The organism is Desulfosporosinus youngiae DSM 17734 (assembly GCF_000244895.1).
GTDB lineage: Bacteria > Bacillota > Desulfitobacteriia > Desulfitobacteriales > Desulfitobacteriaceae > Desulfosporosinus > Desulfosporosinus youngiae.
The window spans coordinates 1920582-1978104 of record NZ_CM001441.1 but is presented as its reverse complement, the minus strand read 5'-3'; the positions used below and the strand labels follow the sequence as shown (position 1 = coordinate 1978104).

The following is a 57523-nucleotide window of genomic DNA, read 5'->3' as shown; positions in this document are numbered from 1 at the left end:
ATTAAAAACGGCGTACGCTCCGGGATAATATCCCCCATATGATTTCACGGATCCTTTCTCTTCATTTATCCACATCATATGGGATTATCCCGGCAAGGGTGAAACGTCTTCTCCCGGGCTTGTACCAAGAATCTTACGCGCGTAAGATTCTTGGTACAAGCCCTAATCTATGTCATGACAAGCAGGAAGCTTGTGTAACCTTTTGAGAGGACAACTCATACATTATACAGACGGTCATACTTCAAACATCCTATCAATCCTGAGAAAGGAGGAGAGGGTAATGGCTGTGCAAGCTACTCCTTTGAATTCGGCCCTGGTCGTTGTCTACCAGGCCGGACTCACCGCTCTGGGCGCACCAATCAAGAAACAAAAAAGCCTGAATTACCTGAGGTTCGACGCCTCGGAACAGGCTCTTTACGATGCGGCTTATACTTTATTCGGCCTGTCCCAGAATCCGGTGCTGGACGTACTCAACCGGAAGACTGTTGAACTCACTGAGGAATAAACCTCAGAAACTAAATCTATGAAAGAGGAGGTAGGGACAAAATGGCCCTATCATCAACCAAGGTTGTCAGATTAACCTTTAGTACCGCAGGGGGCAAGACCTTTGCCATTACTATTGATAATCCAAAGGAGGACCTGCAGCCGGCTGAGGTTATGGCTGCTATGAATTCCCTTATTGACAGCGATATATTCTTAACACCCAGTGGGGCCCTGACGGGAATACGGGATATAAAGGTCATCGATACGACAACGAATGACCTTTACGACCCTCCCCAGGCTTAACTGTTCAAAGGGAAAAGAAACTGCCGGCAGGGTCATAGCTGCCGGCAGTTTTCTTCACGATAAAGGGTCTTTTTCTCAACATCCAACCACAGTTCCTGCCGGGATTTCCGCAAATCGCTGTTTCATGAAAAAAATAAGCTATTCATTTCGATATCTTACTTCCTGCTCATGGGATGCCCCAGCTCTCTTTGTATTCTGACCACCAAGGCATCAACTTTGCGGTTCTGTGTCATAACTGCCTCATCCTGTATGATCGGGATGCCTTTTTTATGGCTTCCTCAACAAGCTTGTGCAGCTTTTCTGTTTCTCTTCTCAGCCTTTCATCCAGAGATATTTTTCCCATGCTAAAATCTCCTTCTGCCCCGCCATTAATTTATTTACAATGCGGGAATTGTAACTATTAAGAAACTATGCGACGGATTCGGAATCAGTGTACGGGAATTTTTTGACTCCGATTTGTTTTCTGATCTGGAGCAAGAAATAAAATAGCTGTCATACAACTGAATTAACCTGGCAAGAGTGACAACCTTCTCCTGGCATGTACCAAGAATCTTACGCGCGTAAGATTCTTGGTACATGCCCGAAAAACTGACTATTTAAATTCTTACTATGCCGACCTCCAATGAGACAAAGGCTTCCCCGGGAGAAATAAATCTCGGGAAAGCCTTTGTTGTTATATGCCTATTCTTTCTCCCAATCAGGATATGTTTCAGGACGTCAGTGGTTTTTCCATAGCCGGCGGAGGCGGTAACCAGCATCAGTTTGGCTTTCAGCAATGCTCTGCCCCCTCCTCCCCTGCTTTGTGACTTATCCATTTCTACACAATCATCTGAGGTTGTGAAACCAGCCTTACACAGCAATAATACACCGGTTTCTTCCGGCCATTTTACCCCGATAGAGAGCCTCATCGGACTTGGCGATCAGAATGTCCAAGGAAGAGTTTTCCCGGTATTGGCATAAGCCAAAGGTCATAGTAATTTCTTTGCCGATGTCTGGGTACCGGTATTCCTCCACAGCTCTGCGAATCTCATTAAACTTGTCCGGAATTGAATCCAATTGCGCCGTCTCCAAGACTATCAGGAATTCCTCGCCGCCCCAGCGGCCGACAAAACCACAGTCGCCAATGGCTGTGCTTAGTATTCCTGATAACAGCACCAGGATTTCGTCCCCTTTAACATGCCCGTACTGATCGTTAATCTCTTTAAAATGATCAATATCCGCCAGGCAAATGTAAAAGTCCCTTTTCTGTTCAATAAGCTCCTTGATTTTGGTAAAGGCCGACCGTCTGTTCGGTAATTTGGTCAGATAATCTGTTTTAGACATGACTTCCATTTCCTTCAGAGCATTCTCTAAATCGGCAGTCCGTTCCTGAACCAGGGATTCAAGCTTAGTGTTCATATACTTAAGATCTGCCAAAATAGCTTTATTCTCCACAGTGAGCTGCTCAGCCCTGGTAAAGGCACCGGAAAATCTGGCCGACAAGGTATAAGCCTGGGTAAAGGTAAAGACTGCCACACCGAGGGGAATCAGGGAAGGAGTATTGGCCAGGGTGATTTGGTAAATAAAATCATTGATAAAGGTAGCCCCTAAAACAGCGAAACCCAGCAAGACGATTCTGGCGAACGGAACCCCCTGCCAGGTGCCAATAACCAAACGCATCATGGCATAGCCTAATAAGACAATTGCCGGGACAGCATAAATCATCAATAGCCTGTCGGCAGAACTGTAAGGAACCCAGAGGATGAAAACAGCGGACAGCAATCCCAGAGCAATACTGATTCTCACGAACCATCGGGCCAGCAGGCCGGCCAAAGCATAATGCAAGAATCCGCACAAAGCTGAGAAACCAATAAACACAGATAAATAAGCCATCCGCCCGTATACAAAAAAACTCAGCTGCCAATGACTTGGCAAAAACCGCTCTCCCACCAATAACATGCGGAGTGCAAACAAGAGACAAAAAACTCCGAAAAACAAGGGTGCCCGATCCTTTGTCCGCATAATGTACAGGCCAAAATGATAGATGGCCATGATGAGCAGCATACCAAAGAGGAACAGATCCCGGCCTAAGCCCAACTGTCCTTCCCGGGAAATCTGGGCAGCCAAGCCGATTTTGGGTGCCACCATGGTACAATCTTGGGCTGTAAAATCCGCTGTATGATAAATGAGCTCCACTTCATTACTTTCCGGATTAAAATAGGTGGTGAGGATATTGTAATAAGGAAGGCTATTCTCCCCGCTGGTTCCGACTTTGCCCACTTCACCCTGCAGGTTGCCGTCAATGTAAAGTTTAAAGGATGTCAGGATGATATCTGTTCTCAGGCCATAGGTTTGCTTGCCTTCAGGCAGTTTTATAACCAGCCTCAGAGTGCCGTAGAATTTGTTGTCCGCAAATGGCTTGACGCCCTCCATACTCTTTACGGTGCTGGGTATTTGAAGAGGGGTTGGAGTCGACAGAAGGTCATGGCCCTGCACAAAGTCTTCGTGGGTCAGAAACCGATTGAAGTAAAAGGACCAGGTACCGGCTAAACTGACAACTCCATCCTTCTCGAAAGACCAATTGCTTAAGTCTAGCACACCGTTGCTGGGCTTGGGTGGCTGGACGGCAGTTGCTGTCTTGAAAAACAACGCCGCAGGTAAAAGGATAATCAGCGCCAGAATTGCGCAGAGCGCTGCGATTTTCTTTTTCATACTATCCATCTCTACTTATTCAGTCTGGCCCCGTTAGTAAAGTAAAAAGGCTGCAAGACAGGTATGTTATCGCCTTTGTTAAAGTCATCGGGGCAATACCCGTTAGGTACGTAGTCCTGAGAGATGAAGCCCAACGCCATGAAGGTCTCTGCCGTTAATTCACTGCAGAACACTTCCGTATCGGGAGCCGGTTTATTAAAAGATCTGCCGTCTATGTAGTATTTCAAGGCGTTTTCAGCCGATGGAAAGCCCCGGTCATGAACTTTATTCATGAAATCCTTCAGTGCTGCCAGCTCCCGTTGCTGTAGCGAGCGGTTCAGATATTTGACCAGAAAATGCGTATCGTAATGTTGCTTGACATCCACGCCGATCCGATCTTGCAGTGCTACGAGCATGGGGCCGTTTACTTTAGGTTGGCCTGTCAGGTAATCCGTCAGGCCGTCACCGGAGGCTGTTGACTCCCAAAACAGAGGACCTTCAACCGTCAGACCGATGTCCTGGGGTAAAACAACCATACCTACGTGTGACCAGTATGACCATTCAATCAATTCGATCAGCTTACTTGTGGTTTGAACGCCATGGAATAAAATCAGATCCCCGGTTTTGAGGCTGTCTTTTACAGCGTTGTATGAAATTTCTCTCATCATAAGCATAATCATCCTTTTATTCTTTTTTTCGAGTTAACCTTTAGTTTTTCCACCTGAATTCCTTATTTCCTTCCAGGACATTGAAAAAAAGTAAAAAACCCTTAGCCAGCAATAGAGACAGGGAGCCTTAAAATTGACAAAAGCAACCCAAGCTGAGAGGAAAATCACCTTTCAGCTTGGTTACAATGTCTCGCAATTGTCTCAATCACCAAATAAATTATCACAGTTTTGAGAGATTCTGTCCCAAGTATGGGAAAAGGCAGCTCTTAAAGCTGCCTTTCTATCCACTTCTCGTCATGGGGAACAACAAGGGCGCTGTCGCAGTCTACGGCGTTATATGCTTATTCTTCCTCCCCATCAGGATATTGTTCTAAAGTTCCCCCAGCCACTGAGCCTGCCACTTGATCCGCTGCCTGGCCAGGTCCAGTTCCGGCTTGCTAGTTGCTGCTTTCTTCAAATGTTTGTGGCTCTGTCACTTTAGAAATCTGCATTATTTTCGCACAGCCCATTTCTTTGAACCTGATGATGATTAGTGATACTATAAATCAAAAGCGAGGGATTGGTCATGACCAAACAGCGAATCTATGCCATGAGTGTCGCAAACGTCTATCCCCTTTATGTTGCAAAAGCGGAGAAAAAAGAACGTACGAAAGCAGAAGTTAATGAAATCATCCGTTGTTACCTGGATAAGCTGGTGGATGAGTTGGCAAGGAACAGCAATGTAGAAAGAGTACAAGGATATCTTTCAGGAGGAGGGTACTATGCCGGAAAACTCAACCGTTCTTGTGGTGGACGACGATCCTGAAATACGGGAAATTATTCATATATTACTGCAAAGAGAAGGCTTTGCGGTGCAGGAAGCTGCCGACGCAGACACCGCATTGGCAAGGCTTACACCTGCGGTTGATTTAGCTATTCTGGATATTATGCTGCCGGAAAAATCCGGATTTGAGCTGTGTTCGGAAATCCGGAAAGTCACCACCATCCCCATTTTATTCCTGACCGCCAAAAACCAGGATGCGGATAAAGCCGAGGGATTTTCCTGCGGTGGCGACGATTATCTTGTCAAACCTTTTTCTTCAATCGAACTAATTTCCAGGGTAAAGGCCCTTCTGCGCCGATATCTAATCTATCAAAAGCAAGCGCCTGCCGCTAAAAAAGAAATCAGGCTCCGGGATTTATGTCTGGATTTGGATACGGGAGCCGTCTCCCGTTCAGGAGAAATAATTGCCCTGACCAGCATGGAATATCAGGTGTTCCGACTCTTATTGCTCAATCGCCGCAAGGTTTTTGCTGCTAAAGAAATATACGAACACATATGGCAGGAGCCCTTTCTTCCTCTTTCCAACAACACGATCATGGTCCATATTAAAAACCTGAGAAGAAAATTAGAGAAGGATTTAGTCCATCCCCAATATATTCGTACTGTTTGGGGAAAGGGGTATTATATTGAATAAAGTAAACCGTGAATATAAGCTGTCCCGAACCTTGATGATAACGGCTGTTTTGGCATGTCTTGCTTCTGCTTTGCTTTTTATCGGTCTGCAGTACCTATCCCGGGGCCTCATCTATGATTATTGTAAAAAGCCGGAGGTGATTTCCGCTCACATTGAGAAAAAAATAAACAGCCTGCGGCAGTATATCCAAGACAACAACATCTCTTTGTCGGAACTCTCCGAGCTGGATCACTGGATGCGGGGAAATGAATTAACGGAGATCGTGATTTATCACGACTCTATGCTGGTCTATAGTTCCCATACCCTGTCACCCAGCTTTACCTTTCCCAGCCAGCCCAAGTTTCCCGACTTTTATCTATGGCATAACAAATATGTATTGATTTTCCCGGAGGGAACCGCGGAAGTTTATATCAAGGATTTTTTTGAACACCGTTATCTAGACTATACGACTTACTTCAATTTGCTGCTCTTCTTCCTCACTTTTATTTCCATCATGGTCTTTTTCATCCATAAAAAGGTATCTTATATCAATACCTTGGAAAAGGAAATAAGAATTTTAGAAGGCGGCGATCTCCATTACCCGATTACCATCAAGGGCAACGATGAGCTGGCCTCTCTGGCACAGGAAATTGATGAAATGCGCAAAGCGGTCATCGCGCGGGAAGACTACGCTGAACGGGTCAGAGTGGCCACCAACACATTGATGGCCGGTGTTTCTCATGATCTCCGCACTCCTCTTACGGCCTTAATCGGTTATCTGGAGGTACTGGAGGGTGAAGGCATCCCTGCTAAGGAGAGTCCTTTCCTTCTCAAATGTAAACAGCGGGCCCTGCAAATTAAAGACTTAATTAACCATCTGTTTGACTATTTTTTCATATCCACCAACGATTATAAGGAAATTGAATTAAAACATTACCCTGCTCCCAAAGCCTTGAGTGAGATAATCCATGAGTATATCTATTTATTGGAACAGAGCGGCTTTACTGTTTCCCCTGCTATTGAACTGCCTGGGGGGACGATCAAAGTGGACGCCGGCATGATTCAGAGAATATTTGACAATATGCTCTCCAACGTTCAAAAGTACGCTGACCCTGCCCATCCCGTTCGGCTGCATAGTACAATTGGCCCCGGCGAGCTGGTTTTCGTTTTTGAAAATCATATCCGGAATTCCCTGGAACCTGCTCCCCAAGCAGGGCTTGGCTTAAATAATTGTCAAAAAATCATGCTTCTGCATCAGGGGCGGTTTAGTTATGAGCAAAAAGATCATCGATTCACAATTCAACTTGCTTTTCCGCTCATCTAAGCACTGCATAAAGAGGGTGGCCTGAAATCAGGCCACCCTCTTTACCAAGCATCCTCGTCCAAAGGTTATCTCACCTATTCCCCACTTGAACCACCTGGTCACACAGGCGGTTCAGAAGGCTGATCTCATGGCTGACCACAATAAGACCGATCTTTCTGCTTTGGCAAATATCGAGAAAAACATGCCAGATCCTGGCCTGGGTAATAGCATCCAGCATAGTAGTCATTTCGTCGGCAATAATATAGCGCGTGTTTGGGTTCAAAGCACGCACAATACAAAACCTCTGCAGCTCTCCGCCGGAGAGCTCAATGGGCCATCGCTTCCGCCAATCCTCCCGGATACCGAAAGCATCCAAAATATCCTGGGAAGGGGAATAGGTTTCGGTTAGTACATCGTCCATTTTCCAGCGGGGATTGATGGCCTTTTCCGGGTGCTGATAGATTAATTGGACCGGGCGAAAACCTTTTGAGGCCAAAGGCTTAGAATCCACGCTCACCCTGCCGGTCTGAGGTACTATATATCCGGCTAAAATTCTGGCCAGCGTCGTTTTCCCGCAGCCGCTGTATCCGGATAAACCAAGGACTTGACCAGGTGATACCTTGATGTTCATGTTCTTAAAAATCCACTGATCCTTTTTATAATAAACCCCCAGGTTCTCTCCCCTCAAAGCCATTATGCTTCCCACCCCAATTCCCGGTACGTAAAACCATTTTGCGGCAAGGCCCGCCATAATCTTCTGGCATAGTCTGTTTTCAACTGTTCCCCCGTTCCGGAAAAGGCGGATACCTGGGAGACCTCTATGGTCTGCCCGTCGTTAATCACAGCAACGCGATCCGCAATTTTAACCGCGGACATGATGTCATGGGTGATGAGCATGACCCCGGCACCCTCCCGGGCAAACTGCCGCAGCTGCTTGAGAATTTCTGCCAGGGCCTGGGGATGGATGCCGGGAGTTGGCTCATCGGCTATGACCAGCTTTACCCCCTCTCTGACACTGGTGGCAAACAACACCCTGCGCAGCATCCCTCCGGATAATTCATGGGGATATAGTTTGCCGTCGCTTTCCTTTAATCCGTAATGGGCAAACAGCCTTTGCTGCTTTTCCTGGGCACTTTGTTTATCCAATCCGATCTGAACCTGCCTTCCCATGGGCATCAGGGGATCCAGATAATTCACCGACTGAGGGATAAACGAAATTTCCCGGCCCCGCAGTCCCGCTTTGCGCTTTTCAGTTAACTCTTCCCCACGATATATAATACTGCCGGAGCAGATGGCATTGGTAGGGAGAATGCCCAGGATGGCATGGGCCAGCAGGCTTTTCCCTGAGCCGCTGGCCCCCAGAACCGCAACGATCTCCCCCGCCTCAATATCCACCTGAAGATTGGAAATGGGCTGAATGACACGTTTTTGAGTTCCTCTAAAGTATTGGGAAAACCCAATGGACAAGTTTTCCACTTTCAATAACGGTTGCGCTGTTTTAAGCATGATTCCTACCTCCTATTCGTTGGAGCTGGCCGGGTCCAGCAAAATTCTTAGTTGTTCGCCAATATTATCAAAGCTCTTGGCCACAAGAATCAACAGAATTCCCGGGAACAGGATCAGCCACCATTGGCCTGTAGAAAGATGGCTCATGGCTTCGGACAGAATAATCCCCACAGCCGGCGTTTGCGGCGACAGCCCAAAGCCTAAAAAAGTGAGAGCAGCCTCATGCAGGATGACATGAGGAAACATTAAGAACGATCCAATCATGATTTGTGGAAACACAGAAGGCATGACATGTTTTCTGGCAATATACCAGGCAGACTTACCATAGCTTTGGGATAGTTGGATGTATTCCGCACTTTTTATCTGCAGGACTTCGGCCCGTACCACCCTGGCCAGTGAGGTCCAGTGGGTCATGGCTACGCCGATGACGATGCCCCGTATCCCCCCGCCCACGATATAACAGATTAAAATCATGAAGATCAGGTGAGGCATACCGATGAAGAGGTCAATGAGCCAGGAAATCACTTCATCTATTTTTTTACCGAATATGGCTGCCGCAGTTCCGAGAAGGGTGGCCACAGCAACACTGATGACCGTAGCAAAAATTCCAACGGCCAGGGACAGCCGCAGCCCTTTCATCGTTCGGGTAAACATATCCCGGCCCAGCCAATCCGTGCCAAACAAATGTTGCAAGCTTGGCATAAGATTCTTGCTGGTATTGTTTACACGAAGATTGTCATTGCTTAAAATAAAGCTGAGAATAAGGATAAAACCGATCAGGCAGACGGAAAAGCCAATCATCCAAAGGATCTTTTTGCGGGCATTGCCTGTTTTTCCTGTGTCAAGAAGAACATCCTCTTTCCTTCCTAATTGCTCTAGCATCTTATATCCCCCCTTTTAATCCGCGGGTCGACAATGGTATTTAAGATGTCCGCAATAAAATTGCCAACAAACACAAACACGGAAGCAATTAAAATAATTCCCAGCAGCAGAGGAAGATCTCCTTTTAAGCCGGCGGTGGTCAGGGTGCTGCCCAATCCCGGGTAAGCAAATACCTGCTCCGCCAAAACGGAACCGCCGAATAATTCACTGAAATAAGCAAACTGAATGGAAATAGCCGGGATAATGGAGTTGCGGAAACCATGGTTTTTAAAAATTTCCCAGGTTGTTTCTCCTCGTGCTCTGGCAAAGGTAACGTATTCCGTATTGAGGATATCGATCATTTTTTCCCTGGTATGCATGGCGATATTGGCAACGCCTAAAAGGCTTAAAGTCAAGGCAGGGAGAATGAAATGGCGGAGGCGGTCCGCCCAGGTAACGTCGGCATCCACTAAGCCAATGGGTTTTGTCAAGCCGATTGGAAACATTTCCAACCAGACTGCAAAAACCAGCAGTAAAATTAAAGCCAGCAAAAAGGTGGGAATAGAAACCAGAACATAACTGTACCATTTAATGAAACGGTCCAGCAGCTTGCCCCGTTTGATGGCGGCCACCGCTCCCAGTATATAACCGAAAACACCGGACAGCAGCCATGCTGTGCCCATGAGGGCGAAGGAGGTCATAGCCCTGCTTTTAATAATGTCCATAACGGGGACTCTATACAGCTTGGACATGCCAAAATCGCCGTGCAGCAAAGCACCTGCCCAGGAAAAATATTGTTCCACAGGAGATTTGTCAACCCCCCAGTATTCCTTCAGTTTTTCCAGTTGTTCCTGTGACATCGAAGTATCACTTACCGCATAGGCATTAACAGGGTCAATAGGAGACAAATGGATTAACCAAAATGTCAGGATGGATAAGCCCAACATCAGCGTAATCATGCGCAGAAAGCGCATGAGGATTTTTTGAGACATGAACACGGCACCTCCTGTTGTCGATAGGGATCCTGTTCAAACAGGTGCGTTCAAAACGCCAATGCTTTGGTCAAGCGTTTTAGACGCACCTGTTCTGATCGGGTATCCAGTGTTATTCCTTGCTGGACCACTCAGTGATATTGCCAAACAGCCCAAATTCATAGCCATGGGTATGCATGAGCTGGTTGCCGATATCCACCTTATCATTCACCAGGTACAAATGGTCGACCCGGGCCAGCCAAACGATGGGAACGTCACCAAGGGGGCTGAAACCGGTTTTCCCATCCCATTGGGCCAGCTTCCAATACTTATTGGCTTCTTCCTGGGTAGAGGCATGCATGGCTTTGTCCAGATAATCGTCCACCGCAGGATTTATATAGTGAGTCAAATTATTATAACCGTGATTAAATACCTTCGAAGAATACATGGTATACAATTGATGGGGATGAAGCCGGCCTCCCCCCCACAAGCAAGCATTGGCCTTGCCCTGAACAAATATTTCATCCCAGGTGGCGCCGGTGATATTGATCTTGATCCCCAGGCCAAGGGCTTGATCGGCAACAGCCAAGGCGATGTCGCCGCGCAGCTGGTCACTGGAAGGAAAATACAAAGCAAATTCCGCTTTCAGCCCATCCTTCTCGACAATGCCATCTCCGTTGGTATCCACCCATCCGGCCTCTGCCAGCAATTGTTTAGCATCTTCAACCCGGCCGTCCTCAATGACCGTTTTTTCATTAAACCAGGGTGTGCCGTCAACAATAGAGTAGGCGGCTTTTCCGTATCCGTTCATGGTGATATCAATAATTCCCTGACGGCTTAACCCGATGTTCAGCGCCTGACGGATGGCCAGGTAAGAGGTAATGTCATGGCCGACTTTGACTTCGTTGCTGTTAATGTACCCGGTTTCGCCGCTGGGCAGAACCGGAAGGGTAACGCCTCTGGAATCAACGCTCTCCAGAACATGTAAGGTCATTCCTTGGAGGGTCTGTCCCGCAAATTTAGGGGGAATGTAACAAATATCAACTTGTCCGGCCTTCGCCGCTGCAAAAGCGGCATCTTCCCCCAGCAGCAGGAAGGTGAGTTTCTTAAATTGGGGCTCGTCACCGTACCAATAGGGATTATAGTCCATAATGATCTGTTCGCCATTATCATACTGCGTTACCTGATAGGGTCCGGAGCCAATTGGATTTTTTGAATAGTTGTCATCGTAACTATGTTTGGGCACAATGCCGATTTCAGAAAGCTGGCTGACAAATGTGGAACGCGCTTCTTTCAAGGTGAAAATAATGGTGTCACTACCGTTAATCTCAATTTTATCGACAAAGGAAAGGTCAAAGGCGATTCCGTCCTCCTTCAGCATTTCATAGGTAAACAGGACATCCTCTATAGTAACCGGGTCACCGTTGGAAAATTTCGCATCATTGCGGATTTTAAAGGTCCAGGTATATCCGTCTTTACTCGTCTCAAAGGATTTGGCAAGATCGCCGACAAAGGTTAAGTCCTTCGTGGGCTTAAGCAGCGAACTGTGGGTTAGCCGGATTTGCCCGATGGCACCCCATGTCTTTTTAGGATCGAACATCCCATAATCGGCCATTCCCACAGCCAGGACCAGTTCGTCCTTCTTCCCTTCCTCCGGCGCCTTTGCAGTCGTCGGGGAGGGACCGCACCCGGGCAGACCAGCCAAAAGAACGACAACCAGAAGAATCAGCAGGGGGGCGAACCGCTTCCGAAGCAAATATAACTTGGGCTTGTTCATCTTTTCGACCTCCATAAAAATTGTTTAAGTACTTACCTGCACCTTTGCCGATGATCGGGTAAACTCCTATTCCTCCCGGCAATTTAGGTCTGCTCAAGTAAGTTAGCTGCCTCTAACTATAAAAACCTCTTGTCCAATTTCAATTTCTTTCAGCTAATCTTTAGAATTCTTCAGAATCATTAAAAAACAAAAAACCCTTTTCCAAACGGAAAGGGGTTCTATCCTGTGTTTAATAATAGTGTTCTGAACACACTATCCACCTCCCTAACATCCCGTAGGTTATCTCGAATCTGGGACATGAGCAGGTCTCCTGGCTTAAGTTCCTCATTAACTCCCGTCTTCCCGGATATAGCTTTCCAGTGACATTATGGTGAGTTAACTTCCTTCTACAGTGGCGGGCACCGCGTCAGCTTCGACTGACTTCCCTTAAGATTTTTCCTATGAAAAATCGCACTCATCCCCATATGAAATTATAGATATAATAAGAAATTTCTTGTCCAATTTCAATCTATTTTGGCGAATCTTTAGAATTCTTCAGAATTACCTTCTTCAGAATCCCTAAACCTAAAACAAAGCCCATTCCTTTGAACCTGATTATGATTAGTGATACTATAAATCAAACTAACGGGAACTACTCCTTTCAATTCCTGATACAGAGACTTCGTTTTTTCCCCATCCTTAAAACTAAGATAAATATCTTCTTGGCTCTCCCGTTCAATCCATAAGGTAGGCGATGCTCCAGATTTAACAAAAAGCAAAACCTTCCCAAGATCAGGAGAATCAAAGTGGCCTTTCAGGGATTCACTAAATCCTCCATAGCCATTGGTCCGGCGGCCGGCCCCCAGGTCTACCACACTTTTCCCGATCAAGGATATAGAAGAAATCAATATACGTACGCCATGAATCCGAAAAACTAAAAAAGAAATACAAACCACTTAGTATAAAGCTTAATACAGAGGAGGTTTTTTAGCACGATTGCCACAAAAAAGCGGATGCGGTAAATTTCATAAGTAAGGGAAATACGAGAGCTACATAGTCGAAGAAGGTGGTGAACGTCGAACTTGCATAAAGCAAATTCGTTGTATTCGGTGTCATAGAGCCTACTCGGCGAGCAGTTGCCGCAGCTTTTCAGTCCGTTAGGTGGGGGCTATTTGACGCTCACTTCCCAAGCGTAATTTCCTACTTTATAATTCCCTAAAAAATAATCATTCCCCGAGACGATGCGCCCATCTTCCAAGACTGCACTCTCTTGATTGTCTTCTATTACCCTTAAACAATTTACCAAGTTGCATACACCAATAATTGCACCTGTCGGCAGATTTTTGGGGGTTAATCCGTATCTGTCGAGCAAATCCTGGACGGTCTTATGGCTACAAAATTGACGATCTATCTTTTTACTTGTATGAATCGCCAATGAACCGCGGTAGTTCGTTTTCCACGTCCTTGATTCATAGTGTGCCTCAGTGAACTACACACCACCTAAGAGGTGGGTGCTTCCTGCTCAACCTAGCTATTGCTAGGAGTATCAACAGGCTAACCCCGTAATCCCTACGGTTCTTTGGGTGCTATCTTATGCTATCAAGGCAAGTAGTCTCAACCCTTCATCTCTGATATTTTTAGAAGCATTATAGTCTCGATCAACGGTGCATCCACAGGAGGAACAAATCCACTCTTTATCGGAAAGTTCCAACTCCTTGTTAATCCCACCGCAGTAATGACAGGTTTTGGAGGAAGGAAACCATTTATTAACTTTGACTAATAATTTTCCTTCATTCTCTAGCTTGTATTTTAGGAATGTCGTGAACATTCCCCAAGCATTGTCACTGACTGATTTTCCGAAATTCAGACATTGGCTCATTTCTTTCATATTCAAGTCTTCGATCACTATTGCATCATAGCTATCCACTAATTCTCTTGACCTCTTATGGAGGAAATCCTTTCTGCAATTGGCAACCTTTTCATGCACCTTGGCAACTCTGACCCTTTGCTTACGTCGGTTGTTGCTTCCCTTGGTACACTTTGCTAACTTACGTTGCTCTCTTGCAAGTTTCTCAATTGCTTTACGGTAGAATCCTGGATACTCTGCCCTCACACATTGGCTATCTGTATAAAGGTTTTTCATATCAAAGTCTAACCCCAAAACATTTTCCCTTGTTGGAGAGATTGGTTGTACATCTTGAAAATATTCAACCAGGATGCTCACAAAATAGTTGCCAGAGGATGATTTGGATATAGTACAAGACTTAATAATTTGATTGCCGGGTATTTCGCGGTGTTGTTTCAACTTAACAAAACCAAGCTTTGGAAGTTTGATTTGCTTATCTCCAAGCCTAATATTGTTGTTGACGTTATTGGTTGTATAAGAATTCTTATCTCGATGTTTAGCCTTGAACTTTGGAAATCCAATCCGTTTATCTCTAAAGAAGTTGTTGTAGGCAGTTTGCAAATTCATCTGCGCATTTGCCAAGGCTAGGGAATCAACTTCTTTTAGCCAAACAAATTCAGCCTTATATTTAGCAGGAGTCGGTGACTTATACTTCTTCAATTCAGCTTCATTGTCTTTGAATTGCTCGTATAGCTCAATTCGTTCCTCTAACATTTTGTTGTAGACGAACCTTACACAACCAAATGTTTTGGCAAATAATAGTTCCTGCTCTTTGGTTGGCATCAATCTAAAATTGTAAGCCTTGTTCATACCTTTTCACCTCCTTGATTTTCAATATATCTCTTAATCACTTCAATGGGAACTCCACCCGTTGTCACTAAGCAGAAACTTCTTGACCCAACGTATTCCTTCCACAACTGTTTTCTTAGGAGGGAAATTCCTTCTTCCCTCAAACTATCAGCCTTCCAGAAATTGCTACTGATTATAATTATATAATAGGTACAACAAATAACAAGAAGATATCACAAATTCATCCCCCACCTAACGAGGTGGGAGAATTCTTTGTGAACGCAGGTTAAATAAGAAAAGGCTTGCCCAAGGTTGAATCATTGAAAGCACCTTCATAAGCATACACTTCCTCTACAAATGGCTTCAGGCATAGGGGATCAGCTCTAAGTACTTTGTATAGGATGAACCAACCATGAAATCCCTATACGTTTCGCCAAAGCCGGCTGACATACAAATTCGCCGGCAGCAATCCGTTCAGACTACGTACTTTTTTATCAAATCAGCCAGTTCAATCACAATCATTGAAATAGCGGTCGAAGATGTGGCTCAACTCCTCTCTGGAAATCCCTCCCTCGTAATCGCTGAATGACGGTCCGTGATCAGTTTTCATTTTTTAGGCTGGCCGCGTTACGGAACAGAAACCGTGATAAATCTCTTTTCTCCTGTGCTGAAGGGCAGCCAATGCAATCATATATCGACCGCAAAGTTAGTTTTGAGAAAGTCCCGCAGTTTCGGCAAATAAAATTGTTTTTGAATATCTCTTTTGATGCTGGAGACACTTACAATATGCAAGTCCAACGCAGGACATAAAATTCGGTCAGCGAAACCCTGGGCCCACTCACCTCCCCATGTTCTGTCGTGTGCCGGTATCTTCGTTGATATTGTACAACAAACGACAGACGGAGACCGACGGTTTCATCCCATTTTATGCCTCTCGCTGAAAGGAATGGTCATAAAAATGAAAGCAGTTACGTACCAAGGCAAAAGAGATATGCAGGTCAAAAATGTAGCAGATCCTGTTTTGATAAAGAACGATGATATTATTGTAAGAATCACATCCACTGCGATTTGTGGTTCCGATCTCCATATTTATCAGGGTGCATTGCCAGCTCAAAAAGACTATGTAGTCGGCCATGAGCCAATGGGAATTGTCGAAGAGGTAGGCCCGGAGGTCACGCGTGTCAAAAAAGGCGACAGAGTCGTATTGCCTTTCAATGTTGCCTGCGGTCATTGCCACTACTGCCAACATGACATGGAAAGCCAATGTGACAATGCCAATACGTATCCTAATCCGCATAAAATAGATACGGGCGGTTACTTTGGTTTTACAGACCGTTACGGCGACTATCTCGGCGGCCAGGCCGAATTACTGCGTGTGCCGTATGGGAATAACATTCCTTTCCTCATCCCGGAATCATGCGAACTGCCCGACGAGTCGGTACTTTTTCTATCCGACGTACTACCAACAGCTTATTGGAGCGTTATCCATGGCGGAGTAAAAAAGGATGATACGGTCGTCGTTCTCGGCTGCGGCCCAATCGGTTTAATGGCACAAAAATTCGCTTGGATGAATGGAGCTAAACGGGTTATTGCCGTTGACAGCCTACCCTACAGACTACAAAAAGCAAAACAAATCAACAATGTAGAAACGATTAACTTTGAAGAAATTGCCGATACCGGACACCATATCCATGAACTAACAAGCGGCGGAGCGGATGTAGTCATTGATTGTGTAGGCATGGATGGCAAAAAAACACCCCTTGAAGCTGTTGAACAAAGTATAAAGTTGATTGGCGGCACATTAAGTCCGCTCAAAATCGCCTCTGATGCCGTCCGCAAATGCGGCACTATCCAGATTACAGGCGTTTATGGCGCAAAGTACAATCAGTTTCCGCTTGGAGGCATTTGGGAGCGAAATATCAATCTAAAAATGGGTCAAGCGCCTGTCATCCATCTCATGCCAATGCTATTTGAGAAAATCATATCGGGAGAACTCGATCCAACCCGAATTATTAGCCACCAAATCCCGTTGGATCAGGCGAGCGAAGCCTATCGGATATTTAATGACCATGAGGATGAATGTACCAAGGTCATTCTGAAACCATAATAAAACAAACCTGCATCCTATGTGAATCCTGTCTTTTCGTCTAACGGCATGATGTGTGGTCCAGCTATGTATCCGAGCATTGACATTAGAGCGTCCTACTAATTTGACACCCTGACCCTTCATCGCAGGGATAATCATCCTAGGAGCTATTTGAAAATCAACTAAAATTGCTCTGTGGATTAGTCGCACAGCGTCGATTTCCCGAACTTCAGCGATATGGTTTCTTATTTTCTGTAAGCCCGACCAAATAGTCAATGCTGGTTTTATAAAACTTAGCGAGTTTAATCTTGACTCCCCCCTTTCTACTTCCCCATCCTCTCCTCCATCGTCTTAATCAAAAACCCATTCAGCTTCTTCGCATACTCCTCATGCACTTGGGCATCAACCTTGGCCAGCAAATCCATCTCATAACTCAGTTCTTTGAACGCTTTCTCCAAGCTCTCGAAGCAAAAAACGATTTTAGACGTGAGCAGCTTGATCTGGGCAGCCGCCAGCTGATTGCTCACCCTTTGGTAGCTCTTTAAATTCGAATTTTCCGCCAGCTTCTTATTCTCCATGGTCTTTTTCTCAACATCCTGCTGCAGTTCTTGCTTAGACTTCCGCAAATCGATGGTAATAAAAGGTGTCGAGGACTATTTAAATTCTTACTATGCCGACCTCCAACGAGACAAAGGCTTCCCCGGGAGAAATAAATCCCAGGAAAGCCTTTGTTGTTATATGCTTATTCTTTCTTCCAATCAGGATATGTTCCAAGACTTTCATAGGGAGTAATTGACTGACACCTTCAGCCATTGCCCCACTCCCCATTGGCAATGGCTGGAGAGTTATTTAACGGGAACTACTCCTTTCAATTCCTGATACAGAGACTTCGTTTTTTCCCCATCCTTAAAACTAAGATAAATATCTTCTTGGCTCTCCCGTTCAATCCATAAGGTAGGCGATGCTCCAGATTTAACAAAAAGCAAAACCTTCCCAAGATCAGGAGAATCAAAGTGGCCTTTCAAGGATTCACTAAATCCTCCATAGCCATTGGTCCGGCGGCCGGCCCCCAGGTCTGCCACACTTTTCTCGATCAGAGATATGGAAGAAATATCGGAAAAGTCAACGCTCAAGCCATACATGCCAGCAATTCGGATTTGATTATCCGAAATTTTGACTACAGGTTCTTTCTCCCCATAAAAAAGCAGGCCACCTACGAAAATAAAGGTCACTGCAGTAAAAACCAGGGCAACGATGATACCGCCTCGGGAAGTGGTCTTTGGCATTTTGGCGGACATTCTGACTGATAAAATAATTGGATCGGCTATGAGAATAACCATAAGGATAATCGTTCCCCAACTCAATTTGAAATAGATCGTGAGACCTAATAATGCTAAAGCAAGCGCAGCTCTGAACATTAAGTTTCCGGCAGCTTTTGAAAGCTCCCTTTTATCGATCAGATCCCGCTCTTCTTTGGACATGGTGTTGTATCCCGCCAAAAGCATAAGCCCTTTTCCTTTTTTCAAGAATAAGCCCAGCACAAGAAGCAGGACAGCACAAACCTCCATTATGATCATGCTCAACATTGCTTATCCCGCCTTTCATATTATGCGCTCATCATCATACGCCAAGTAACCCTCAGAAAGATGAGGACATAAATTCCCAGAAGACCTAGATTGAGTATGAGAACTCTTTTTCATAAACCACCACTTTCTTTCGTAAATTGCCGGGATCTGCTTGATCCCGGCATCATTAATTTATCTGCTCATGCCTAACGACTGCTTTTTAACATAATCAACAAAATTCAGTGAACCAACCTCCTTTTTCAAATCTTATAAACTCATAAATCAGTTTACCGGATTAAGTTTAATTTCTTACTTTTGATTTCATAAATCATATCAGCCACATTATCAAGCAGCCATTGGTCATGGGTGATAAACACGATAGTTCCCGCATACCCCTTCATCAGTACTTCCAAAGCCTCTAAGCCTGGCAGATCAAGAAAGTTGCTGGGTTCGTCCATTAACAGAATATTATACCTGCCCATGAGCATTTTGGCCAGCTGCAATTTGATCATTTCGCCGCCGCTTAAAACAGCTAACCTTTTGCCAATATCATTTTGGACAAAACCCATTGAGGCCAAAACGGAACGGATTTCTGAGATATTGTAATCACAATCCTCCATCATAAATTCCATGACCTCCTGATTACGGTTGTACTTGTAACCATTTTGGGCAAAGTAACCTATTTCAGCTTTAGGAGAAATTGAGATACCTTCTTCACGGTTTAATATCATTTGGATTAAGGTTGTTTTTCCTGAACCATTACCTCCTGTCAGTGCCGCTTTCGCCCCAAGGGGGATACTGAAAGATGCCTTTTCCAATAATACCTTATCTCCAAACCCTTTATTGATTTCTGTACCAATAATTGGATAGGGATTATGAAGTTCAAGGGTTTTACTCTGGCGAAAACGAATGGTGCGGATGTTCTCCGGAGCTTCCGCCTCCCCTAAAGCTGCAATCCTGTGTTCCATGGACTTAGCAGCATTAAACAGTGTTTTTTGCTTGCTTCCCATGGTTTTCTGATGTCCCAGGCGTCCGCCGCTTTCAGAACTATTTTTCTTTGCCGCACCTTTGGCTTTGCGATCCATTTTACGTGCCTGCTTGCGCTTTTCCTCAGCAGCTCGTTCCAATCTGTTCCGTTCAGCAACGAATTGTTCGTATCTCGCAGCCTGGCTTTGGCGTTCTTCCTCTTTGTGGCGGAGATAATCGGAATAGTTACCCCAGTACTCTGTAATTTTTCCGTCGTTCAGTTCCCATATTTTATCAACCACCTCATCAAGGAAATAGCGGTCATGGCTGATCACGAGTAAGGCGCCGGAGAAATAGTTCAGCTGTCCGATTAAAAAATCCATCCCTTCACGGTCTAAATGACTGGTTGGTTCATCTGCCAAGATGCCATGCACCTGTTCCGAAAGAGCTTGGGCTATTTTAAGCCTTGTTTCCTCCCCGCCGCTCATGGTCTGTACTTCTATTTGACTAACACCCAGTTTACCGATGAGGGCAAAATCTTTGACCTCTTCTAAAATGGCTTCCTCTAACTGAGGGATATAGGCCAACCTTCCCAGACGATTGATTTTACATCCCGGCAGGGTTAATTCTCCCAACAGCACCTTGAGTAAGGAGCTCTTGCCTGCGCCATTTGCTCCCACCAAACCAATGCGGTCATAATCATATAATTCTAATTCATCAATATCCAAAACATCGCGGCCTGTATATTCCAAACGAATGTCTTTTGCTTTTACGATTAATTCCATGATCGTTCCTCCTGTCGAAAATCGCATGTTTTCATTGACCTGTTCGCAGGGAAAACCCTGCGATTTGAGCAGGAAGGATTATATGAATATATAATACATAAATGTTCCTCCATATTATGAAAATACTTGCACACTATCCAAACCGGCAATTCCATATAGGGCAATAAAAAGCAGACTAAAATCCGCAGTGCGGGCTTTTAGTCTGCATATCACGTCAAAGAGACATTGGCCAAAAGGTATAACCTCAAATGGTTACACTTCACCCCTATCTATGTCTCAATTCGCAAAATAAGCACAACAAAAAAGCCCACCATGGATGATCTTACCGCTTCTTTATTGCCAGCTTATCTTAAACGAATAGAATGCATAGATAAAATGTCCTCCTTTAATTTAAGTAACTAAGTTCAAGTCATGTTATCATGAATAATCTATTACTGTCAATTTCCAAAACAAAGCTATGGCCTCCGTGTGATAGAATCCTCTTTAGCCATTACCTCATCTTGTACAGCTTTTGGAATAATTATCTTACCATAAAGGTTTTTACAACAACAATCCGATTATGCATTATCCATATCCTCTACTAATTCATTGACGTTTCGGTAGGGAAAGACAGAAACCTTGTTGGAACTAAGATATCTGACGAAATCCTCTTCGGTCATTTCGGCAAGCTCTGCGCTTTGACCTATTGAAAGCCTTTTGTCTTCAAAAAGTTTTAACGCAGCCCAACGCTTCATATTTAGGGCAAGTTCGTTGTCAGATTCACGAAGCGTCAGTAATATCTCATTAGGCACAGATATGTTAATGTTGATATTTTTCATTGGTACTCTCCCTTCAGTTACTCGGAATACCTTATTATACCAAAGAGAAAGCCTTGATGGTGTCTTTATTTCCTTTTTTAACCAGGGGGGGTGGAAGAATGCGCCGTCAGTTATGCTGCCTACATCCTCAAACTGATGGAAACAGCGGAGAAGACTTGCGCCGGCCCCACGGTGCTTTTTGAACACCAGCTTGACTTCTCCAAGTATGTGGAGGGCGGCTTCGGGACGGGAGACTGCGTGGTTACAACAAACAACTGCCTAAAGCTACAGATATAAAAAATGTCATCCCCAATGAATACGAGAACGGCTTTGTTAGTCTCATTGGTGTTGACTTAGATGAATACTCTCTTGGTATTCAGTAATTATAATATAGAAATAATAATTTCAGCAGCCTTAGCCGGCCGCTTTTTATAGCAAAAAGAATGGAACCAACGAAAAAGATGGCAGATAACCCGTGTGGGAATTTTTTATAACCTTGAACCCTTGATATCTGCGGATAGTAGGCAAACGGTCTCCACATACCTTGAGAATACAAAAATGATGTCGTACCTTTCTGTAAATCCTCTTCCCAACTTTTGTGAAAAAAAGTTAATTCCGCATTTGGGTTTGTCAAAGACACTGCAAAAAGTAACTTGACGGGATTATGATGCAGCTATTGCTTTTCGAGAAGATTTATTACTTCGATAAATTGGAAATTTATCTTTCTGATTCTAATATGGCATATTCCAATTCATCTTCCCATATTATATTACCATCCTTAACATATTTACAATTTTGTATAAAATATGCTTCCCTGCGCATATTGCATTTTTCTAAAGCTCTCCATGAGCCGATATTTTTAGGGTGACATAATGCACAAACTCTATGCACATTTAATACATCAAAACTATAATCAATTAAAGCCCGTGTCATTTCTGTTGCATAACCCTTACCCCACTCTTTTTTTAATAGCAACCAACCAATCATTGCTGTATCAGTTTCATAATCTAAGTGAATTCTAGAGCGACCGATTTTTTTCTGATTATATTTCAAAATTACTGCCATTTCAAAATTCACTTGTGGTTTCTCGTCCTAATCATATATAACTTTATTTAAATGCTTTTGAGCTTTCTCTACATTCATGACATCATTTGGCATATATCTCATTATTTCTTCATTAGAATAAAGACTCATAATAATGTCCAAATCGTCTTCATTAAATGGTCGCATTGTTAATCTTTCTGTTTCAATCATTGTAATTACACCTTACCTCTACAAATTCCTGTTTGTCCGGTACTTTTCGTCTATAATTAGACTGAAGTTCAATGAATATTATAGTATAAAAAACGGAAGCAGTCATTATTTTACAATGGGTTACTTCCCGAACAGCGTTTAGCAGCGTAATATTTATCCCAAGTTAATGATATAACGCTTGTTTTTTATCAGGAAAGAACTAAAATATTTATGTTCAGAAGTTAGGACTGTTCTCTCCCAAACTCCTCGTAAAGGCGCATCAATTTTTCAGCCCGGTTCTGGGAAAAGCCGACTTCCTCTTTCAGCCGCGATTAAAAACGGCGTACGCTCCGGGATAATATCCCTCATCTTATTTCACGAATCCTTTCTCTTCATTTATCCACATAATATGGGATTATCCCCACAAGGATGAAACGTCTTCTCCCGGGCTTGTACCAAGAATCTTACGCGCGTAAGATTCTTGGTACAAGCCCTATCTTTGACATGACAAGCAGGCAACAACCAAGGTAGTCAGCCTTTAGTACCTTAGGGGGCAAGACCCTTGCCATTACAGGCTCTCATAGAGATTATTGGTAACAGAAATTTATGTAGAACCGATTAATGTGTTTAAATAAAAAACAAAGTTGAAATTGGGGTGAAGGACTTTCATAGGGAGTAATTGACTGACACCTTCAGCCATTGCCCCGCTCCCCATTGGCAAATGGCTGGAGAGTTATTTAACGGGAACTACTCCTTTCAATTCCTGATACAGAGCCTTCGTTTTTTCCCCATCCTTAAAATTAAGATAAATATCTTCTTGGCTCTCCCGTTCAATCCATAAGGTAGGCGATGCTCCAGATTTAACAAAAAGCAAAACCTTCCCAAGATCAGGAGAATCAAAGTGGCCTTTCAAGGATTCACTAAATCCTCCATAGCCATTGGTCCGGCGGCCGGCCCCCAGGTCTGCCACACTTTTCTCGATCAGGGATATGGAAGAAATATCGGAAAAGTCAACACTCAAGCCATACATGCCAGCAATTCGGATTTGATTATCCGAAATTTTGACTACAGGTTCTTTCTCCCCATAAAAAAGCAGTCCACCTACGAAAATAAAGGTCACAGCAGTAAAAACCAGGGCAACGATGATACCGCCTCGGGAAGTGGTCTTTGGCATTTTGGCGGACATTCTGACTGATAAAATAATTGGATCGGCTATGAGAATAACCATAAGGATAATCGTTCCCCAACTCAATTTGAAATAGATCGTGAGACCTAATAATGCTAAAGCAAGCGCAGCTCTGAACATTAAGTTTCCGGCAGCTTTTGAAAGCTCCCTTTTATCGATCAGATCCCGCTCTTCTTTGGACATAGTGTTGTATCCCGCCAAAAGCATAAGCCCTTTTCCCTTTTTCAAGAATAAGCCCAGCACAAGAAGCAGGACAGCACAAACCTCCATTATGATCATGCTCAACATTGCTTACCCCTCCTCTCATAGATTGAGTATGAGAACTCTTTTTCATAAACCGCCGCTTTCTCTCGTAAATTGCCGGGATCCGCTTGGTCCCGGCATCATTAATTTACATAATCAACAAAATTCAGTGAACCAACCTCCTTTTTCAAATCTTATAAACCTATAAATCAGTTTTAATTTCATAAATCATGTCAGCCACATTGTCAAGCAGCTGTTGGTCATGGATGATAAACACGATAGTTCCCGCATACCCCTTCATCAGTACTCTCTTTGTTTATCCTTTATCAAATCTTTTCTAGACAGCAAAACTTTACGAGAAATATAATTCTTCGAGGAGGATTAACTTATCCGTCATTTACTAATATTCAGCAATTCTGGGACAATTTGCAGTTGGTGATTGGTATCCCGGCGGCAATGCCGGGTCCACACGGATGGATATGAGGTGTATCATAAATTAAATTCCGATATAACAGTGGTTGGATGCCTAGCTCATCTGCGACGGCGGTTCACAAATTGCATCCAGTCTCTTTCGGAAGAAGAAAAGAAAACAACGGCTTCTTATGAGGGACTTCAATTTTGTGATACTCTTTTTGATATAGAGGAAAGGTTAAAACACTATTCCATTGAAGAACGTCATCGAAAACGTCTTGCCTTATTAAAACCGGTAATGGACGCTTTTTTGGCGTGGCTTAAAGAGATGAATAAAAATGCTGTTCCTAAAACCCATTTCTATGAAGCGGTAAACTATGGCTTAAACCAGTGGCCATATTTTGAAAATATTCTTTTAGACGGAAGGCTTGAACTCTCGAACAATTTGGCCGAACGGAGTCTTCGTCCGTTTACAATCGGGCGCAAAAACTGGGTTACGATGGAAACGCCTAGGGGAGCAACAGCCAGCGCTATGATCTACAGCGTTTTGATAACAGCCAGAAACAATAATCTAAAGCCCTATAATTATTTGGTGTACGTATTGAAACAAATGCCGAATACGGATTTCATAAACCATCCTGAACTGATCGAAAAATTTGTTCCGTGGTCAACAGAGTTGCCAGCAGACTGTTACAAACAAGATAAAGCCTAAAATGGATCCAACCTAATTGGTTGGATTTTATTTTTTAGTCAATGTGCCTACTATTTGACATTTACGAATTTCTAAGCCGGTCTACCCTATAATAGTTAAATAAAATGGTTGCCTATCGTTTTCGGCAGGCAACCATTGATTCTCTTAGTCTTACCTTACGTACATCAGAATCTATACATTGACTGGAGGTCCTAAGATTCCTCAATGCATTCACACTTTCCAGTTCCCAACCACATTGAGTTGCAGTGTCTGCAAGAATTAGGTCAACAGGAATTTCAATACCTGCATAAGCCGAAGTGCTAACGATGAACCACATTACTGCTCCACTTGATGCAACACGATAGCATTCACGAAGTATTTCTTGCATATCAGAAAAATAATTGTGTATCATTGCAGGAATGTTTTTATTCCACAAGTAATTTTCTTTATCTCTTATTTTTGTGACAATGTCCGTAACCCAACTCGATGAACAAGGAGTATTATCATTCCAAGCATATTGCACATGCGATCTCAGTGTTTTTGAGCGTAAATGACGTAATTGGTCGTTAGTATTAACGAAACCACCTAAGAATAATTCTGGCCGGTACACATCACTATAATCAAATGAGTTCAGGTATGGGGGAGAAAAAGTGATTACATTGGCAACTTTATTTTCAATACTTTTTAAACCGAGCCTTGAATCGTTATTAATTATTTGAGCTTTCTCTTCTCTAATTGGTGTACGTACTAAATCCTCAATGATCATTTTTGAGAAGCGAATAAACGACTCTCTTAATTCAAGAGAAGAATAACCAAGCGTTTTCCAAGATTTTTTATACCGCAAACACTTTCCATCTCTCTTGGCGTTGCAACAGTCCATAGTAGCCGCGTATAAGGCAAGAATAAAAAAATCGCGATGATTATCAATACTACAATTATCTATACTCTGTCTTAATGCTTCATAGCCACGCAACACACTTCTATTAAATAACCATTTTTCATTTTTTTCAGATGGGGAAAAGGTAGAAAATCCCTCAAGAATATTTTCTAACTCCATTGGACGGCATGAAAGTATAGATTTTAGCTCATCTTCGAGTAATGCAATATCTTCAGAAAAAGATTTTGTCTTTGTTCTACTTATAAATGCCATAAAAGGATTTACTTCAAACGCTAACGCTTTATACCCATTCTGAACTCCAACCAATGACGTCGTGCCTGACCCGGAAAACGGGTCGAGAATAACCCCAGAATTTAAATTAGTAGTTGATTCATAGTGCCTAATCGCCCTTGAGACGAATGCATCGCTATATCCTTCTTTAAATTCATACCACCTATGTCGAGGCTTATTAAAATTATTACTAAAATTTGGAATACAGTCATCATAGTAATCATGTTCCCATATCGCGTCTACCATTAAATACAAGCTCCTATCTCGCTGCCACTTTTGGACTCAAGCCAAACAATTCGATAGTCAAGTCGTGCTATTGGTTCATTGAGAGTAAAAGTATTCGCTTTTTCTGATTCTTTTCTTCCATCATAACAAACCACACAACCTTCTAACGCACTGGGTTCTCTCTCAAGGTATGTGCACACTTGGCGAATTCCTTCCTCAAGGCGTCTAATATCATGACTTGACCCACTAGCATTTATCCCCATCCATTTTACTTCAATTATAAGATGATCTCCTGACGATATACTTGTAAGTTCTATGTCCGTTCTATCAACACCTGATATCTTACCTACTTCGGAAACCACTCTTGCATCATGAATATTATCATTCAACCACTTAGCAAGAAAGTTTTGTAATATTTTCTCTGTTTGTCGATTGGCAATTAATATTCGCTTACTTCTATCAATCCATATTTCATCAATTTTATTTATTAATTGTTTAGTTCCTTGTTCTTCAATCACTAACTTATAATCTCTATAGCTTCGAGCATTCAGGCCTATACGATTTCTGGTTGTAACCTCAGGATGAACAAAGTTATAGAAAGCCACACAACGCCCTTCTCTGTTATATAAACAAATTTCCTCTCCAAAAACATATAATGCCGGTATCGCATTATCATAGCAATAATCACAAACATCCACGATTTCTGAGCTATTTAGTCCAGAAATAGAAAACATAATATTTAAATCAAGATTAAAACACTCAATTCTTTTCGAAATCAAATTCCATAAAGTCTCTGGATTCAGTAACTGAGATTCTTCTGATGGCAACGATAATTTATTTAGTATAAATACATACTGTCTATTCCCATATTTAGAATGAAAATCAAGCAAGATCGGAAACAGTTTTTGTATCCAATCTTGAATATCAATTTCTGGCAAGTCTAATTGTCCAGCAATATTTGCAAAAAGTGATTTTATCTTTTTTGCAGCAATCATATTATCAATTCTTGTCAGCATTTAAATTGCCTCCTGTACTGCCTAAAAGTATTTCATTGCGCATACTCAAATAGTCAATATACATATCAGTGGCGAAATTTATATCCATTTGATTATCATTAGTTCTCAGATAATGTTCAAGCAATGAAAGATAACTATGACCAATATTTTCACAAGCGATATTCAAATTATAATAATAACCATGCCTTTTAGCGTTAAGATATACTGGCTCAGCATATACAAGTTCTTTCACTTGGTTTAATAAATTTCGTTTAACTAGACTATAAATTACTCCATCAGCAATTTTAGCTCGATGACAAATTGACTCAGATTCTTTCAGCATATTTTTAGTCCATGCTAGCCCGCTTTCAGTCAAACAATAATTGCATGTTATGGATTTATTAACAATCTTTATATCTTTTGTTTCCGTAATATCCCTAATTGTTAAAGCATCAAGTGCATTCTGAATATTTTTATCATAAGGACCATAAAAATATGTTTGATGACCGTTTTTGCCGGACAAAACAAATAAATATGCACTCATGCTATCTACTAAGTAAATAATTTTCTGTATTTCAAGCCTCCCCAATAATATATCGTATTTATTTGCCGCTATTAAGCAAAGGGTTACATCTTTGATGCGTAACAAAAAATCATTATTCATTATTCTACCTCTTTTATAATAGCATCTCGTATTTCAAGTAATTGTTTAGAGGCGCTTTGTATTTCTGATAACTTTCCATACGTTAACAAGTCGAATATATCAATTTTGATTTTTTGTTTTTTTGCCTCTTTTATCAAAGTCTGAGCAATCCCAAGATATTGCAAATTATTAGTTAATACCATAGTTCCACCCTTTTGCATGAAAGTCATAAACATTTTTACGACATTGTCAATATAGCTTATATCTAATGCATTCTCAGGTGTTTCGCATATAAATGTAGAATCGATATTGCTGATTGCTTTATTCAAAGCGATCAGCGACATTCTAAAAGCAATATCTAAAAAAAACCTTTGTGCCTCCGAGCAAGTTTCTGAGGAATCGCGATCTACATTGCTAAAATGTGGAACTAAATAGTTCATATTAACAAAGCTAGCTTTACTTTTAATAAACTTGAGTTCTACTGGTATACCTAGAAATTTATAGGCCAGATCACTGTAAATACTATGTAATTGCTCATATCTTGTTTGAAAGTTAGTAATGAATATATCATACATTTTGTCTGCCTGTTTTGTCATTTGAGCAATTTCTAGCTCAAACTCTTTCTCTTGTTGGCATAGATTTATATATTCTTTGGCTATTAGTTCTTCATCTACAAAATCCATACTTTCATTTTCATCGTTTTCATCAATTGTATAGCCATCAGAATAACCAAAGTCTAATTCCGATAATTCATTTCTAAATGTTGAAATTTTTTCTTCTATTTGCGTCAGCTTAGTGTTACTTTGAGATATTTGAATATCCAATGTATTCCTTGCCGTAATTTTCTCATTTAGTTGAGAGTTTAAATCATCTGAATTAAAGTTAGCTGCTGTGGCTTGATGCTTTGAAATAGGTTCTCCACATACGAGGCAATCTCCCCTTTTAATACGTTCTTGAATTATGTTTTTAAGATTATCTGATTTTTGGTCACATGAAGGACAATAACCTGTTTTTAGCGTTTTATTAAAAACTAAAGCATTTTTTTCATCATGCTCAAGTAAATGTTCTCGTAAGTAATCAGATTCGGTAGAACGTATCTGATCCCCTATGATTAAAATGTTTTGAACCAACTTATTGCGTGCTTCTTGATCAGATTTTATCTTGGTATAAAGTTGTTTACTTGTATCAGTCAATTTTTTAAGTTTTGTCAACAAGTCCTTTTTATTTTCTATGTAAGCACTCGCGTCAGAATTATTTTTTGAATCATTGCTTGTTTCCTTTACGTTTTGCAAAGCCGCACTCTTCTCAATACGACCAATATCCCAGCCTATTTTTCGCTTATTACTATCTTTTAACTTAATTAATTGCCGTAAAGACCGATACTCTTGCTCTACAACAAATTCATTATTTATTATCATAAGTGCTCGAATTTGTGCATTATAATCCCACAATAATGAGCGACGATTCTCAGGTAAATAAAGTAATCTATTTATAATAAAAGAAAAATCATTAACACTATTATAATTTCCATATTCTATAATAGCCTGATCAAAAATAATATCTTCACTATTATTTTTAGTGATCATAGCACATTCAAGCACCCGTGGGGAATTAAATCCACGCTTTACTTTTAGATACTTTTCGCCTAATAGAAAATCTATCCAGATATAAGCATCAGCGTTTATTCTGCCTTTAAAATAAGTATGATCCCACCTGTGTAATTTTGTTTCCTCAACTTCTATATTGTTAGTACCACCAGTTAGCCCATAGACAATACATTGGAGCAATGTAGTCTTTCCTAACCCATTCCCTCCAAGAAGAATGCTTAAATTATTTGAAAAGCTAATTTCAAATTCATTACTTGTAAATATTTTATCAAATCCATGAAGTCTCAACTTTACTATTTTAGGAAATATTACAGCCATAATAATCCTCCAATCCAATAATTTGAAGTTACTTCATAAGCGATAGAGAATTTTCTTTTATTATGCCATATTTTGGACAAATATGACAGAGTTATTTAATGATCTAACATTCCTTCCATTTACTTACTTATGACCTTACTCCATGCTGTCATTCCAGAATAGTCTTTTCTTCTATAATCTTGAAAAATCAGAATATAAGAATTAAAATCTGTACTTATCAGCTTCATTTCTGATTATGCCATCTTCGTAAATTTTAAAAATCCCTTGCATATCGGCATTTTTATGTAGTCTTTAGGTAATAAAAATTACTTTGATTTTTGATCCTTAATCACGTATTTACGAATTTTACCTTATTTCTAGATAATAATTTTAAACCAAAATACAATCCATCCATAGTATGCTTGCCAGAAGAAATTACAACAGTAGAAGCTTTACCTTTCTTGAAAATCAAGATAAATAATTACTTTTTTATAAATACATGACTTGAACTTGATCTCTCCTGAATATTCTGTTCGACATCTCAGTGAATTAGCGCACATATAACTGTTAAATTAAGCAGCCATCTCGACAACTGATCACCTTGAAAATGTGATCTATTCTTCTCATGATCCAAGATAAAATTCTTGATATGGGGGCGGGATGCGCTCTATTATCAAATCCTCTAACAAAGTAAACGCCAGAGGTGATATTAAAACAACGGTGTCAGAGACATCCCTGTCTAATTGAGACTTCCAATTAGCAAATATCCCTTTGGCGTTTGCATCTCCATAACTCCAATGCTCTTTACTTCCGTTTCTCCCTTTACATTGCTGGCTTTCACGACTGCCATCCTTTTGCCCAATCCAGATATCTACTCCTTTTTCATCCCCACCGATAGCTTCTAAACTAATATAGTCTGATTTTTCGTCGAGGACTTTCAGCATTTGGTATATTACCCATCTGATTTTTAATTTGTTTCCACTTTTATCTGCTCTGCCTCCTAATTCATAGGGTATACCAAACACCTCTTTCGATTCTTGGCTGATATTTCTACAAAACTCTTACTCTAAATGGTTATATTTACAATCGTTTTTGTCAAGAGCCTGTTTTCCTTCTCAAAGATAGCTCATTAAATCTACAACATTAAACACGTCAAAACCCTTTATTTATAAAGCTTTACGCCCTTTCCAACAGACAGACCGTTTCTGTATGGCTCGTTCACGCAAACATATCCACCAGCTGTATTTCAAACCCTGTATAAACCGCCCTGCATAACTCACAGATTCTGTGTCAACCACAACGATACTCCCCTGCTTTCAGCAACTGGTTCTGCTATGAGCAATCCCAAAGGCCTAGTCGCTGAACCGATGCCACCAGATCTGGGAAAACTGCACGGGGCGCTGTCTATAAGATATTTTTTATATTCTTTTGCTGAATTTTACCTCGCTTGTCCGAGAATCTTACGCGCGTACGATTCTCGGACAACCACCCCCAGGGGGCATCCGTCATCACTGATAAAACTTGAAAGAGCCAGTGCTGGCATAAAGTACCCGGATAGGGTTGTTTTAGAATTATAGAAAAAAATAAATGCCCGTATGATGGACCGCTTATGAAATCCATCAACAGGCACGGCATTAAGTATAACCCTCCTCAACAACAATTCTGATACTGAGTTTTCAACATCCCCGCAAAAATCCCCTGCTTGCTTGTTAATTCCGCAGGTGTGCCTGTTTCTTCAATCACACCGTCTTTAATCACCACAATTTTATCCGCTCCCAAAACCGTTCTCATGCGGTGGGCAATAATCAAAACCGTCTTATTCCTGACCAGCTCCCCCAGCGCCCTTTGGATTTTGCTCTCATTTTCCGCGTCAAGAGAAGCCGTCGCTTCGTCAAGGAGGATAATCGGCGCGTCTTTCAGAATGGCCCTCGCTATGGAGATGCGCTGTCTTTCTCCGCCGGATAATCGTTCCCCGTTTTCCCCGATCAACGTGTTATAGCCTTGGGGAAGCTTTTTCACGAACTCAGCGCATTGGGCCAGCTCAGCGGCCTTGATGACTTCTTCATCCGTTGCATCCTTTCTGCCCAGACGGATATTATCCATAATACTGGAATTGAAAAGGGTCACATCCTGAAAAACAATGGCATAATGATTTAACAAAGTTTCCGGGTCAACCAGAGAGATATCCCCTCCCCCCAAAGTGACGGTTCCTTGATCTATATCCCAGAATCTTGCCGCCAGCTTGGCTATGGTGCTCTTTCCTCCCCCGGAAGGCCCTACCAGTGCTGTCACGTCACCCTGCCTGGCGGTAAAGCTGACATTCTTCAAGGTCTGCACCCCCTCTTGATAGGAGAAGCCGACATTCTTGAATTCAATATCGTAGTTTTTAGGACTGAATTCAGTGCTTCCTTCCTGTCTGGGCATTTTATCCATCTCTTTCATCCGGTTTATCCGTACGTTCAGATAAAGCAGCAAGGCCAGGTTATTCATCGTCTCCATAATTGGGTTGTAAATGCGGGCCGTCACCACCAGGAACACCAGGTAAGTAAAGACACTTATCTCTCCAGTTGACAGCAGATAGGCACCGTACAGCAAAACACTGGGCAGGCCGAGCTTTAGTAACACATAAGACAGGTTGATAAACGCCCCTATCAAAAGCTCACCTTTAATCATCAGCCTTTCCAAATTGTCCAGCATGGCGTTTAACTGACTGGAAAAAGCCCCTTCCCGGTTATAGGATTTGATTTCCTGGGCGGAATCAAGCCCCTCCTGAATTTTATCCCCAATCTCCCGTTTGATCTCATAAAGCCTGGCATGCATCGTCTTCTGAAGCTTTCTCGACAGGTAAAAGACCAGAACCGCCACAGGCACTACCCAAAATACGGCCAGGGACAGCTTCCAGTTGTAGAAAAACATCATCACGCCCATGATCAGAACCGTGGATACGGCGGCATAAATTTGCGGAACCGAATGGGAAAAGAGGGTTTCTATTTGAGTCGTATCCTCCATGATGGTTGAGCTTAAATCCGCGATATCCTTTTTGCCAAAAAAAGCCAACGGCAGCTTCCTCAGGGTTTCAGCCAGACTGATCCGTCGTTTGGCGCTCTCTTCGTAAATCCTGGTGTAGGTTGAATTGTATTGAAAATAGGCAATCACCAGCATCACCAGAAAGAAGGCTGCCGACATAACGGCATAGTAGACCAGACTGTTTTGGGGGGTGTTGGCAGGATTAAAAAGCAAACCCAGGTATTCTTCTAAAAACATAAAGCCGAGAATTACCGGAGCCATAAAGCTGAGATCCATGCAGACGGTCCAGATAATGGCGGCCAAAAGATCCTTGGCCCCTTTTTCAGACATAGCATACTTGTTTTGAAAATAGTTAAGCATTTTGACCTCCATCCTCCTGTCCTTTAGCGTTTATTTTCCAGGCCAGGGATTTCTGGTATTCATCCCACATCCCTTTGTAGATACCGCCCATCTGCAGCAATTCTTCCTGAGTTCCTTCCTCGGCGATTTTCCCGTTTTCAATCACCAGAATCCTATCTGCGTTTTGCACACTGGTCAGGCGATGGGCGATCATGAGGGTCGTTTTGCCGCGGCTCAGCTCTTTCAGAGCTTTTTGAATCAAATGCTCATTCTCGGGATCGGCAAAGGCTGTAGCTTCATCTAAAAGGACGATGGGGGCATCCTTGACAATGGCCCTGGCAATGGCAATTCGTTGCTGTTCTCCCCCGGAAAGATAGGTGCCCTTTGAGCCGATCTCAGTGTCAAGCCCCTCGGGCAGATTGGCAATGATTTCCCCGGACTGAGAAGATTCAATGGCTTGATGGATTGCTTCCTCTTTGACCTTTTCTTTGCCAAAAACAATATTTTCCCTTAAGGAAGCTTTAAATAGCTTCGTATTTTGAAAAACCAGGGCCATGCTCTCCATCAGTTCTTTTTTGGGAATATCCCGGACATTAATTCCCCCAACCAGAACTTCACCGGCATCCGCGTCCCAGAAGCGGGCGGCCAGCCGGGCAATGGTGGTTTTCCCTCCCCCTGAGGCTCCAACCAGGGCTATAGTTTCCCCCGGGTTTAATTTAAAGCTGATGTTGTCCAGGGCGGGATGGTCGCTGCCTGCATAGGAAAACACCACATTTCTGAATTCCAGACTGTAGTTTGGAATAGTTTTGCCTTTCTCCCTATAGCTCAGGCCGGGATACTCTGTCAGAGCATCCAATCTGTCAATGGCTTGCTCGGCTATCAGGGTATTCTGCCGGAAATACATGGATTTCATCAAAAGCATGGCAAAGATTGGCGATACAAGCATATAAAAGGTAAAGTCGGCCAGGACAAGGGGGAGGTTATCTCCTCTGCCGATTAAAAAAATCGCCATGGGAATTAAGAAGAAGGCGGCGGATTGCATCACTGCGCTGTAAAAGGGCATGGGCTTTCGCCAAAGCAGGGTATAAGCGTGGACCATCTCTTTATATTTGATGATGCTGGCATAAAAGCGCTTAAATGAAAAAATACTTTGGCCGAAGGTTTTAACCACCGGGATACCCCGGATATATTCCACGGATTCGGAACTCATTTCTTCCAAAGAGTCATAATACATTCTCTGAAATCGTTGGCCTTCAGCGCTCATCATAAAGCGCATGGTGATAAAGCCCAGAATAATGGGCACAAGGGAAGCCAGCCCCATTCTCCAGTCTACGATCAGGATCAGCGCGATCAGCAGCGCGGGGGACACGAAGCTGCCTGCCATATCCGGAAGCTGGTGTGCCAAAAAGCTATGGGTTGTTCCAGCCCCGTCATTGACAATCTTGCGGATTTTTCCGCTGGCATGCTGATCAAAAAAGCCCAGGGGCATAGAGAGTATTTTGTCCATACCGACTTTTTGCATGCCGATTTCGACGCGAAAGGCGGCAAGATGGGAGCTTAAGAGGGCCAAGAAATAGACGGCCACGCCTCCTACCGCACTCCCAAAGGCCAGCCAGGCATAAAAGCTGACCTTGGCCAGACTCATGGACTGGGTAGAGGACAAAATATCCCGGGTTATATACCATACCAGGACAAAAGGTACAATGTTAAGGACTGCGGACAGCCCCGACAATACCAGGGATAAAGGCAAAAGGGTTTTTTTGCTGCCCATATAAGGTGTGAACCTTTTTAAAATGAATTCTTTTTTCTCTGCAGGCATAGGTCTATCCTCCTTTTCCAATCACTAGGGCTGGGGATGCTGAAGTACGGAATGTGACATTTTACAGAAAAACCAGGTGGACGATTCTATCGTTGAAATTATTTTTAAAAGCCGGAATTAAAGCCAGCCAGCCCATCCATTTCCATCTCTTCCGGTGCAAATCAAAGAAATTCCATTCTTCAAGAAAGCGGATTTGAGGATTTAAAACCTCCATATCCTTGCCGCTTCTGATCCCCCATTGAAACCTGGCTTCCGTTTTACGGACTGTTTCATGCTTGCCGCCGAATTTCACCAGAAAGCGGGGCAGCATTTCAAACAGCAGGTGGGAACCGGGAAACAGTTTGGTCAGGTGCTCCATCAGTTCCTTCATCTCTTGCTCCGTGAAGTACATAAATACACCTTCCGCCAGCAAGAGAATTGGCGCTCCTTCCGCCTGAACATCCCGCACCCAGGAATAATCAAACACGGATTTGCCGATCATCCTGTACCTGCCGCTTTCCTGGAAAAAGTTCTTGCGGATGCCCATAGGCTCGGGAAGGTCCAGGTCATACCACCGGATTCTCCCGTTATCCACTCTTAAATAGCGGGTATCCAAACCACAGCCTATGTTAACGATCACCGCCTCCGGATGCTTTTGAATAAATTTTCTCACCTCCCTGTCCAATATTTCTGTTCTGACGGCAACACCTGTTTGGGTTAGCCAGGAACCCTTGAATTTTGAGAAGTCATAGTCGATCTTTCCGACCATTTCAACAGCCTTTTCATCCCGGATAATCGGCTTTTTCTCCCTTGTCTCCGCTGCTCTTGCCCATAAAGGGATCAAGAGAGTTTCAGGCACCCCTTGCAAATTCCGGTGCATTCTTTGTCACGTCCTTTCCTGAGCGGTTTTGTTAACACCATGCTCTTGTTAACACTATGCTCTTTTGTCTCTCTCCTTCTGTTTTCTGATATCCTCATCCATGTCTCCTGTCAGCACACCGACTTCTCCCTGTTTCAACCACCATCTCCTTTCGGCCTTGTCTGGGTCCAGCCTAACGTCAAAGCCCGTTTAGCGAATAGGGTTTGCCCTTTTTTTAGTAAGTGACCACAGGCTGTCCCCATGAGTCAATAACTCTGCTTCCGCTAACGCCGCCCATATTGCAGCCGAAACTTAAAGAAAACTTGGCTGGCACCAAGCCGCAGGCGCGGCGGCAGCCTTAGTTGCCCTTATGCTTAGAAAGTATATAACGTAAGTTTATACTTTCTGTTAGTACAGCAAAAACGGACTGATAGCCTTTCCTTGCAGTCGATTTCTTCTGTCATCTTGTCTTATTATAAAGTTAGATTAATCTAACTTTATGGCAATTTTTTTGAGGTTCATAGAACCTCATTGTTTTCTTTGCATACAAAAGCCTTACAAAAGATTGTTAAGGATTTAAAATGCTCTTCCAGCCTGCCGTGAAAAATTGCCTTAGACTCTCTATATAGCTGTCTGCCGCCTCCCTTGACATGTCATGCTTTACCACCTCAAATACCGCGGACAAAAAGGCACTTGAAATAATATGCAGCAGTTCCGGCGTAGCCCGGCCGGAAGCTAGCGCATCGTTTCCTGTGGATTCCACAAATTTCAAGGTGTACTCTACCTCAATCTCTACCATGTCATGGATAAAATCTGAGAAAGCCGTTCCCTCTGCACAAGAAATAAGCAGCTTGAATTCATCAAAATGATCATAGATATAGGCCATGAATTTCCTGACCTCTTCTGATGAATAATCATAGACACTTTCCTTTTTAGCAGCTCCCGGCAAGTGATCAAATTCCTCCTGGGCCGCTAAAAACATTGCCCTCAGTCCGTTCACAACAGGCAGCACTAAGGCCTCAAAGAGCGCTTTCTTATCCGGATAATAGCCGTAAAATGCTCCTGTCGTAACACCGGCACACTTGACAATGTTTCGCAGGGAAGCATCCTTAAAGCCTTTTTCCAAGAATTCTTTTTTACCCTCAGCCATTATTTTCTGCAATGTAGTTAAATCATCGCCCTCCACCTCAGCACCGCCTATATAACAATGTTATGTAACACCGTTATACTACACCCGCTGGGTTTATTTGTCAAGCGCTAGTTCATAACGAAAATTTACCTGCCAATCATGCACTCCTTCTCTCTTACAAGGAGAAATCACAGCTTCTCTTGCAACGCCTTGTGGAGAAAATCATGGATCTTCTCCTTATATATCATGCAGCCCTGAGTTTATCCCGGCAAACTGGGTCATAGGCTAATTCCTTAAAGATCTTGAAGAAACTTTCATAATAAAATAGGTAAAATCTTCGCAGGCTACTACCACCTTTTCCTTCCCTTGCGGATCAGTATAGGTTCCCAGCAGAGTTTCCTGGGTCTTAAATCCGAGAGATGCAAAGATATGGCAGGCGAGGTATTCGCTGATACATCCGTTGATGTAGCTCATTGCTTTATTGCGGCTTGAGACGGGAAGAAACTTCAGCATGTAGCTGCTGCCCCCATAAAGAATATTGATTTTATTTCCATTCGCTCCGCCGTAGGCTCTGAACCTATTTATTTCACATGATGTAAAGTCAATCATGAATACTCTCCTCCTTTCCGCCTAAACCAAGATATTTTTCGCGCAGGTAGCCTGCCTGTTCCTCCGTAATTAAGCCTGACCAAAGGTCGGCATTAATGGCTCCATATAACTCATCCCACAAGCAGTCAAGATGCAGCACCTGCTCTTTTTCTCCCTGCAAGTATTCTTTGATTGCTTTTTGAATACTCCCCGACAGTTCAGTTTCCAAGTACATTTTTCTGTTCGGTTTTCCATCGGCTGCGCTTTTCTCCGGCTCTGTTTCCAGCGCCAACAGTTCCTCGATGGATAGACCAAGTGCTTTGGACAGCTTGAAAAGCGTCCTTGCGCCGCATCGGTCCAGATGTGTTTTTCCGGAATAAATATCTGCAAGAGTTGTCCATGGAATCCCACTGATTTTTGATAACCGATAACGGGACATCTGCATGTCATGCATAAGCTGTTGTATTGTCATTTTCATCACCTATGATCATATTATCGACGTTCCCATATAATGTCAATGCATGCCATAAAAGCAGGCACTGCCAACAAAACCCTCAGTCCGCTGTTATCCGGAAATTTCAATCCACGCTCCCATGCTGGGAGCGACGATTTGGTAATACGTCAGGATCTTCTAACCTAGTATTTCAATCCACGCTCCCATGCTGGGAGCGACTTAGCCAATTGCATCACCCGCCTTTTCGACAAATTTCAATCCACGCTCCCATGCTGGGAGCGACTAAATGGCTTAGGCTGTCTAAGCCTAGAGCTATATTTCAATCCACGCTCCCATGCTGGGAGCGACGTCCCGGCATAGTAAACTTTCGCCGGCCACTGGATATTTCAATCCACGCTCCCATGCTGGGAGCGACAGCAAAAACTAATTAAAATCATCTCATTTTAAAACTATTCACCGATTTTGTGACACATTTCTTTCAAGTACCACTTCTTCCTTCACTATTCTCTACACTTTTCAACAAATTTCTTCAAATTTTGAGGTGCGAACCTCCCAGGGATTTTATGTTCACTTCACATTCGCACTAAATAATTCCGAGTATCCAACAGTACCAAAACTCTTTATGTCTAACCTACCTTAATATTTATTTTAACTCTCTCTCCACCATTCACAACGTTATACCTTCATTATACCTCCATCATTCTCATATTCTATACAACTTCAAAAGTATTTCTTATAAATATGCCGTCATAGAATTCATATTTTGGCCACACACTTTTAGCGGTTCAGATGTTGACCAGCCGCACCTTCCCCGGGGCCAAGGATGCGAAGATCATTGATTCATCAATGATTTATTCGAATCACCGCTGTCCCTGCACTGTTTTTCCCCTCAGGTTGCAGTCATAATCCGAACTATTCATAACTACTCCGAATCACGGTTTTCATCTCGAATAGGCAGGACTTTGAGCCCGGGTACCGGCTCTTCACTCACGAATTCCCTTTCTCCCTCCTGCTGTGCTTTTAAAAGAATATCCAGGACATCGGCAACTTTAGCGGCCAGCTGAAAATACATGGTTTCAAAATCCGGCATCCTAATTTATACCCCCTATCTCAAGCAGAGGCAAGGCTCCGGGTCATAACCCGGGCCTGCCGTCCGCTTTTATAGGGGAAATTAAAAAGCGCATGGAGGTCTTGTTATGCTTCGTTATTTGCTGAATCCTAAACACCCAACCCCCATCAACCGGAAACAAACCGGCTGTCCAGCTGTGAACAGAAAAGCGGTCCGCCCTACCAATACGCGAATCAGTGAAGATACCCTTAAGAAACAGCTTTGCACAACACTTAATATGACAGAATGGGATGAGGAAGCTATCAAAAGCTCGATTGAAAGAATTCTTATTCGACATGATGGCGATTTAGAAATAGAGTATAAACACGAAATGAGGTATAGTTTGGAATATTAAGGCTATGCAAGCCCCGCTCATCTTGATATAATATCCGTATAAGTAGAATTGAGGTGAGCGGCGTGACTGAAGCTGAAAAACGGCGGGCTGAAGCAATTTGGACCTATAGGATATCGCAGGAAAAAGTTTTAAAGAGCCTTGTTGCGAGAGGAATCTTCACACAAGAGCACGCCAACTATATGTCTGATTACCTCCTTGAACAACTAAATCTGTTGGATGTCCCCGGTTCACATCTGTCCTCTATTGGAGAAAAGATGATCAACGCAAATCGCGGACACAGTCCTTATGTTTCACTTACGGATATCGCAAGAGAAAAGAATAGCAAATCCCCAGGATATCTTATTCAAAGTTGGCTGCGCAACAGCAATTCCATTGAATATTTAAGACTATGGGAGAAAAGGTTTAATCCAAGTTTTCTTGATGATGAGTGCGAAAAGCTTATTCAAACCATCCGGACAAGCAGCGCTACCCTGACTCCAAAGATATGGATCAGTGTTACCAAGGCAGTAGGCATCGAATCCAGAGCAGGCAAGAATGGTGGAACGATGGCTCATCCGGAAATCGCTGAAGCATTTCGGGCTTGGCTATTTCCAGAGGTTATGCTGAAGATGGTAAAAAGGTATAGATGCTTTCAACCTGAATTGGATGAATCACCGGCTCATGTGAGCAAGGCTGAATCCTAATATGCGGAGTTGTGGTTGAAGCATGTGCAAACCAAAATATATTTTATAAACTCATTTTCCTACTGCAATATCAAGAAGATATGGATTTTGGCTCGAAAAAGTATAATAAACATACGATAACCACGGTGTTTACACACATTGGGTGGGAGGGATATCAGGTATGCGAGTTACAGCTGCAGTCATCAACGCGGGTCTGGGAGATATATCTCTCGGCCTTGAAATGGCAGGGTTTAAGGTAGTCGTGGCTTACGAAGCGGACAAAAAGGCCCTGGAGCTTCACAGTGCCAACCTAAAGGCACCTATTTACCCGCTTCTGGTCGAGGAGATCGATGCCAACGCCTTTCCAGAGGTCGATTTGCTGGCGGCTCGGCTGCATTTGCCCCCTTTTTCCCGCTTCAGGCGCGCAATGCAGCCGTCTTGCGAGTCCTCTATATATAAACTGTATGAAATTTTGTCTGTCCGCAAAGCACGTGCCTTTTTCCTGATGCTCAACGCGGCTTCCGCCAAAAATAACCGGCTCCAAGAGCTTTTGGATACAATCGCTACTATGGGATATGAATGCATATGGAAAAGCATCGATGTGGCGCAGGCCACGGGGCTTCCGATTAAAGAGCGCACTGTTTGCATCGCAGGAACCCTGAGGAGCACGGAAAAGCTTTTAGAGCTTCCGTCGCAAAGCGCCCTGGCGCAGGAACAGCTGGAGCAATACCTACAGTTAAATCAGCCCGTCGATCCGTGGTATTTTCATATCAGGCCGGACAATATTTTGCGGCATCGGGGTGAATCGCGCCTTTACTGTTGGAAGAACCGTGCTTATGTAGAAGCAGACCTTGTTCAGTGGAATTATAGGCAAGTTCCCCTCGTCAACACCAAAGAGGGGCTCCGCAAAATTACTCACCGTGAAATCGCTAATTTAAAGGGGTTTCCAGCGCATTACACCCTGCCTGATGGCACGAACAGGCAATGGCTTTATCAAAAGCTCATGTATGCGGGCAACGTGTTTGTAATCAAACAAATAGCCAATATGGTTAATCCCATTCTGACTGATAATCCGTGGCGAAGCAGGCAAGCGGAACGCGGGATGTGGTTTGAAAATCTGGTTGGACGCTATCTTGTGAGCTTGGCGGGCGAGGAGGCCTTGGCGCAGGAGCTTCGCATAAAAGACCGGGCGGTCGACTTTGCTCTTTATCAGGGAAGCAAAGCCCTGTATTTTGAGGTAAAGTATTATAATGGCAGACTTGCTTCGACCGCCAAGATAAGAGCGGTCTGTGAACGGCTTTCACCTCTCAGGACGGATGGCGTGCCAATTCTGGTTCTTGCAAACGAGGTCCCTGATTATGTCAAGGCCGAATGCCTGGATCAACTCGGTGTTTACATATGGGACGTCGGAAGCCTGTTGTGGCTGTTTGACAAATTTGCGGACATAAAAAATGAATTTATCGCATCCCTGGACTATGCGGTCGAGCATATTGAGCCAAAGCTGCCCATGCCGGATGTGTTTCAGGGCGTTTCAAACGCTTCGGAGGAAAAAAGGGAAGAACTCGGCTGGAAGGAGAAGCTACTGCGCATCGCGCCGGGACGTGAACAGTTTCAGGAGTATGAGGCTGCCTGCATCGAGATTTTAAAGTACGTGCTGGGCGACTATTTGACTCTTTGGGAACCACAGGAACCCGCCAACGACGGTCTATACCGTTTTGATTTGTGCTGCAAGATAAAAAGTGGCGCAAATCAAGATTTTTTTGACACCATCAAGCACTATTTCAACACCAAATACATTGTGTTTGAATTTAAAAACTACAGCCAAAAAATCAGCCAAAAGGAAATATATACAACGGAAAAGTATTTGTATGAGAAAGCGCTGCGAAAGGTGGCTATCATTATTTCCCGGTGGGGTGCGGATGAACATGCGCTGCAGGCGGCAAGGGGGAGCTTGAGAGAAACGAGAAAGCTGATCCTTTGTCTATCGGATAATGCTTTGCTGGAAATGGTCGACATTAAAACGCGCAAAGAACAGGAGCCCGCGGAATTTTTAGGAGCGCTTCTGGACGACCTTCTTGTTCATCTGGAAAAATGACCGCCGCTCATAGATAGCAGAACCGAAAGCAATACGGAATAAAAAGGGCAATCATTTTCAAATTTAATTAAACTCGGTGCCGAAACGCAGATTTGCTTTCCCACTTTTTAAATCAAAATCCTTGGGCAAAGTAAATTTGCCCTGCAGAAATTCGCCGCTACATTGCGAGTTTGACGCCGTATGCGGGCGGTTCACGGCATCGTTCGTGGGTCGTCCCATAGCCTGATGTAGCCTCAAAGAGATTATCAATAGAAATCTTTTTCCCATCGTTTTTCCATAAGTGTGGTAATGGGCCTACTTTGCAGCAGGTAAAACTCCCCTCTGCCATAGCTCCACTCGATATCTTGCGACACTCCCTTAAAATGCTCCTCTATCCTGAGACATAGGCAGGCCAACTCCCGAACCTGTTGAGAGGTTAAACAGCCTCTGGCAGGGCGTTGTGTACGTACTAAAGCTGAAGAGTATTGTTCCTTTTTCAAAGCGGGAGTGAAGCTAAGAACAGCACCGTCGGGTCGTCTGGCCAGCCATTGATCAGGAATTATTTCTCCTTGAACCAAGGCCTCTCCTACACCGCGCACCGCATTAATGATCAACTCACCGGAGTTATGAGTAAGGGGGTTAACCGTAAAGACTACTCCCGAAACCTCATAGGGGGCCATCTCCTGAATCACTACGGCCAGAGCGGCTTCACCAGCTTCGAATCCTTGTAATAAACGGTACTGCACCGTTCTTGGTGACCAAAGTGAAGCCCAGCATTTTTGTATAGCTTTAAGTACGGCACTTTCTCCTTGGATATTAAGATAAGTTTCCTGCTGACCTGCAAAACTCGCACTTGGCAAATCTTCAGTGGTAGCCGAGGAACGAACAGCCACTGTCGGGCTGCCCATGCTTCTATAAGTTTCAAGTACTTCTGATCTTGAGAATAGAAAAAAGATGCCGCATCCCTCAGGTACCCCTTTGGCGACATCTTTTTTCTATAATAACCAACTGTAGTTCTGTCGGCAGTCCACTACGGCGTTGATGTAAACAATATTTCCTCGAATCTGATAAAGAAACAGGTAATGCTTTTCAAAAAGCAGCTTACGGTACTTCTGAAAAGGGATCGCATCATTCTCTAGCCACGGATTCCGTTCCGGCATAGCGGCGAGACTATCCGCCGTTTCTACAAACCCATCAACCAACCTGTTTGCAGCCGTAGCGTTCACATTTGCCGGAAAGCGCGCATGTTCGATAAGCATATCCTAAGCGGTTTCGGTGATTTTGACTGTGTACGGTTTATTCTTTTCGGGCATCTGCAGCCTCTGCTACAGCCTTACGCATGGCGGCGGCTGTTTCTTCCACAGAATAGGTTCGTTCCTTTTGGATATCAATCTCCGATTGCATCAGTTTCTCCTTAAGCTTAATGAGACTTTCGCGCCGGGAAAAGGTCTCCACGTCCATTACCACCAAATCCCCCTCACCGTTTTTGGTAAGGAATACCGGCTCTCCTGTGTGTCTGCACAGCTCGGAAATTTCATTATAATTTTTACGAATTGCAGCAGATGGTTTTATATTTATCATAAAATCAAACTCTCCCATAGCAATAATGTACTCATATAATATGCCTATCGTACTACGCAAGTGCGCTGATGTCTATTTTTTGTGAATCGAGTATAAAAAGATATCCTGCCCGCTTACTACTCCCAAGCCCTTATCCTCTTAGGCGTCCCTGAAGAGGAGCGCGAGGTCAAAAATCTTATTAAATGCCCTATATTGCGAAGCTCTGTCTGCGGCCATCGAAAACCCCTGTCCGCAAGGAAATTAAGAGTAAGATCGCATTTTAAACGCAGGGATAACCCCTGGTCGATTTCATCATCGGCCAGCGTCAGCAAGAGTATTCTTTTCAATTCATCCTTCAGTTCCTCATAATGACAGTTAACATAAGCCTGATACGCTTCCAACGGGAGCAATTCCAATATTTGAGGCTTAAATTTATTAGCCAGATCAGTGAATTGCACCAAGGACAATTTGTGCTGGTTGAATATATGATAAATAAAGGCCTCCTCTTGAACATGCATCAGCAAATAAACCGCTTTTGCCGAAATATCCACATAAGAGAAATCCAAAAGACCATTGTCAAGCGCCGGTATCTTTCTAATCTTTAACAGGGTTGAGATCAACTGCAGTTCTACGCTTGCCTGATAGACATTCCGCCGGTCGATCCCATATTGAAAGATGCCGCTCTCATACCCTTGAACGAGAAATCCCATGCGGTAAATCTTCGCGTCTAACCCGACGTTGCGGGCTGCGATTACCTTTTCTTCCCCCTGTATTTTTGACCGGATATAAACGTTGGGGGAAGTTTGCCCCACCGATAAATCACATTCGGTGAAGGGCCTAGCTTCCCGGCTTTGCTCCACGGTAAAACCCGTGGCGATTGTCGAGATATAGTGCAGGCTTTTTTTGCGGCCGGCAAAGGCAAAATCGATGACATTTTCTGTCCCTTTTACATTAATCTGATAAAAATCATCCCAATTGCCATAATGTTTGATAGTAGCGGCGGCATGGACGATACAATCCAACTCCCGCGCCAACGTTTCGTATTCTTTTGGCTCCAAACCCAAATCATCCCGGGTAATATCCCCTTTGACCGCCCCAATCCTGGAACCATAGCGGCTGAGATATTGCTTATTGGGAAAATACCAGTTAAAACAGGTCTCCACCCTCTCCCGGGCCTGCTCTGCCGTAGAGGCGCGTACCAGCAGCGTAACCCGCGATCGGCTATTGAGCAGTATTTGTTCGGCTATATGGCAGGCCAGGAAACCTGCCCCGCCGGTTATTAATATGTGGTCATATTCAGGCCTGACCCTCACACTGCCTGCCTTGCTTTTATTGAGGTATTCCTCATAGGCGGGCGGGAAAGTGCCCTGATATTCACCCTTATCAAAAAGTGTTAACAAATCCTTAAGTTTTTGCAGATCCTCTGCTTTTTCGTCATCGACTCTTTCAGCTATCGCCGCCAGTTCCCGAACCGTCTGGCAGCTGAAAATTTTAGCCAGGGGGACTGTTAAGCCTTTCTCCCGTATCCCTTCAATAATCGCCAAGGCCCTTATGGAATCGCCGCCGATTTCAAAAAAGTTTTCATCAAGGGTGATCCCGGGCCGGCCTAAACACCCTTGCCAAACCCCTAAAATAATCTCTTCTTCAGGCGTTAATTTTTCCATTCCTCTTACCCCAATTCCAGCAATGTGGTTTCCAGCAGCCGGCATATCTCCTGCAAATGACTATCCAGGTAAAAATGCTCTCCCGGAAAAACATCTTTTTTAAATGCCGCCGTCGTAAAGACTGCCCAATCATCGACTTCTGCCGAAGCCAATGTATTGAAATCATGGTTCCCGTTGAGGGCATGGATGGGGCAGGTCAGCGGGGGATGCATTCCGGGCCTGTAATTCTCGTGCAGTTCAAAGTCTTTGCGGACGATGGGCAGGAAATAATCCAGCAACTCCTTATTTTCCAAAAACACAGGATCTACGGCTCCATACTTTCCCACAAAGGCGATGAATTCTTCATCGCCCATTGCTTGAACCGACTGAATTTTTGTATACCGCGGAGATACGGAGGCCGATACAAATAAAGACAGGGGCTCGATTTGAAATTTTTCGTATAAAGCCTGGGCTGCCTCGTAGGCGATAATGGCCCCTGTACAATGCCCAAACAAGGCAAAGGGCGCGCTGAACATATCCCGGCACTCTACGGACATCTGGCGGGCTAATTCTGTTAAGCTATCGGGCATCGCTTCCCCCGACCGCTTCTCACGCATGGGGTATTCTACCGGAAATATATTGATTGCTTCCGAAAAGTTGCGGCTCCACCTGGCAAAATAAGATGAACTGCCGCCCGCATGGGGAAAACAGAATAAATTTATTTTTGCCCCTTTATTTTCGGAGGCATGGTTTATCCATTTGGTCATCACCCTTCAATTCCCTCCCCTATGCTTTGCTCAATCCGAATTCCATACAATGCAAATATTTTTGATTAACGTCAAGCTTAAAATAACGGGAAATCTTATGGAAATTCATCTCGCCAATGGAGCAGCTTCCCAAACCGCATTCAAGGCTTCTGATATTTAAGGCGTGCATGGCCGCCCCGCAATCCAACAACCCCAGCATACAGGCCAGCCCGCCGTATTTGGGCATAGCGGCGGCGGCGTTAAAAACAAAGTAGATGCTGAAAGCGGACTGGCGGAATATATTACGGTTATCAAAATAATGGCTGTCCTCAATATCCGGACTTATTGTACTGACAAAATGCAGTTCATGGCTATAGGGGACATAAGCGTATAAACCTTCTGTCAAGGATTCCACACGATCTTTTTTAACGAAAATATAAAAATCAATGGGATAAAGCCCGCCCCCGCTGGCGTAGCAGTATTTTCTCCTGCCCTCATTTTCCCGTTCGCGCAAAATCGCCAGCAGCGCCGAAAGCTGGTGAAAGCTCACCGTTTTCTCCATGTTAAAACTGCGGGTGGAGCACCTTTCGATTTCATACCTGTTCTGTAACGTTACATCGTCCAGACTAAGGATATAATCCGCTTCCACAATTTCTCTCCTCAGCGCCTGTTCCTCTATCTCCCGTTTTACTTCCGCACTGTAAACAAGTGCGCCTGTATAGGGGTTATATTGGGAAAACAATAGGGTCTGTGACGAAAATAAGTCAAACAAATCCTGAATTCCGTTTACCAACACCTTTTTGTCAAGGAGGGTATTAATAAATTTCCGGACCGCCATTATATCTTCCCCTTGAAATTCACTAAGCAGCTGAGAAAGCGTCACACCTTTTGCGGTAAGAAAGTAAAACCTCGGAAATAAACCGGACAGACTTTCACTGTATTCTTCGCCGTTGATAATTAGGGTTCCCGTATCGCGGATAGTCCACAGTATCGAAGGCGCCCAATAAAACTTATCCATTGCCATTATCCCTTTCTGTAGTGCATTCAGGCACCTATCCCCTCTTTAGCCTTTGGCATTTTTTCTCTGATTAAATCATATAATTCGCGAATGGTAGAGGTTGTGAACATCTCAGTCAAACTGATGTCAATGCGGCATTCCTCCCGAATCCTGGCAACGGTCTTTACTGCCAGCAGGGAATTTCCGCCCATCATAAAGAAATCCGCATCAATATCCACCTCGGTGCCCAGCATTTCGCTGTATACCTCCACCAATTTACCTTCCATTTCATCCCGGGGCAGGGATTTGACCTTCAGGGGTTCGGACTGCTGCGCTGCCAACCCTTCAGGCAGTGCTTTGCGGTCTATTTTTCCATTAGCCGTAAGGGGCATCGTTTCCAGCCGGATAAAGTGCCGGGGCAGCATATAATCCGGCAGGTTGGCCCGCACTTTCTCAGCCAATACGTCCTCCGGAACTACTGCCCGGGAAACATAGTAGGCCAGAATGCTCTGCTTGTCTTTCCCCAATTTTGCGGCACTCACCATCACCCCCTCGACCTCCCTGATAACCGCGGCGATGCCCTCAAGCTCTATACGCTTGCCCAGGATTTTAACCTGAAAATCTTCTCTGCCCATAAAATGAAGATTGCCGCCCGCATCGTATTTTCCCAGATCGCCGGTTTTATAAAGCCATTCTCCCGTCCTTTCATAACGGAAATACCTGGCTGCCGTAGCAGACCGGTCGGCTGCATAGCCTTTGGTAACGCCGGCGCCCGCGCAATACATCATGCCGGTCACCCCGACGGGCACCTGTTCCAGGTTTTCATTTAAAACATAATACTTCGTATTCCGGATAGGTTTACCGTAAGGAATCACGGCCTTTTGGATATCCTCCGCCGCAACCTCATGATAAATATTCCATAATGTCGTCTCCGTAGGCCCGCCGACATTGACCAGCCGGGCCTTGGGCAAGGTCTCCAAAATCATTTGGGCCGTCTTGAGATGCAAATAATCGCCGCCGGAGATAATCAGCCGCAAAGAAGCAAGCCCGTGGGGAATCGTTCCTCCGGCGGATTCAAACAGCATATCCAGCATAGCCGGGACGGAATTCCAGATCGTCACCCGCTGCCGTCCCATGAGCATTTGCCAATGGGCGGGGTCCCTGGCCCCTTCTTCCTGGGGAAGGGCGATGGAGCCGCCGGCATATATCATCCCGAAAATATCAAACATCGACATGTCATGGGCCAGATTGGTCAGGGCCAACACCTGATCCTCAGCACCGATGCCAAACTTCTCTACCGTAAATTGAATGGCATTGAACAGACCCTTATGGCTAATGGGTACGGCTTTAGGCACTCCCGTAGATCCGGAGGTATGAATCAGCGCCAGGATGGCGTCTTCATCCGCTCCGGCCGGTTCAGGCCCCGTCATTTCAGAGGTTTCCTTTTCCAGCGTCGGCACCAGGGTCATAATCCCTTCCGCCTTAAACCCTTCCGCCTTCTGCCGGGTGGTCAGCAATATCCTGCTTTTGACCGCGCGCAGGCAGTTCAGCACCAGCCGGTCCGGGTAAGTATACTCAACCGGCATATAGACAGCGCCCAGAGAAACAACGGCGAGGACGGCGACAATTTGCTCTACGCTCTTGCCCATACAGATGCCGGCGATGTCTCCCGGTTTCAAGCCAAGGGAGACGAGTTTTGACTGCATTCCCCGCACCCACTGCTGTATTTCCGCGTAGGTATAGGTCTGGGTGTCTGTGACAATCAGCGTCCGGCCGGCGTTTTTCCGGAAACTGTCCGCCATGACTTTCCCAAAACTTTGGTATTCAATCCTCCGGGCCGTATCATTGGCGCGGGCGATGATCTTACGCTCCTCCGCGGGCAGGGGCAGTTCAACGGGCAGGTCCCAAAATTCCCTGTTATAGGCCGCCTCCCGCAGGATACCCTTTTGGAGCTCCACCATAGTTTCCAGCATTTTAGTCTCCATATGCCCCTTGACGCAGTTCCAGTTAAATTCAATCCCGTCATTGTAAAGTACCGTGTTAATGTCAATCCAGATTTGTGAGGTGTGATTTTCCTGATAGCGTACTTTCAGCAATTCCTTCTCCAGTTGAGGAGTCTCCGCCATCATCCCGAACACAATGGGAACCAGGGCGTTTGTAAAGGTGTTGTTTCGTTTGTAAATTTCCCTGAGAACTTCCATGCCGGAAAAGGTATTGTGGCTTTTCAGTTCCCAGAGCTGTTCCTGATTCCGCAGGACCTTATCAATAAAGGGTTCCTTTTGGTTATCCACGGTAAATAAGAGAAAAGAAGAACATATCCCCATAATCTTATCCGCATCGGGGTGAAATTTCGGCCGGTCAAACTCGGGAATATTCAGCAGAAACTTTTGTTTGTAGTTCCAACGGGCGATCACCGCCGCAAAGGATGAAAGCAGCACGGCAAAACCTGATACTCCGAAGGCTGCGGCTTTTTCTTCCAGCGCCCGCCATTCCTCAAGGGAAAGCCCGCAGGGGATTTGAATGCCGGCAATGGTTTCCAGCTCCTGCAGGGGTTTTAGCTGCGGGAGGGTCGCGGCTTCGGGGATGTCCCCGATTTTGGCCAGCCAATATTCCTTATCCCTTTGATATCGCGCCGTTTTCTTCTGCGCGCCTTTGTATTCAACATAATCCTTGAAGGTGACCGCCAATGCCGGAAAAGAAACCCCTTCATCCCGGTAAAGAATTTCCAGCTCGGAATGAAACACCTCATAGCTCCAACCATCAATAATCAGTCCGTCCACATAAATATGCAGTATGGCCCGGGACGGCGCGGTCAGCGTCGCCTGCAGGGCAAGAAGGGGAGGCTTTTCCAGGTCCAGGGTCAGACCCAGCATTTGCGCCCTTACTTCCAGGAGATAGCGCTCCAGCTCCGCCGGGGGAGTCCGGGTCTTATCGGCCAGGGGAATTTCCCAGTCCACCACGGGTAGAAAGCGTTGCCGGCCATCCCGGCTGATTGCGCAGCGCAGCATATCGTGCCGGTCGATGAGCTTTTGGATAACCCGACGCATCTTTTCATGATCGTATGGATTGCACTCCAGTTCAATATATCCGTTGGTAACAATCCCTTTGTACTCCGCCTCAGAATTTCTGCCGATAAAATAGGATTCCTGGAGTTCACTCAGAGGGAAGGCTTCCCACTTGGCCGCCGGGTTGCTATGAAACATCACCTCATCATCCTTTAAGGCGCTGTCCCCGCTGCCTTCGATTATTTTCGCAACCTCTTCAACGGAGGAAAATTGGACGAATTTCTGATACGATATCTCCTGGCCAAGCTGTGCTTTTATTTCCGCCAGCAATTGCACCATGGCAATGGAATCGCCGCCGAGGCCGAAGAAACTGACATTGACCGGTACGTCGTCCAGTTTCAGAACTTGTTTCCAGATAGCTGCCAGTCTTTTTTCCAGATCCGACCCAGGGGGCGCGGCGGCGGTCATCTTCATTCCATCCGCCGGCGGCTTCAATGCTTTCTTATTCACCTTGCCATTGGCGGTCAGCGGGACGGCCTCAATTTTAAAATAGTATTGGGGCATCATATAATAAGGCAGGTAATTGCCCAGGTGCTCCGCCAGCTCCCTCTGGTTTACTTCATGGTCACCGGCATAGAAAATACAGATAAGCTCCTGGCCGGAGGCGGACTTTTCCACTGTAGCGGCAGCCTGATGGATTCCCTTGTACCGGCAGAGTACGGCTTCGATTTCGCTTAATTCGATTCTGTGCCCACCGATTTTAACCTGAAAATCCTTCCTTCCCAGGAATTCCATCAGCCCCTCAGGAAGCATTCTGCCAAAATCGCCGGTTTTATAGAGCCTGCCCAAGGCCGGGGTCTCAATAAAGGAAGTTCGTGTCTTAGCCGGATTATTGTAATAACTCTTGGCCACTCCTCTGCCGCCTATATAGATTTCGCCGGTCACACCAAGGGGGCAGGGCTTTAAGTCGTCATTCAAAATGTGCATGGCCTGGTTGGCTAAAGGGGTTCCGTAGGGTATAGCGGGCCTTTCCGAACAACTCTCCTTAATCTCGTAGAAAACAGACCAGATTGAGCCCTCCGTTGCTCCGCCAAGACTCACCGTCTCACAAGCTGGGAACCATTTTTTAAGGGCGGAGGGAAGCGTCACCGGAATCCAGTCCCCGCTCAGGAGGCATAATCTGAGTGAGGAACCGGCCAAGGGTACGCCCTTTCTTTCTAATTCCTCTACTAATAAATTGATTACCGCCGGAACGCTGTTCCAGATCGTAATCCCGTTATCCTTTACGACCTCCACAATGCGGGGGATATCCCTTATATCCGGAATCAGCACAAGTTCCGCACCGCTGCTGAGGGCACCAAACATATCGTATACTGATAAATCAAAACAAAATGAAGAGAGGCCGATAATCACATCGTCTGCCGTAACCTTCCACTTTTCATTAACAGCGATAATGGTGTTGCATACGGCATCATGAGTTATTTCTACCCCTTTGGGTTCTCCTGTGCTGCCGGAGGTATAAATGACATAAGCCGTATCCCCCGGAACGGCGGCCGTAAAGCCGCTCTCCCCAACCCCTGCAGGTTCACTCCCTGCCGCTGCCGCTTCAACCTCCGCCGGTCCACTTTGTATCCGGCCGGCATCGGCCGGGGTAAGGCAGTCCCTGCAACCGCTGTTTTTTAACATGTAGTCCCGCCTCGCCTGGGGATAATCGGGGGCAATGGGGACGTAAGCGGCTCCGCTTTTGATAATGCCCATAATATTGACGACAGTCTGTATCCTTCGTTCGGCGATAACCCCTACCAAATCCCCTCTGCCAATATTGCGCCTCCCTAAATCCCGGGCGACCCGGTCCGACCAGGCGTCCAGCTGTCCGTAGGTCAGAGCGGCCGCACCGTCCCTCACCGCGGTCTTCTCCCCATAGCGCCTGAAATTGGCACGCAATAGCTCCTGCAGCGTTGTTGGGGGGATATTTTGAGCCGTCGCGTTGTAGCGCCTAAGCAAATCCAGGTCCTCCGGATCCGGCTCCAGCGCTTTGCCCCAATCCCTCCCCTCTTCATCGATCAGACTGAGAAGGTTGGAAAACTGACCAAACATCTTTCCGGCCGTTACCCCGTCGATATACTGATCGGCGTAATCCCAGGTTATTACGAGTTCCCCCCTGACCTCCATAACCTGACAATCCAGGTACACTTGCGGCGTGCGGCTGATGCTGTATTTTATCTCCCCCATTCTGGTCAGATTATTGAATACGTCATCCCTGAAAAGCATACTTGTAAAAACGATAGGCATCACGGCTGCCGAGGAGAAAGAGTTTTGTCTGCTTAACTCCTTGATGATTTCCAGCCCGTCAAAAGCTGCGTGCCGGTAGGATGCCTTAATGGTCCGGTCAACGGCCGCCGCGTAAGACCAAAAACAAAAGCTATCTATCCCGCCCCAATCAATGGGCAGTAAAAGGATGCGCGTATAGTCGCCAATCACCCGGTCGCTGCCCTTTTTCACCGAACGGCCGGTTATAGGCATATTGATGGTCAATGATTTTTGGTTGCTCCAATAACTCATTACCAGGGCATAGGCGCTGCAGACCAGGACTGTCGGCGTCATTCCTTTGCTTAAGCTTATTTTTTTCAAACGCTGCCAAGCCTCCCCAGGCATTTTCAACTCCAGGCGGGTTGTTGTGGCACCGGCGCTTTGGGGCGGTTTGCTTAGGGGGATCATCGGGTAAGAAGGAAAGTCTTCCAGCTTTCCGAGCCAATACCCTTTGTCCTTCTCGTAGCGTTTGCTATGCCGCAATTCCGCCAGGCTCCCGACATAATCCCGGAAGCTGACCGGTAAGGGCCTGGGCATTCTCCCTGTTTGGTAGCAGTCCATAATCTCACTGATTAAAACCGCCAGGCTGTAGCCATCTGCGATCAGCAGATCGCAGGCGCAAAACAAATAGGTCTTTTGGTTATTTAATACCGCCGCTTCAAACCGGAACAGCGGCCAGCGATCGTGTTGAAAAACCACCTGGGACACTTGGGCTCTCTTAGCGGCGATGAAGGCCCCTTGTTGTTCATCCGTAAAACCCGACAGATCCGCCGCCCCTATGCTATACTCGGGAACTTCGTCTAAGATGATTTGCCCTCCAACATCCTCGATAATCGCCCGCAGCATAGGCTGGGCCTGAATCACTTGATTCAGCGCTTTATTGAACCGTTCAATTTCCAAGTCGCTCTCAAATTCATAATAAACCTGAGTGGATATCCCACCCATGTCAAACCCCGTATTCCGCCCCATTAAATAGGCGCGTTGGACCTGGGTCAGAGGGAACTTCTTCATTGGCTTCTGCCCATTCATTATCGACATTTTTTTGACTCCTTAATTTCCCCTATTTCTTTCCACGGCCTCGCAGATAACCTTGGCTATATCGGCAATACTCAACGGTTCTCCCAGAAAGAAATCATCGCTTAACTGAACCTGATACTTATCCTGAAAATAGACAAACGCTTCCGCGATCACCATGCTGTTGACCCCCAGATTTTCGACGACCAGGGCGCTGTCTTCTATCTCCTTAACCTCCAAATCCAGGTACTCCGCGAAGAAAACCTTGATATCGGCTTTGATCCTGGGCAAAACCGCCGCGCCGGGTTTTTCCGGCACCGCCTTGGCCCCTATGGGATATAGAATGTAGTCCTGCCGCTGATTTACCAGCAGTTCCCGCAAATAATTTTTTTTAACTTTGAGGCTGGCGGTCAAGGGCAAGGGGCTTATGGTGTAATATACACCGCTTAACCTTTGCAATAAGGCCAGTTTGCTGTTTGCTTCCCTAATTTTGGCGTGGACGTCCTCCACCTGCTCAGACAAATCCAGCGGCAGCACTGCCACCATAACCGGAGATTCATTCAGCCCCAGAATGGTATAGGCGATTTTTTGCTCGGAAAGGAAACGAAAGGCCCCCTCCAATTGATCGGGATAAATATTTTCCCCTGAGGCGTTGATGATCACATCCTTGATTCGGCCGCGTACAAACATTTCACTTTCAATAATTTCCACAATGTCGCCGGTCTCAATATACCCTTCATTGGCTCCCTGATCCCGCGGGACCTCACACCCATTTTGAAGCCGCCCCACGTAAAGCCCGTCACCGTCTGCCATCAGTTCACCCAGGCCGCTGTCCGCCAGACTCCCGTCTTCTTTTTTAACCTTGATCCGGTAGTAAGCATTTTCAATATTGCCGACGGCACCGCTCAGGCGTCCGCTTTTCGTATCATGAGTATTCAGCATGAGCACTCCGGACTCCGTCATCCCAAATCCTTCGCAAAAAGTGAATCCGCACTCATTGAAGATCCGTACAACCTCCGGGTCGGCTTTGGCTCCCCCGCATATACAAAGTTTGAGGGTCTCCCCTAAAATTGAGCGCAGTACTTCCCTGCTGACGGATTTATATTTACCCTTGGCAAACCTGATGAGTGAATCCCACACCATGGGGACGGATGAAGCCGCTTGCGCCTGACCTTGATTCACCGTGGCGATAAAGGCCGAGAGAGTTTCCTGCTCAGATAGGATAATGGCGGTTCCCACAGTGCTGTAAGCCAACAAGGCCGCCAAGCCGAAGGTATGATGGAGGGGGGAAAAAATAGAAAACCGGTTGTTTTGGGTGTTCACGATCAGGTCAAGGATGGGGGAGCCGTGGGCAATTGAAACCAGAGAACGGATCTGGGCAATTATTTGCTTACCATGGAAAACAAACACTTTGGGGTCGCCGGTGGTGCCGGAAGTGCACAGGGCAACCTTGTCGGCAAAAGGCCGCCCGGGAAACCCGGCTGTCAAGTCCTGGTCGTTCCGCGCCAGAATCTCAGCGAAGCTTACAGACACAATCCCGGGAACCCTCAATGCGGAGGAAGTAATGATGCCCCCGGCACCGGAATTTTTTATTACCAGTTCCCGGTATTCAGCACTGCACTTGCTGTCAATGAGCAGCGCGTTATATCCCAGTTTCAGGATCGCCATGAGGGAACTGTACCAGTGGGGATGGTTCTCTACATTAAGGCCGATCCAGGCTCCGGCGGGAATGCCCTCAAATTCCTGCTGCAAGTAGGAGGCAATACTGTCCACTTTGCGAAAGATGTCCGCATAGGTGTATTTTTCCACCTCTCCGCCGCTGAAATATTCGAAGAACCTTTCCCCGGCATAGGTGCTTTGCAGAAAGTTATAATAGGACTCAAAGGTCGTGATCCGGGAAAAGAGCCGGGTTATATTTTCCAGCAGCCCTTTGGCATCTTCCATCTAGCAGGCCTCCTTCAATTTCAGTACCAATTCAGCCATGGAAATAACGGTATCAAAGTCTTCTATGCTTACGGTTTCCAGGGGAATGATGATATGAAAGGCCTCCTCAATGTGGGACAAAATTTCGATTACATCGAAAGAATCGATGAATCCGGAAGAAATAAGGGGCATTTCCGGCTGAATGTCCATAGTTTCCAGCTCGACAATGTTCTTTCTCAGAATGCTGCTGATCAGCGCAACTTCACTGCTCATCATGGCGCTGCCTCCTCCTTTTCCAAACTTAATTTATAAAGATCACTGAAGTGCAGGCCCAGAATGGCCAGGGGGTCCTCTAAGTCTGAGGCGGTAATCGGAGTATTGCAGGCTTCCAGGGCCTCTTCCCGGCTGGTTTCTCCTTCGCGCACCATCTGACTCAACTCGGTTTCATGCTGTGTGTAGCCAAATTGCCGCCGCGCCAAATACTGGGAGACAAAATTAAACGAACAATTGGCCGACTTTTTAGGCCAGCTGTGTTCCGGAAGCACAAACCCGTATTCCCTGGCAATATGTTCAATAATCTTATCCTCGTTGTAGTCCAGATATTTAAAAGGCGAGAGCCTGGCGATACCCGGGTAATGCCGGGCAAAGTACATTCTGGAATCACGTATGACCTCGGCGTAAAGGGCATAAGGGGAATCCGCCAGGAGGGAAGCGGCGTTTTCATCCGTTATTTTATAGATCCAAAATAATTCGGATTGGGCGATATAGTTTTGCCCCTTTGTATAGCCCCCAAGAATGAGAGGAATGTCAAATCGGGAGCAGATTTCATACACCAGCAAATCAATCAGGGCGTGGCAGACACGGCAATAATAAACCGGTTTTCCGGATGCGAAGAACAGCCGGAAAATGTGTTTGGCGGCCTGGCACTTATGTTGGATGAGATCAATCTCTAAGATATCTACGGCTTTCCCGATATTCTCATACATTTCCGGCAGAGCAAACCCATTGTCAATGAACACCGCCAGCGGATTTAACTTTAAAACCTTCCTGGCAATATCCAGAGTCATGATACTGTCTTTCCCGCCGGAGACCGCGACCGCACAATCGTATTGTCCGCTGCCTTTTAATCTGCCGACTTTTTTCAGCAGCATCTGGAGCCGCTCCGGCTGCTCAATACTGCTGAAATCAAGCTTTGCCGCCCGGGCACGTTCATGGTCCAGGCAAATATTGCAGACACCCTCTTCGTTCAGGGTGACATGGGGTCTTGTTTCCGGCATGACACATCTCCGGCAGGTCCTTTTCTCCCCTTCCATAAAAACCTTCCTTTCGCCGCCCTCTAAAACTGAACGGCCATAACGCACGAACTGAATCCCACTGCGCCGCCGATTAAAATGACCTTACTGCCCTGCTTGATCCGGCCTTTTTCTATCCCGTCATAAACCGCCAGGGGAATATTGCTTGATGCCACATTGCCCCATTTGACAAGGGTGTCACTGGTTTTTTCCACGGGAACGCCCATTTTTTCTCTGGTTTTTTCCACAATCCATTTTGCTACCTGACTGGAGGCCACAAAATCCACATCCTCAATCCGCCATCCCAACTCCTCCAGCATCCCCGCGATATATTGATCCGCAATGGCCACCTGGGTATCGATGAGCGGTTTGGTCGTTCCCGGTATGTACATTTTCTCAGGGTCCCGCGGAAAAGCTGTACCACCGCCCCACATGACGTTATTGTTCCACAGCTCGGGCATGGATTTAAAAAAGGTTTTCAAAATCCCCTTATTCTCCGTTTCCTCGCCCCGGAGGATAAAAGCACCGCCACCGTCCCCCAGTGACAGGGTAACTGGACTTCCCGTCAGGAGATCCTCCCTGCTTTTATAGTCGAATCTGACCCAGCGGGATATGGCCTCGCCGGAAACAACCACTGCCGTCCGGGCCTTGCCTGTCCGGATCAGGCTGTCGGCAACATCCATTCCGGAAAGGAAGCCGTTGCATCCGTTTTTGACATCAAAGACATAGGCATTGCGAATATCCAGCCTGTCGGCGACAACATTAGCGGTGGCCGGTTCCGCAAAATCCTGGGTGACGGAACAAAAAAGCAGCGCGTCAATTTCCTCCGGAGGGATACCGGCGTTTTCCATGGCTCGCAAGGCCGCTTTGCTGGCGATATCTGAAGATACCTCGTCCTCGCTTACATAATGACGGGTTTGGCACCCGGTTATCATTTTGACCATCCCATGCCTTACCCCATGTTTTTCATAGCCGGCCATGGTTTCCACTTCTTCGCTGGTAAACCTATTGGGGGGAATATAAATGCCGACTCCCTTGATCACAGTCTTCAACCGAAACACTCCTCTTCTCGTTAAAGCTTCCCGGATTT

50 protein-coding genes, 8 pseudogenes, 1 CRISPR repeat array and 1 riboswitch (2 of these 60 only partly in view) are annotated in these 57523 nt (G+C 45.0%); of the genes and pseudogenes, 13 read left to right on the top strand and 45 right to left on the bottom strand.

Going from position 1 to position 57523, the window contains the following annotated elements; translation table 11 throughout:
• Positions 1-38: the start of a DUF3102 domain-containing protein gene (locus DESYODRAFT_RS09245; RefSeq protein WP_007782186.1), read on the bottom strand. Its footprint begins 784 nt before the window's first position; 38 of the gene's 822 nt are visible here — the first part of the coding sequence; the start codon lies at positions 36-38; the stop codon falls past the left edge of the window.
• Positions 39-280: 242 nt separating this feature from the next.
• On the opposite strand from DESYODRAFT_RS09245, the gene DESYODRAFT_RS09240 reads away from it, so the two are divergent.
• The 3 genes and pseudogenes from DESYODRAFT_RS09240 to DESYODRAFT_RS29105 all read left to right on the top strand — a co-directional run.
• Positions 281-505: a DUF1659 domain-containing protein gene (locus DESYODRAFT_RS09240; RefSeq protein WP_007782185.1), complete on the top strand. Its 225-nt coding sequence runs from the start codon at positions 281-283 to the stop codon at positions 503-505.
• 41 nt (positions 506-546) lie between these two features.
• Positions 547-786, top strand: coding sequence for a DUF2922 domain-containing protein (locus tag DESYODRAFT_RS09235; RefSeq protein WP_007782183.1), 240 nt, complete (start codon positions 547-549; stop codon positions 784-786).
• A gap of 381 nt (positions 787-1167) precedes the next feature.
• Positions 1168-1275: pseudogene (locus DESYODRAFT_RS29105) on the top strand (transcriptional regulator); the annotation flags it as partial.
• Positions 1276-1382: 107 nt separating this feature from the next.
• On the opposite strand, the gene DESYODRAFT_RS09230 reads toward DESYODRAFT_RS29105, so the two are convergent.
• The 3 genes from DESYODRAFT_RS09230 to DESYODRAFT_RS09220 all read right to left on the bottom strand — a co-directional run bounded on the left by DESYODRAFT_RS09230 (position 1383) and on the right by DESYODRAFT_RS09220 (position 4124).
• Positions 1383-1562: a hypothetical protein gene (locus DESYODRAFT_RS09230; RefSeq protein ID WP_042338391.1), complete on the bottom strand. Its 180-nt coding sequence runs from the start codon at positions 1560-1562 to the stop codon at positions 1383-1385.
• A 73-nt stretch (positions 1563-1635) separates the two neighbouring features.
• Positions 1636-3477 (bottom strand): sensor domain-containing diguanylate cyclase, encoded by a 1842-nt coding sequence (locus DESYODRAFT_RS09225; RefSeq protein ID WP_007782181.1) that lies wholly within the window; start codon positions 3475-3477, stop codon positions 1636-1638.
• Between the two features lie 11 nt (positions 3478-3488).
• On the bottom strand, positions 3489-4124 hold the full coding sequence (locus tag DESYODRAFT_RS09220) for a hypothetical protein (RefSeq protein WP_242833587.1): 636 nt from the start codon (positions 4122-4124) through the stop codon (positions 3489-3491).
• Between the two features lie 565 nt (positions 4125-4689).
• Between DESYODRAFT_RS09220 and DESYODRAFT_RS29745 the strand changes: the two are divergent.
• The 3 genes and pseudogenes from DESYODRAFT_RS29745 to DESYODRAFT_RS09205 form a co-directional block, all read left to right on the top strand.
• Positions 4690-4800, top strand: a pseudogene (locus DESYODRAFT_RS29745) (DUF2200 family protein); the annotation flags it as partial.
• Positions 4801-4885: 85 nt separating this feature from the next.
• Positions 4886-5581 carry a response regulator transcription factor gene (locus DESYODRAFT_RS09210; protein ID WP_007782173.1) on the top strand — a complete coding sequence of 232 codons (696 nt, stop codon included), beginning with the start codon at positions 4886-4888 and terminating at the stop codon, positions 5579-5581.
• On the top strand, positions 5574-6884 hold the full coding sequence (locus tag DESYODRAFT_RS09205; protein WP_007782172.1) for a HAMP domain-containing sensor histidine kinase: 1311 nt from the start codon (positions 5574-5576) through the stop codon (positions 6882-6884). The genes DESYODRAFT_RS09210 and DESYODRAFT_RS09205 overlap by 8 nt, the downstream gene beginning before the upstream one ends.
• 70 nt (positions 6885-6954) lie before the next feature.
• On the opposite strand, the gene DESYODRAFT_RS09200 is transcribed toward DESYODRAFT_RS09205, so the two are convergent.
• The 8 genes and pseudogenes from DESYODRAFT_RS09200 to DESYODRAFT_RS27795 form a co-directional block, all read right to left on the bottom strand.
• On the bottom strand, positions 6955-7557 hold the full coding sequence (locus tag DESYODRAFT_RS09200) for an ABC transporter ATP-binding protein (RefSeq protein ID WP_007782169.1): 603 nt from the start codon (positions 7555-7557) through the stop codon (positions 6955-6957).
• Entirely contained in the window at positions 7557-8369 is an 813-nt protein-coding gene (locus tag DESYODRAFT_RS09195) for an ATP-binding cassette domain-containing protein (protein ID WP_007782167.1), read from the bottom strand. The genes DESYODRAFT_RS09200 and DESYODRAFT_RS09195 overlap by 1 nt, the downstream gene beginning before the upstream one ends.
• Positions 8370-8381: 12 nt before the next feature.
• Positions 8382-9251 carry an ABC transporter permease gene (locus tag DESYODRAFT_RS09190; protein WP_007782164.1) on the bottom strand — a complete coding sequence of 290 codons (870 nt, stop codon included), beginning with the start codon at positions 9249-9251 and terminating at the stop codon, positions 8382-8384.
• Positions 9245-10222, bottom strand: a complete 978-nt coding sequence (locus DESYODRAFT_RS09185) for an ABC transporter permease (protein ID WP_007782161.1) — start codon at positions 10220-10222, stop codon at positions 9245-9247. Before DESYODRAFT_RS09185 ends, DESYODRAFT_RS09190 begins: the two co-directional genes overlap by 7 nt.
• A 112-nt stretch (positions 10223-10334) precedes the next feature.
• On the bottom strand, positions 10335-11978 hold the full coding sequence (locus DESYODRAFT_RS09180; protein WP_007782159.1) for an ABC transporter substrate-binding protein: 1644 nt from the start codon (positions 11976-11978) through the stop codon (positions 10335-10337).
• 283 nt (positions 11979-12261) lie between these two features.
• A riboswitch (cobalamin riboswitch) is annotated at positions 12262-12451 on the bottom strand.
• Between the two features lie 51 nt (positions 12452-12502).
• Positions 12503-12865, bottom strand: coding sequence for a hypothetical protein (locus tag DESYODRAFT_RS09175; RefSeq protein WP_042338388.1), 363 nt, complete (start codon positions 12863-12865; stop codon positions 12503-12505).
• 683 nt (positions 12866-13548) lie between these two features.
• The gene (locus tag DESYODRAFT_RS09170; RefSeq protein ID WP_007782154.1) at positions 13549-14673 is read right to left on the bottom strand and encodes an RNA-guided endonuclease TnpB family protein; all 1125 of its coding nucleotides are present in this window, start codon (positions 14671-14673) and stop codon (positions 13549-13551) included.
• A pseudogene (locus DESYODRAFT_RS27795) lies at positions 14670-14783 on the bottom strand (transposase); the annotation flags it as partial. The gene DESYODRAFT_RS09170 and the pseudogene DESYODRAFT_RS27795, both read right to left, overlap by 4 nt.
• A gap of 281 nt (positions 14784-15064) precedes the next feature.
• Here DESYODRAFT_RS27795 and DESYODRAFT_RS28090 point away from each other — a divergent pair.
• Complete coding sequence (locus tag DESYODRAFT_RS28090; protein ID WP_157137144.1) at positions 15065-15241, top strand: hypothetical protein; 177 nt, start codon at positions 15065-15067, stop codon at positions 15239-15241.
• A gap of 369 nt (positions 15242-15610) precedes the next feature.
• Entirely contained in the window at positions 15611-16759 is a 1149-nt protein-coding gene (locus DESYODRAFT_RS09160) for a zinc-dependent alcohol dehydrogenase (RefSeq protein WP_007782151.1), read from the top strand.
• Positions 16760-16967: 208 nt separating this feature from the next.
• Here DESYODRAFT_RS09160 and DESYODRAFT_RS29100 read toward each other — a convergent pair.
• The 6 genes and pseudogenes from DESYODRAFT_RS29100 to DESYODRAFT_RS09140 all read right to left on the bottom strand — a co-directional run.
• Positions 16968-17048, bottom strand: a pseudogene (locus DESYODRAFT_RS29100) (helix-turn-helix domain-containing protein); the annotation flags it as partial.
• A gap of 13 nt (positions 17049-17061) precedes the next feature.
• Positions 17062-17367 (bottom strand): annotated as a pseudogene (locus DESYODRAFT_RS09155) (DUF3102 domain-containing protein); the annotation flags it as partial.
• A gap of 28 nt (positions 17368-17395) precedes the next feature.
• Positions 17396-17551, bottom strand: coding sequence for a hypothetical protein (locus DESYODRAFT_RS28085; protein ID WP_007782149.1), 156 nt, complete (start codon positions 17549-17551; stop codon positions 17396-17398).
• Positions 17552-17583: 32 nt separating this feature from the next.
• Positions 17584-18324: a DUF3784 domain-containing protein gene (locus DESYODRAFT_RS09150; protein WP_007782148.1), complete on the bottom strand. Its 741-nt coding sequence runs from the start codon at positions 18322-18324 to the stop codon at positions 17584-17586.
• Between the two features lie 266 nt (positions 18325-18590).
• Positions 18591-20054, bottom strand: coding sequence for an Msr family ABC-F type ribosomal protection protein (locus DESYODRAFT_RS09145; protein ID WP_007782147.1), 1464 nt, complete (start codon positions 20052-20054; stop codon positions 18591-18593).
• A 557-nt stretch (positions 20055-20611) separates the two neighbouring features.
• Positions 20612-20872, bottom strand: a complete 261-nt coding sequence (locus tag DESYODRAFT_RS09140; protein ID WP_007782144.1) for a UPF0175 family protein — start codon at positions 20870-20872, stop codon at positions 20612-20614.
• Positions 20873-21007: 135 nt separating this feature from the next.
• Here DESYODRAFT_RS09140 and DESYODRAFT_RS27200 point away from each other — a divergent pair, with 135 nt between their 5' ends.
• Positions 21008-21148 carry a DUF2800 domain-containing protein gene (locus tag DESYODRAFT_RS27200; RefSeq protein WP_083842244.1) on the top strand — a complete coding sequence of 47 codons (141 nt, stop codon included), beginning with the start codon at positions 21008-21010 and terminating at the stop codon, positions 21146-21148.
• 420 nt (positions 21149-21568) lie between these two features.
• Here DESYODRAFT_RS27200 and DESYODRAFT_RS09135 read toward each other — a convergent pair.
• The 3 genes and pseudogenes from DESYODRAFT_RS09135 to DESYODRAFT_RS09130 form a co-directional block, all read right to left on the bottom strand.
• A pseudogene (locus DESYODRAFT_RS09135) lies at positions 21569-22081 on the bottom strand (GNAT family N-acetyltransferase).
• 245 nt (positions 22082-22326) lie between these two features.
• A complete protein-coding gene (locus DESYODRAFT_RS27195; protein ID WP_083842243.1) occupies positions 22327-22410 on the bottom strand; it encodes a DUF3102 domain-containing protein in 84 nt (27 codons plus the stop codon).
• Between the two features lie 407 nt (positions 22411-22817).
• Positions 22818-23558 (bottom strand): DUF3784 domain-containing protein, encoded by a 741-nt coding sequence (locus DESYODRAFT_RS09130; RefSeq protein ID WP_007782142.1) that lies wholly within the window; start codon positions 23556-23558, stop codon positions 22818-22820.
• A gap of 394 nt (positions 23559-23952) precedes the next feature.
• Between DESYODRAFT_RS09130 and DESYODRAFT_RS09125 the strand changes: the two genes are divergently transcribed.
• Complete coding sequence (locus DESYODRAFT_RS09125) at positions 23953-24636, top strand: IS66 family transposase (RefSeq protein WP_083842147.1); 684 nt, start codon at positions 23953-23955, stop codon at positions 24634-24636.
• A gap of 112 nt (positions 24637-24748) precedes the next feature.
• Here DESYODRAFT_RS09125 and DESYODRAFT_RS09120 read toward each other — a convergent pair whose 3' ends face one another.
• The 12 genes and pseudogenes from DESYODRAFT_RS09120 to DESYODRAFT_RS28670 form a co-directional block, all read right to left on the bottom strand.
• Entirely contained in the window at positions 24749-26029 is a 1281-nt protein-coding gene (locus tag DESYODRAFT_RS09120) for a class I SAM-dependent methyltransferase (protein ID WP_007782140.1), read from the bottom strand.
• Positions 26029-27024: a hypothetical protein gene (locus DESYODRAFT_RS09115; RefSeq protein ID WP_007782138.1), complete on the bottom strand. Its 996-nt coding sequence runs from the start codon at positions 27022-27024 to the stop codon at positions 26029-26031. Before DESYODRAFT_RS09115 ends, DESYODRAFT_RS09120 begins: the two co-directional genes overlap by 1 nt.
• Positions 27008-27667, bottom strand: coding sequence for a hypothetical protein (locus DESYODRAFT_RS09110; protein ID WP_007782137.1), 660 nt, complete (start codon positions 27665-27667; stop codon positions 27008-27010). The genes DESYODRAFT_RS09115 and DESYODRAFT_RS09110 overlap by 17 nt, the downstream gene beginning before the upstream one ends.
• Positions 27667-29571 carry an ATP-binding protein gene (locus tag DESYODRAFT_RS09105; protein WP_007782135.1) on the bottom strand — a complete coding sequence of 635 codons (1905 nt, stop codon included), beginning with the start codon at positions 29569-29571 and terminating at the stop codon, positions 27667-27669. The genes DESYODRAFT_RS09110 and DESYODRAFT_RS09105 overlap by 1 nt, the downstream gene beginning before the upstream one ends.
• Before the next feature lie 602 nt (positions 29572-30173).
• Positions 30174-30494: a hypothetical protein gene (locus tag DESYODRAFT_RS09100; protein WP_157137143.1), complete on the bottom strand. Its 321-nt coding sequence runs from the start codon at positions 30492-30494 to the stop codon at positions 30174-30176.
• A 706-nt stretch (positions 30495-31200) separates the two neighbouring features.
• On the bottom strand, positions 31201-32937 hold the full coding sequence (locus DESYODRAFT_RS09090) for an ABC transporter ATP-binding protein (protein WP_007782129.1): 1737 nt from the start codon (positions 32935-32937) through the stop codon (positions 31201-31203).
• Positions 32930-34735, bottom strand: a complete 1806-nt coding sequence (locus DESYODRAFT_RS09085; RefSeq protein ID WP_007782125.1) for an ABC transporter ATP-binding protein — start codon at positions 34733-34735, stop codon at positions 32930-32932. The genes DESYODRAFT_RS09090 and DESYODRAFT_RS09085 overlap by 8 nt, the downstream gene beginning before the upstream one ends.
• A gap of 61 nt (positions 34736-34796) precedes the next feature.
• On the bottom strand, positions 34797-35594 hold the full coding sequence (locus DESYODRAFT_RS09080) for a class I SAM-dependent methyltransferase (RefSeq protein WP_007782122.1): 798 nt from the start codon (positions 35592-35594) through the stop codon (positions 34797-34799).
• Between the two features lie 547 nt (positions 35595-36141).
• Entirely contained in the window at positions 36142-36759 is a 618-nt protein-coding gene (locus tag DESYODRAFT_RS09075) for a TetR/AcrR family transcriptional regulator (protein WP_007782119.1), read from the bottom strand.
• A gap of 270 nt (positions 36760-37029) precedes the next feature.
• Positions 37030-37311 (bottom strand): annotated as a pseudogene (locus tag DESYODRAFT_RS09070) (CtkA family protein); the annotation flags it as partial.
• The gene (locus DESYODRAFT_RS09065; RefSeq protein WP_007782117.1) at positions 37304-37762 is read right to left on the bottom strand and encodes a helix-turn-helix domain-containing protein; all 459 of its coding nucleotides are present in this window, start codon (positions 37760-37762) and stop codon (positions 37304-37306) included. The gene DESYODRAFT_RS09065 and the pseudogene DESYODRAFT_RS09070, both read right to left, overlap by 8 nt.
• Before the next feature lie 103 nt (positions 37763-37865).
• A CRISPR array of direct repeats spans positions 37866-38159; the repeat unit is 32 nt; unit sequence ATTTCAATCCACGCTCCCATGCTGGGAGCGAC.
• Between the two features lie 507 nt (positions 38160-38666).
• Positions 38667-38834: a hypothetical protein gene (locus tag DESYODRAFT_RS28670; RefSeq protein WP_007782114.1), complete on the bottom strand. Its 168-nt coding sequence runs from the start codon at positions 38832-38834 to the stop codon at positions 38667-38669.
• Positions 38835-38940: 106 nt separating this feature from the next.
• Between DESYODRAFT_RS28670 and DESYODRAFT_RS09060 the strand changes: the two genes are divergently transcribed.
• The 3 genes from DESYODRAFT_RS09060 to DESYODRAFT_RS09050 all read left to right on the top strand — a co-directional run bounded on the left by DESYODRAFT_RS09060 (position 38941) and on the right by DESYODRAFT_RS09050 (position 41964).
• Entirely contained in the window at positions 38941-39207 is a 267-nt protein-coding gene (locus DESYODRAFT_RS09060) for a hypothetical protein (RefSeq protein WP_007782113.1), read from the top strand.
• Between the two features lie 62 nt (positions 39208-39269).
• Positions 39270-39890 carry a KilA-N domain-containing protein gene (locus tag DESYODRAFT_RS09055; protein ID WP_007782110.1) on the top strand — a complete coding sequence of 207 codons (621 nt, stop codon included), beginning with the start codon at positions 39270-39272 and terminating at the stop codon, positions 39888-39890.
• Between the two features lie 160 nt (positions 39891-40050).
• A complete protein-coding gene (locus DESYODRAFT_RS09050; protein WP_007782108.1) occupies positions 40051-41964 on the top strand; it encodes a DNA cytosine methyltransferase in 1914 nt (637 codons plus the stop codon).
• 245 nt (positions 41965-42209) lie between these two features.
• Here DESYODRAFT_RS09050 and DESYODRAFT_RS09045 read toward each other — a convergent pair.
• From DESYODRAFT_RS09045 to DESYODRAFT_RS08990, 12 genes and pseudogenes are all read right to left on the bottom strand, one after another.
• A pseudogene (locus tag DESYODRAFT_RS09045) lies at positions 42210-42875 on the bottom strand (PEP/pyruvate-binding domain-containing protein); the annotation flags it as partial.
• Between the two features lie 63 nt (positions 42876-42938).
• Entirely contained in the window at positions 42939-43202 is a 264-nt protein-coding gene (locus DESYODRAFT_RS09040) for a type II toxin-antitoxin system RelE/ParE family toxin (protein WP_242833583.1), read from the bottom strand.
• A gap of 37 nt (positions 43203-43239) precedes the next feature.
• Positions 43240-43521, bottom strand: a complete 282-nt coding sequence (locus DESYODRAFT_RS09035; RefSeq protein ID WP_345788222.1) for a type II toxin-antitoxin system Phd/YefM family antitoxin — start codon at positions 43519-43521, stop codon at positions 43240-43242.
• 119 nt (positions 43522-43640) lie between these two features.
• Complete coding sequence (locus DESYODRAFT_RS09030; protein ID WP_169315916.1) at positions 43641-45167, bottom strand: SDR family oxidoreductase; 1527 nt, start codon at positions 45165-45167, stop codon at positions 43641-43643.
• 5 nt (positions 45168-45172) lie between these two features.
• Complete coding sequence (locus DESYODRAFT_RS09025; RefSeq protein ID WP_042339524.1) at positions 45173-45913, bottom strand: thioesterase II family protein; 741 nt, start codon at positions 45911-45913, stop codon at positions 45173-45175.
• A gap of 19 nt (positions 45914-45932) precedes the next feature.
• Positions 45933-46910, bottom strand: coding sequence for a SagB/ThcOx family dehydrogenase (locus DESYODRAFT_RS26620; RefSeq protein WP_007782095.1), 978 nt, complete (start codon positions 46908-46910; stop codon positions 45933-45935).
• 26 nt (positions 46911-46936) lie between these two features.
• Positions 46937-53242 carry a non-ribosomal peptide synthetase gene (locus tag DESYODRAFT_RS09015; RefSeq protein WP_007782093.1) on the bottom strand — a complete coding sequence of 2102 codons (6306 nt, stop codon included), beginning with the start codon at positions 53240-53242 and terminating at the stop codon, positions 46937-46939.
• A 12-nt stretch (positions 53243-53254) separates the two neighbouring features.
• Positions 53255-55162, bottom strand: a complete 1908-nt coding sequence (locus DESYODRAFT_RS09010) for a class I adenylate-forming enzyme family protein (protein WP_007782091.1) — start codon at positions 55160-55162, stop codon at positions 53255-53257.
• Positions 55163-55417, bottom strand: a complete 255-nt coding sequence (locus DESYODRAFT_RS09005; protein WP_007782088.1) for an acyl carrier protein — start codon at positions 55415-55417, stop codon at positions 55163-55165. It abuts the gene before it with no gap.
• Positions 55414-56418: a phosphoadenosine phosphosulfate reductase domain-containing protein gene (locus DESYODRAFT_RS09000; protein ID WP_157137142.1), complete on the bottom strand. Its 1005-nt coding sequence runs from the start codon at positions 56416-56418 to the stop codon at positions 55414-55416. The genes DESYODRAFT_RS09005 and DESYODRAFT_RS09000 overlap by 4 nt, the downstream gene beginning before the upstream one ends.
• Before the next feature lie 59 nt (positions 56419-56477).
• Positions 56478-57476: a 3-oxoacyl-ACP synthase III family protein gene (locus DESYODRAFT_RS08995; RefSeq protein WP_242833668.1), complete on the bottom strand. Its 999-nt coding sequence runs from the start codon at positions 57474-57476 to the stop codon at positions 56478-56480.
• A 45-nt stretch (positions 57477-57521) separates the two neighbouring features.
• Positions 57522-57523, bottom strand: partial view of an aminoacyl--tRNA ligase-related protein gene (locus DESYODRAFT_RS08990; protein ID WP_007782080.1) — a 2-nt sliver only. The gene runs 1198 nt beyond the window's last position; just 2 of its 1200 coding nucleotides fall inside the window; its start codon lies beyond the right edge, outside the window; the stop codon is cut by the window's right edge — 2 of its three bases fall inside, at positions 57522-57523.

What these genes read in the sequence shown, in the direction of transcription:
- DESYODRAFT_RS09010 (WP_007782091.1), bottom strand. Translation starts at nt 55,162, where the DNA reads ATGGAAGATGCCAAAGGGCTGCTGGAAAATATAACCCGGCTCTTTTCC.
- DESYODRAFT_RS09235 (WP_007782183.1), top strand. Translation starts at nt 547, where the DNA reads ATGGCCCTATCATCAACCAAGGTTGTCAGATTAACCTTTAGTACCGCA.
- DESYODRAFT_RS09025 (WP_042339524.1), bottom strand. Translation starts at nt 45,913, where the DNA reads ATGACCAAATGGATAAACCATGCCTCCGAAAATAAAGGGGCAAAAATA.
- DESYODRAFT_RS09060 (WP_007782113.1), top strand. Translation starts at nt 38,941, where the DNA reads ATGCTTCGTTATTTGCTGAATCCTAAACACCCAACCCCCATCAACCGG.
- DESYODRAFT_RS26620 (WP_007782095.1), bottom strand. Translation starts at nt 46,910, where the DNA reads ATGGATAAGTTTTATTGGGCGCCTTCGATACTGTGGACTATCCGCGAT.
- DESYODRAFT_RS09065 (WP_007782117.1), bottom strand. Translation starts at nt 37,762, where the DNA reads ATGACAATACAACAGCTTATGCATGACATGCAGATGTCCCGTTATCGG.
- DESYODRAFT_RS09195 (WP_007782167.1), bottom strand. Translation starts at nt 8,369, where the DNA reads ATGCTTAAAACAGCGCAACCGTTATTGAAAGTGGAAAACTTGTCCATT.
- DESYODRAFT_RS09190 (WP_007782164.1), bottom strand. Translation starts at nt 9,251, where the DNA reads ATGCTAGAGCAATTAGGAAGGAAAGAGGATGTTCTTCTTGACACAGGA.
- DESYODRAFT_RS09240 (WP_007782185.1), top strand. Translation starts at nt 281, where the DNA reads ATGGCTGTGCAAGCTACTCCTTTGAATTCGGCCCTGGTCGTTGTCTAC.
- DESYODRAFT_RS09130 (WP_007782142.1), bottom strand. Translation starts at nt 23,558, where the DNA reads ATGTTGAGCATGATCATAATGGAGGTTTGTGCTGTCCTGCTTCTTGTG.
- DESYODRAFT_RS09030 (WP_169315916.1), bottom strand. Translation starts at nt 45,167, where the DNA reads ATGGAAAAATTAACGCCTGAAGAAGAGATTATTTTAGGGGTTTGGCAA.
- DESYODRAFT_RS09005 (WP_007782088.1), bottom strand. Translation starts at nt 55,417, where the DNA reads ATGATGAGCAGTGAAGTTGCGCTGATCAGCAGCATTCTGAGAAAGAAC.
- DESYODRAFT_RS09080 (WP_007782122.1), bottom strand. Translation starts at nt 35,594, where the DNA reads ATGCACCGGAATTTGCAAGGGGTGCCTGAAACTCTCTTGATCCCTTTA.
- DESYODRAFT_RS09180 (WP_007782159.1), bottom strand. Translation starts at nt 11,978, where the DNA reads ATGAACAAGCCCAAGTTATATTTGCTTCGGAAGCGGTTCGCCCCCCTG.
- DESYODRAFT_RS09090 (WP_007782129.1), bottom strand. Translation starts at nt 32,937, where the DNA reads ATGCTTAACTATTTTCAAAACAAGTATGCTATGTCTGAAAAAGGGGCC.
- DESYODRAFT_RS09170 (WP_007782154.1), bottom strand. Translation starts at nt 14,673, where the DNA reads ATGAACAAGGCTTACAATTTTAGATTGATGCCAACCAAAGAGCAGGAA.
- DESYODRAFT_RS09085 (WP_007782125.1), bottom strand. Translation starts at nt 34,735, where the DNA reads ATGCCTGCAGAGAAAAAAGAATTCATTTTAAAAAGGTTCACACCTTAT.
- DESYODRAFT_RS09050 (WP_007782108.1), top strand. Translation starts at nt 40,051, where the DNA reads ATGCGAGTTACAGCTGCAGTCATCAACGCGGGTCTGGGAGATATATCT.
- DESYODRAFT_RS28085 (WP_007782149.1), bottom strand. Translation starts at nt 17,551, where the DNA reads ATGGCTGAAGGTGTCAGTCAATTACTCCCTATGAAAGTCTTGGAACAT.
- DESYODRAFT_RS09000 (WP_157137142.1), bottom strand. Translation starts at nt 56,418, where the DNA reads ATGCCGGAAACAAGACCCCATGTCACCCTGAACGAAGAGGGTGTCTGC.
- DESYODRAFT_RS28090 (WP_157137144.1), top strand. Translation starts at nt 15,065, where the DNA reads ATGAAATCCCTATACGTTTCGCCAAAGCCGGCTGACATACAAATTCGC.
- DESYODRAFT_RS09110 (WP_007782137.1), bottom strand. Translation starts at nt 27,667, where the DNA reads ATGAATAATGATTTTTTGTTACGCATCAAAGATGTAACCCTTTGCTTA.
- DESYODRAFT_RS09150 (WP_007782148.1), bottom strand. Translation starts at nt 18,324, where the DNA reads ATGTTGAGCATGATCATAATGGAGGTTTGTGCTGTCCTGCTTCTTGTG.
- DESYODRAFT_RS09100 (WP_157137143.1), bottom strand. Translation starts at nt 30,494, where the DNA reads ATGCTGAAAGTCCTCGACGAAAAATCAGACTATATTAGTTTAGAAGCT.
- DESYODRAFT_RS09145 (WP_007782147.1), bottom strand. Translation starts at nt 20,054, where the DNA reads ATGGAATTAATCGTAAAAGCAAAAGACATTCGTTTGGAATATACAGGC.
- DESYODRAFT_RS27200 (WP_083842244.1), top strand. Translation starts at nt 21,008, where the DNA reads ATGGAAACAGCGGAGAAGACTTGCGCCGGCCCCACGGTGCTTTTTGAA.
- DESYODRAFT_RS09185 (WP_007782161.1), bottom strand. Translation starts at nt 10,222, where the DNA reads ATGTCTCAAAAAATCCTCATGCGCTTTCTGCGCATGATTACGCTGATG.
- DESYODRAFT_RS09105 (WP_007782135.1), bottom strand. Translation starts at nt 29,571, where the DNA reads ATGGCTGTAATATTTCCTAAAATAGTAAAGTTGAGACTTCATGGATTT.
- DESYODRAFT_RS09040 (WP_242833583.1), bottom strand. Translation starts at nt 43,202, where the DNA reads ATGCTTATCGAACATGCGCGCTTTCCGGCAAATGTGAACGCTACGGCT.
- DESYODRAFT_RS09120 (WP_007782140.1), bottom strand. Translation starts at nt 26,029, where the DNA reads ATGGTAGACGCGATATGGGAACATGATTACTATGATGACTGTATTCCA.
- DESYODRAFT_RS09140 (WP_007782144.1), bottom strand. Translation starts at nt 20,872, where the DNA reads ATGAAAAATATCAACATTAACATATCTGTGCCTAATGAGATATTACTG.
- DESYODRAFT_RS09160 (WP_007782151.1), top strand. Translation starts at nt 15,611, where the DNA reads ATGAAAGCAGTTACGTACCAAGGCAAAAGAGATATGCAGGTCAAAAAT.
- DESYODRAFT_RS09015 (WP_007782093.1), bottom strand. Translation starts at nt 53,242, where the DNA reads ATGTCGATAATGAATGGGCAGAAGCCAATGAAGAAGTTCCCTCTGACC.
- DESYODRAFT_RS09200 (WP_007782169.1), bottom strand. Translation starts at nt 7,557, where the DNA reads ATGGCTTTGAGGGGAGAGAACCTGGGGGTTTATTATAAAAAGGATCAG.
- DESYODRAFT_RS28670 (WP_007782114.1), bottom strand. Translation starts at nt 38,834, where the DNA reads ATGCCGGATTTTGAAACCATGTATTTTCAGCTGGCCGCTAAAGTTGCC.
- DESYODRAFT_RS09115 (WP_007782138.1), bottom strand. Translation starts at nt 27,024, where the DNA reads ATGCTGACAAGAATTGATAATATGATTGCTGCAAAAAAGATAAAATCA.
- DESYODRAFT_RS09220 (WP_242833587.1), bottom strand. Translation starts at nt 4,124, where the DNA reads ATGATGAGAGAAATTTCATACAACGCTGTAAAAGACAGCCTCAAAACC.
- DESYODRAFT_RS09225 (WP_007782181.1), bottom strand. Translation starts at nt 3,477, where the DNA reads ATGAAAAAGAAAATCGCAGCGCTCTGCGCAATTCTGGCGCTGATTATC.
- DESYODRAFT_RS09210 (WP_007782173.1), top strand. Translation starts at nt 4,886, where the DNA reads ATGCCGGAAAACTCAACCGTTCTTGTGGTGGACGACGATCCTGAAATA.